This is a genomic window from Streptomyces sp. NPDC028928, assembly GCF_055564915.1.
This window is the reverse complement of the sequence record NZ_JBVHVI010000001.1, coordinates 738,923-788,298: the sequence shown is the minus strand read 5'-3', so window position 1 is coordinate 788,298 and position 49,376 is coordinate 738,923. Positions and strand designations below refer to the sequence as shown.

Annotated in this window: 45 protein-coding genes and 1 pseudogene; 26 read left to right on the top strand and 20 right to left on the bottom strand. The window is 73.6% G+C overall.

Going from position 1 to position 49,376, the window contains the following annotated elements; translation table 11 throughout:
- Positions 1 to 138: 138 nt before the first annotated feature.
- Both ACZ4U1_RS03585 and ACZ4U1_RS03580 read right to left on the bottom strand, forming a co-directional pair.
- The gene (locus tag ACZ4U1_RS03585; protein WP_467899114.1) at positions 139 to 1,503 is read right to left on the bottom strand and encodes an FAD-dependent oxidoreductase; all 1,365 of its coding nucleotides are present in this window, start codon (positions 1,501 to 1,503) and stop codon (positions 139 to 141) included.
- A 272-nt stretch (positions 1,504 to 1,775) separates the two neighbouring features.
- Positions 1,776 to 3,416 carry a C40 family peptidase gene (locus ACZ4U1_RS03580; protein WP_467899112.1) on the bottom strand — a complete coding sequence of 547 codons (1,641 nt, stop codon included), beginning with the start codon at positions 3,414 to 3,416 and terminating at the stop codon, positions 1,776 to 1,778.
- A gap of 362 nt (positions 3,417 to 3,778) precedes the next feature.
- On the opposite strand from ACZ4U1_RS03580, the gene ACZ4U1_RS03575 reads away from it, so the two are divergent.
- Positions 3,779 to 5,737, top strand: a complete 1,959-nt coding sequence (locus ACZ4U1_RS03575; protein ID WP_467900059.1) for a DUF1996 domain-containing protein — start codon at positions 3,779 to 3,781, stop codon at positions 5,735 to 5,737.
- A 44-nt stretch (positions 5,738 to 5,781) separates the two neighbouring features.
- A complete protein-coding gene (locus ACZ4U1_RS03570) occupies positions 5,782 to 6,414 on the top strand; it encodes a GNAT family N-acetyltransferase (RefSeq protein ID WP_467899109.1) in 633 nt (210 codons plus the stop codon).
- Between the two features lie 18 nt (positions 6,415 to 6,432).
- On the opposite strand, the gene ACZ4U1_RS03565 is transcribed toward ACZ4U1_RS03570, so the two are convergent.
- Together ACZ4U1_RS03565 and ACZ4U1_RS03560 are read right to left on the bottom strand one after the other, a co-directional pair.
- Positions 6,433 to 7,146, bottom strand: a complete 714-nt coding sequence (locus ACZ4U1_RS03565) for a lipoprotein (protein ID WP_467899108.1) — start codon at positions 7,144 to 7,146, stop codon at positions 6,433 to 6,435.
- Positions 7,147 to 7,211: 65 nt separating this feature from the next.
- Positions 7,212 to 7,874 (bottom strand): class I SAM-dependent methyltransferase, encoded by a 663-nt coding sequence (locus ACZ4U1_RS03560; protein WP_467899106.1) that lies wholly within the window; start codon positions 7,872 to 7,874, stop codon positions 7,212 to 7,214.
- 87 nt (positions 7,875 to 7,961) lie between these two features.
- Between ACZ4U1_RS03560 and ACZ4U1_RS03555 the strand changes: the two genes are divergently transcribed.
- The 5 genes from ACZ4U1_RS03555 to ACZ4U1_RS03535 all read left to right on the top strand — a co-directional run bounded on the left by ACZ4U1_RS03555 (position 7,962) and on the right by ACZ4U1_RS03535 (position 11,587).
- Positions 7,962 to 8,420, top strand: a complete 459-nt coding sequence (locus tag ACZ4U1_RS03555) for a flavodoxin family protein (RefSeq protein ID WP_467899103.1) — start codon at positions 7,962 to 7,964, stop codon at positions 8,418 to 8,420.
- Between the two features lie 1,248 nt (positions 8,421 to 9,668).
- Positions 9,669 to 9,980, top strand: a complete 312-nt coding sequence (locus ACZ4U1_RS03550; RefSeq protein ID WP_467899101.1) for a hypothetical protein — start codon at positions 9,669 to 9,671, stop codon at positions 9,978 to 9,980.
- 21 nt (positions 9,981 to 10,001) lie between these two features.
- Entirely contained in the window at positions 10,002 to 10,238 is a 237-nt protein-coding gene (locus tag ACZ4U1_RS03545; RefSeq protein ID WP_467899100.1) for a hypothetical protein, read from the top strand.
- Positions 10,239 to 10,672: 434 nt separating this feature from the next.
- Entirely contained in the window at positions 10,673 to 10,798 is a 126-nt protein-coding gene (locus ACZ4U1_RS03540) for a hypothetical protein (RefSeq protein ID WP_467899098.1), read from the top strand.
- A gap of 39 nt (positions 10,799 to 10,837) precedes the next feature.
- Positions 10,838 to 11,587 carry a bestrophin-like domain gene (locus ACZ4U1_RS03535; protein ID WP_467899096.1) on the top strand — a complete coding sequence of 250 codons (750 nt, stop codon included), beginning with the start codon at positions 10,838 to 10,840 and terminating at the stop codon, positions 11,585 to 11,587.
- On the opposite strand, the gene ACZ4U1_RS03530 is transcribed toward ACZ4U1_RS03535, so the two are convergent.
- The gene (locus ACZ4U1_RS03530) at positions 11,569 to 12,564 is read right to left on the bottom strand and encodes an acyl-CoA desaturase (RefSeq protein ID WP_467899093.1); all 996 of its coding nucleotides are present in this window, start codon (positions 12,562 to 12,564) and stop codon (positions 11,569 to 11,571) included. The two genes, ACZ4U1_RS03535 and ACZ4U1_RS03530, sit on opposite strands and share 19 nt — an antisense overlap.
- Before the next feature lie 229 nt (positions 12,565 to 12,793).
- Between ACZ4U1_RS03530 and ACZ4U1_RS03525 the strand changes: the two genes are divergently transcribed.
- Together ACZ4U1_RS03525 and ACZ4U1_RS03520 are read left to right on the top strand one after the other, a co-directional pair.
- Positions 12,794 to 14,962, top strand: coding sequence for an acetoacetate decarboxylase family protein (locus tag ACZ4U1_RS03525; protein WP_467899091.1), 2,169 nt, complete (start codon positions 12,794 to 12,796; stop codon positions 14,960 to 14,962).
- Positions 14,963 to 14,996: 34 nt separating this feature from the next.
- Positions 14,997 to 15,257, top strand: a complete 261-nt coding sequence (locus ACZ4U1_RS03520) for a hypothetical protein (protein WP_467899089.1) — start codon at positions 14,997 to 14,999, stop codon at positions 15,255 to 15,257.
- Between the two features lie 11 nt (positions 15,258 to 15,268).
- On the opposite strand, the gene ACZ4U1_RS03515 is transcribed toward ACZ4U1_RS03520, so the two are convergent.
- On the bottom strand, positions 15,269 to 16,888 hold the full coding sequence (locus ACZ4U1_RS03515) for a peroxidase family protein (RefSeq protein ID WP_467899086.1): 1,620 nt from the start codon (positions 16,886 to 16,888) through the stop codon (positions 15,269 to 15,271).
- Positions 16,889 to 16,946: 58 nt separating this feature from the next.
- Positions 16,947 to 18,236: a cytochrome P450 gene (locus tag ACZ4U1_RS03510; protein WP_467899084.1), complete on the bottom strand. Its 1,290-nt coding sequence runs from the start codon at positions 18,234 to 18,236 to the stop codon at positions 16,947 to 16,949.
- An 89-nt stretch (positions 18,237 to 18,325) separates the two neighbouring features.
- On the opposite strand from ACZ4U1_RS03510, the gene ACZ4U1_RS03505 reads away from it, so the two are divergent.
- The 3 genes from ACZ4U1_RS03505 (at position 18,326) to ACZ4U1_RS03495 (ending at position 21,491) form a co-directional block, all read left to right on the top strand.
- Entirely contained in the window at positions 18,326 to 19,015 is a 690-nt protein-coding gene (locus ACZ4U1_RS03505) for a lysophospholipid acyltransferase family protein (RefSeq protein WP_467899082.1), read from the top strand.
- Positions 19,016 to 19,268: 253 nt separating this feature from the next.
- Positions 19,269 to 20,516, top strand: a complete 1,248-nt coding sequence (locus ACZ4U1_RS03500; protein ID WP_467899079.1) for a beta-ketoacyl-[acyl-carrier-protein] synthase family protein — start codon at positions 19,269 to 19,271, stop codon at positions 20,514 to 20,516.
- Between the two features lie 39 nt (positions 20,517 to 20,555).
- Positions 20,556 to 21,491 carry an acyl-CoA desaturase gene (locus tag ACZ4U1_RS03495; RefSeq protein WP_467899077.1) on the top strand — a complete coding sequence of 312 codons (936 nt, stop codon included), beginning with the start codon at positions 20,556 to 20,558 and terminating at the stop codon, positions 21,489 to 21,491.
- A gap of 24 nt (positions 21,492 to 21,515) precedes the next feature.
- Here ACZ4U1_RS03495 and ACZ4U1_RS03490 read toward each other — a convergent pair whose 3' ends face one another.
- Entirely contained in the window at positions 21,516 to 22,094 is a 579-nt protein-coding gene (locus ACZ4U1_RS03490) for a GNAT family N-acetyltransferase (protein ID WP_467899076.1), read from the bottom strand.
- A 225-nt stretch (positions 22,095 to 22,319) separates the two neighbouring features.
- Entirely contained in the window at positions 22,320 to 22,457 is a 138-nt protein-coding gene (locus ACZ4U1_RS03485) for a hypothetical protein (protein ID WP_467899074.1), read from the bottom strand.
- A gap of 706 nt (positions 22,458 to 23,163) precedes the next feature.
- Between ACZ4U1_RS03485 and ACZ4U1_RS03480 the strand changes: the two genes are divergently transcribed.
- The 3 genes from ACZ4U1_RS03480 (at position 23,164) to ACZ4U1_RS03470 (ending at position 25,661) form a co-directional block, all read left to right on the top strand.
- Positions 23,164 to 24,039 carry a helix-turn-helix domain-containing protein gene (locus ACZ4U1_RS03480; protein WP_467899072.1) on the top strand — a complete coding sequence of 292 codons (876 nt, stop codon included), beginning with the start codon at positions 23,164 to 23,166 and terminating at the stop codon, positions 24,037 to 24,039.
- Between the two features lie 114 nt (positions 24,040 to 24,153).
- Positions 24,154 to 24,969 carry an SAM-dependent methyltransferase gene (locus ACZ4U1_RS03475; protein WP_467899070.1) on the top strand — a complete coding sequence of 272 codons (816 nt, stop codon included), beginning with the start codon at positions 24,154 to 24,156 and terminating at the stop codon, positions 24,967 to 24,969.
- A gap of 191 nt (positions 24,970 to 25,160) precedes the next feature.
- Positions 25,161 to 25,661 carry a hypothetical protein gene (locus ACZ4U1_RS03470; protein WP_467899068.1) on the top strand — a complete coding sequence of 167 codons (501 nt, stop codon included), beginning with the start codon at positions 25,161 to 25,163 and terminating at the stop codon, positions 25,659 to 25,661.
- Positions 25,662 to 25,728: 67 nt separating this feature from the next.
- Here ACZ4U1_RS03470 and ACZ4U1_RS03465 read toward each other — a convergent pair whose 3' ends face one another.
- Both ACZ4U1_RS03465 and ACZ4U1_RS03460 read right to left on the bottom strand, forming a co-directional pair.
- Positions 25,729 to 26,799 (bottom strand): glycerophosphodiester phosphodiesterase family protein, encoded by a 1,071-nt coding sequence (locus tag ACZ4U1_RS03465; protein ID WP_467899065.1) that lies wholly within the window; start codon positions 26,797 to 26,799, stop codon positions 25,729 to 25,731.
- Positions 26,800 to 27,750: 951 nt separating this feature from the next.
- Complete coding sequence (locus ACZ4U1_RS03460) at positions 27,751 to 28,884, bottom strand: PP2C family protein-serine/threonine phosphatase (RefSeq protein WP_467899063.1); 1,134 nt, start codon at positions 28,882 to 28,884, stop codon at positions 27,751 to 27,753.
- A gap of 158 nt (positions 28,885 to 29,042) precedes the next feature.
- Here ACZ4U1_RS03460 and ACZ4U1_RS03455 point away from each other — a divergent pair, with 158 nt between their 5' ends.
- From ACZ4U1_RS03455 to ACZ4U1_RS03445, 3 genes are read left to right on the top strand one after another with little or no spacing between them, the layout of a single operon-like run.
- The gene (locus ACZ4U1_RS03455) at positions 29,043 to 29,723 is read left to right on the top strand and encodes a nucleotidyltransferase family protein (RefSeq protein ID WP_467899061.1); all 681 of its coding nucleotides are present in this window, start codon (positions 29,043 to 29,045) and stop codon (positions 29,721 to 29,723) included.
- Positions 29,720 to 29,998, top strand: a complete 279-nt coding sequence (locus ACZ4U1_RS03450; RefSeq protein WP_467899058.1) for a BON domain-containing protein — start codon at positions 29,720 to 29,722, stop codon at positions 29,996 to 29,998. Before ACZ4U1_RS03455 ends, ACZ4U1_RS03450 begins: the two co-directional genes overlap by 4 nt.
- Positions 29,995 to 30,726 (top strand): metallophosphoesterase family protein, encoded by a 732-nt coding sequence (locus ACZ4U1_RS03445; protein ID WP_467899056.1) that lies wholly within the window; start codon positions 29,995 to 29,997, stop codon positions 30,724 to 30,726. Before ACZ4U1_RS03450 ends, ACZ4U1_RS03445 begins: the two co-directional genes overlap by 4 nt.
- A 44-nt stretch (positions 30,727 to 30,770) precedes the next feature.
- Here ACZ4U1_RS03445 and ACZ4U1_RS03440 read toward each other — a convergent pair whose 3' ends face one another.
- The 8 genes from ACZ4U1_RS03440 to ACZ4U1_RS03405 all read right to left on the bottom strand — a co-directional run bounded on the left by ACZ4U1_RS03440 (position 30,771) and on the right by ACZ4U1_RS03405 (position 39,344).
- Positions 30,771 to 32,012: an MFS transporter gene (locus ACZ4U1_RS03440; RefSeq protein WP_467899053.1), complete on the bottom strand. Its 1,242-nt coding sequence runs from the start codon at positions 32,010 to 32,012 to the stop codon at positions 30,771 to 30,773.
- 325 nt (positions 32,013 to 32,337) lie between these two features.
- A complete protein-coding gene (locus ACZ4U1_RS03435) occupies positions 32,338 to 33,327 on the bottom strand; it encodes an aldo/keto reductase (protein ID WP_467899051.1) in 990 nt (329 codons plus the stop codon).
- Between the two features lie 324 nt (positions 33,328 to 33,651).
- Positions 33,652 to 34,878 carry a cytochrome P450 family protein gene (locus ACZ4U1_RS03430; protein WP_467899049.1) on the bottom strand — a complete coding sequence of 409 codons (1,227 nt, stop codon included), beginning with the start codon at positions 34,876 to 34,878 and terminating at the stop codon, positions 33,652 to 33,654.
- A gap of 94 nt (positions 34,879 to 34,972) precedes the next feature.
- Positions 34,973 to 36,184: a cytochrome P450 gene (locus tag ACZ4U1_RS03425; protein WP_467899046.1), complete on the bottom strand. Its 1,212-nt coding sequence runs from the start codon at positions 36,182 to 36,184 to the stop codon at positions 34,973 to 34,975.
- Positions 36,181 to 36,807: a GTP-binding protein gene (locus tag ACZ4U1_RS03420; protein WP_467899044.1), complete on the bottom strand. Its 627-nt coding sequence runs from the start codon at positions 36,805 to 36,807 to the stop codon at positions 36,181 to 36,183. Before ACZ4U1_RS03420 ends, ACZ4U1_RS03425 begins: the two co-directional genes overlap by 4 nt.
- Positions 36,788 to 37,135 (bottom strand): DUF742 domain-containing protein, encoded by a 348-nt coding sequence (locus ACZ4U1_RS03415; RefSeq protein ID WP_467899042.1) that lies wholly within the window; start codon positions 37,133 to 37,135, stop codon positions 36,788 to 36,790. The genes ACZ4U1_RS03420 and ACZ4U1_RS03415 overlap by 20 nt, the downstream gene beginning before the upstream one ends.
- A gap of 11 nt (positions 37,136 to 37,146) precedes the next feature.
- Positions 37,147 to 37,554, bottom strand: a complete 408-nt coding sequence (locus tag ACZ4U1_RS03410; RefSeq protein ID WP_467899039.1) for a roadblock/LC7 domain-containing protein — start codon at positions 37,552 to 37,554, stop codon at positions 37,147 to 37,149.
- Positions 37,551 to 39,344, bottom strand: coding sequence for a sensor histidine kinase (locus ACZ4U1_RS03405; RefSeq protein ID WP_467899038.1), 1,794 nt, complete (start codon positions 39,342 to 39,344; stop codon positions 37,551 to 37,553). Before ACZ4U1_RS03405 ends, ACZ4U1_RS03410 begins: the two co-directional genes overlap by 4 nt.
- A gap of 366 nt (positions 39,345 to 39,710) precedes the next feature.
- Between ACZ4U1_RS03405 and ACZ4U1_RS03400 the strand changes: the two genes are divergently transcribed.
- The 8 genes from ACZ4U1_RS03400 (at position 39,711) to ACZ4U1_RS03365 (ending at position 48,732) form a co-directional block, all read left to right on the top strand.
- Complete coding sequence (locus ACZ4U1_RS03400) at positions 39,711 to 40,415, top strand: hypothetical protein (protein ID WP_467899036.1); 705 nt, start codon at positions 39,711 to 39,713, stop codon at positions 40,413 to 40,415.
- 110 nt (positions 40,416 to 40,525) lie between these two features.
- Positions 40,526 to 41,476, top strand: a complete 951-nt coding sequence (locus ACZ4U1_RS03395; RefSeq protein ID WP_467899034.1) for an LLM class flavin-dependent oxidoreductase — start codon at positions 40,526 to 40,528, stop codon at positions 41,474 to 41,476.
- Entirely contained in the window at positions 41,473 to 41,967 is a 495-nt protein-coding gene (locus ACZ4U1_RS03390; protein ID WP_467899032.1) for a hypothetical protein, read from the top strand. The genes ACZ4U1_RS03395 and ACZ4U1_RS03390 overlap by 4 nt, the downstream gene beginning before the upstream one ends.
- Positions 41,957 to 42,787, top strand: coding sequence for a hypothetical protein (locus ACZ4U1_RS03385; RefSeq protein ID WP_467899030.1), 831 nt, complete (start codon positions 41,957 to 41,959; stop codon positions 42,785 to 42,787). The genes ACZ4U1_RS03390 and ACZ4U1_RS03385 overlap by 11 nt, the downstream gene beginning before the upstream one ends.
- Positions 42,784 to 43,671 (top strand): ATP-grasp domain-containing protein, encoded by an 888-nt coding sequence (locus ACZ4U1_RS03380; protein ID WP_467899028.1) that lies wholly within the window; start codon positions 42,784 to 42,786, stop codon positions 43,669 to 43,671. Before ACZ4U1_RS03385 ends, ACZ4U1_RS03380 begins: the two co-directional genes overlap by 4 nt.
- On the top strand, positions 43,668 to 44,378 hold the full coding sequence (locus tag ACZ4U1_RS03375) for a hypothetical protein (protein WP_467899026.1): 711 nt from the start codon (positions 43,668 to 43,670) through the stop codon (positions 44,376 to 44,378). Before ACZ4U1_RS03380 ends, ACZ4U1_RS03375 begins: the two co-directional genes overlap by 4 nt.
- A gap of 4 nt (positions 44,379 to 44,382) precedes the next feature.
- Positions 44,383 to 45,195, top strand: coding sequence for a phytanoyl-CoA dioxygenase family protein (locus ACZ4U1_RS03370; protein WP_467899023.1), 813 nt, complete (start codon positions 44,383 to 44,385; stop codon positions 45,193 to 45,195).
- Between the two features lie 162 nt (positions 45,196 to 45,357).
- The gene (locus tag ACZ4U1_RS03365; RefSeq protein WP_467899022.1) at positions 45,358 to 48,732 is read left to right on the top strand and encodes a pyruvate carboxylase; all 3,375 of its coding nucleotides are present in this window, start codon (positions 45,358 to 45,360) and stop codon (positions 48,730 to 48,732) included.
- Here ACZ4U1_RS03365 and ACZ4U1_RS03360 read toward each other — a convergent pair.
- Positions 48,712 to 49,376, bottom strand: a pseudogene (locus ACZ4U1_RS03360) (hypothetical protein); the annotation flags it as partial. The gene ACZ4U1_RS03365 and the pseudogene ACZ4U1_RS03360 sit on opposite strands and share 21 nt — an antisense overlap.

The window sequence follows — 49,376 nt, the reverse complement described above, 5'->3', positions numbered from 1 at the left end:
TCTCCAGTGCACGCCCGGCCGAGGCGGGGAAGCCCCGCCCCGGCAACCAGATTGCTGGGACCTACCGCGTGCGATTACGGCGCGTCTACGCCCCCCCCCCCCCCCCCCCCCCCCCGGGGCCGGAGGGGAGCCGGGAGCTTATGCCCCGCTCTCCCGCAGCATGTCCTCACGCTCGACGATCTTCACGCGCTCGCGGCCCTGCGGCTCGCCCAGGGCACGCTCGGCGGCGTCCAGCTTGTACCAGCCCTCCCAGGTGGTGAAGCGGACGTTCCGCTCGGCGAGGAAGGCGTCCACGGCCTCCGGCTCGGGGGAGGCGGGCGTGTGCAGACGGCCGTTGACGTGGTCGTCCAGCAGGTTGGCCACGGTCTCGTTGGCGTCGCCCTTGGTGTGGCCGATGAGACCGACGGGGCCGCGCCGGATCCAGCCGGTGACGTAGGTGGACTGCAGAGGGGTGCCGCCCTCCTCGATCACCCGGCCGCCCTGGTCCGGGACGGTGCCGGAGTCGATGTCCCAGGGAAGCTTGGGCAGCTTCTCGGAGAGGTAGCCGACCGCTCGGTAGACGGCCGTGACGTCCCAGTCCTTGAACTCGCCGGTGCCCTTGACGTTGCCGGTGCCGTCCAGGGCGGTGCGCTCGGTGCGCAGGCCGACGACCTTGCCGTCCTCGCCGAGGATCTCCGTCGGCGACTCGAAGAAGTGGAGGAACAGCTTGTGCGGGCGGTCGCCGACGTCCCGGATCGCCCAGTTCTCCAGCGTCTTGGCGACCATGTCGGCCTGCTTGTTGCCGCGCCGGGTCTCGATCGAGCCCTCGTCGTAGTCGATGTCCTCGGGGTCGACGATGACCTCGATGTTCGGGGAGTGGTCCAGCTCGCGCAGTTCCATCGGGCTGAACTTCGCCTGCGCCGGGCCCCGGCGGCCGAAGACGTGGATCTCCACGGCCTTGTTGGCCTTCAGGCCGTCGTAGACGTTCGGCGGGATCTCGGTCGGCAGCAGTTCGTCGGCGGTCTTGGCGAGGATGCGGGCGACGTCCAGGGCGACGTTGCCGACGCCGAGCACGGCGACCTTCTCGGCCTCCAGCGGCCAGGTGCGCGGGACGTCCGGGTGGCCGTCGTACCAGGAGACGAAGTCGGCGGCGCCGTAGGAGCCGTCCAGCTCGATGCCGGGTATGGGCAGTTCACGGTCGGCCGTCGCGCCGGTGGAGAAGATCACCGCGTCGTAGAAGGCGCGCAGGTCGTCCAGGCTGATGTCGGTCGGGTAGTCGACGTTGCCGAACAGGCGGATCTGCGGCTTGTCCAGCACCTGGTGCAGGGCGGTGATGATGCCCTTGATGCGCGGGTGGTCGGGCGCGACGCCGTACCGGATCAGGCCGAACGGGGCGGGCATCCGCTCGAAGAGGTCGATGGACACGCCGGGGTCGGCGGCCACCTCGGACTTGAGCAGGGCGTCGGCGGCGTAGATCCCGGCGGGGCCGGCTCCGACGATGGCTACCCGCAGGGGGCGCGGCATGATCAGGTTCCCTTCGAGCGTGAATGGGCGACTTGATCACGAAGCCTAAACTAAGGCAGACCTAAGTTGGTACGGGGGTCTGGTCTATGACCTCATAAGCCGATGTTATGGCTTGCCCAGGTCTTGCTTATGCGGTTTCTTCGCCCCTGCCTCCGGCTCCGGACGTCCGAGACCATGACGTCGTTCCTGTCCCGCATCGTCCGCACGCGTCACCCTGGGTCCTCGACCACTACGAGAGCCGGCGCGCCCACCGACGCCGATGCCGACCCCGGTCAGGCCGGACGGACGATCCGGTGGATCGCCGCCTCGCCGGCGCCGTACACCGACTCCTCACGGATGGACGATCCCGGGCCCGGGGCATGGACCATCATGCCGTCGCCGACGTGCAGACCCACATGCCGGTCGTCGTCGAAGAACAGGACGAGGTCACCGGGTTCCATGCCGGCGAGCGTCACCGGGGTGCCGGCCAGCGCCTGCTCGTACGCCGCACGCGGCAGCGTGACACCGGCCGCCCGCCACGCGGCCTGGGTGAGGCTGGAGCAGTCGTACGAGTCCGGCCCGGTCGCCCCCCAGACGCACGGCTTCCCGATCTGCGCCCGGGCGAACGCGATGGCCTTGGCGGCACGCAGGGCGCCGGGTGACGCGGGGGCGGGCGGGGGGAGGGGGAGGGAGTCGGCGGTGGCGACGGGCGCGGCGAAGGCGCCGGTGTCGGTGAGCGGGGGGAGGGGGCCGGCTCCGGCGACGGGGGTGATGGATCCCGTGTCGGTGAGCGGGGAGAGGGAACCGGTGTCGGTGAGCGGGGGGAGGGGGCCGGTGCCGGTGACCGGGGTGATGGGTCCCGTGTCGGTGAGCGAGGTGAAGGACCCGGTGTCGGTGAGTGGGGGGAGGGCGCCGGTGTCGGTGAGTGTGGTCAGGGAGCCGGTGTCCATGGGCGTGGTGAGGGAGCCGGTGCCGATGGCCGGCGCGGGCGTCGCCGGCTGACCGGGTGTCGCCCACTGCGGCTCCTGCCACTGTCCCGCCGGCTCGGCCGGGGCGGGGTACGGCAGTTGCCGGGGCGCGGCGGCCCAGGCGGGCTGAGCGGTCGTGCCGGGCAGGGCGAGTCGGCTGGTGTGCCGGGACAGCAGGTCGCGCGCGGTGTCGAGCTTGTGCCGGATGCCGGCCTTGGAGGCGGCGGGGGAGGGGCGACCGGGTACGGCGGCACCGGGCAGCGTCCTGGGCGCCTGAACCGCGACGCCCTGTGCGGCGGCAGGGATCGCCGGAACCGGCGCAGTCCGGCCGCCGCCCGGTTCGGCCGGAGCCCCGCCGGTCGATGCCATTGCCGAGCTGGTGAGTTCCAGGCCCTGGACGGCCGGGAGTGCCGTCTGCGGAGACCGCGGGGGCAGGCTTGTGAGGGTCGTCGGTGAACCGGCCGTCAGTTCGGCCACCGCGCGGGGTGCGCCCCGTTCGAGTTCGAGGGCCTCGGGCCGCCGTTCGGACGGGCCGCCGTTCGCCAGGGCCTGCCGCTCTCCACCGGGCAGAGCGCGGACCTCCCTGTCACCGCCCGGAAGAGCGAGGGGCTCTTCACCGGCCGGCAGAGCGCGCAGCTCCGGCTCACCCCCGGAGGGGCCGCCCGTCCACTCTCCCCCCGGCCGTGAGGATGCCGCAGGTCCGTCGGGGAGCCGGTCGGCGGGCAGTACGGCGGCGACGGTCGGACCCAGCTTGGCGCGTGCCGCGTCGAACCACTGCCGGGCGACCTGGTCGAGTTCCGGATCCGGGCGCCGGCCCGCCCCTTTGGCCAGCGGTACGCCCCGGGACCGGCTCCGGCTCCGGCCGGCCATGGCCCGGGTCGCGTTGAAATTACCGGTGGCGTTCTCGGCCTGGTCGTAGAGGGATGCGATCCGCTGCCGAACCTCGTCGCGGCTCTCCGGCGCCATGGAAGACGTGCTCCTTCCTTGCCCCACAGGGCAGTTGAGCGGCTCGCCGGGGCAGAGCCGGGCGGCGGCCTCGCGTCAACCTAGCCAACGTGTGTACCTCGTGTGAAGGTTGAGGGGTGAAATGTCCGATACATATTCGTGATGTTCGCGATGGAGTTCGACAGGGAAGAGGTGGAGGCCATGGTTTCCTGTGAGATCCCGGTGAATTCGCGATTCAGTTGAACACGGTGGCTCCGCCCTCCGTATGAAGCCGGGGAACTCCATGCCCGACCGGCGAACTCACACAGGGGACGACCTTGGTACGCAACAGCCGCAGACGCCCGACGCGCGCACGACGCGCGACCCTCGCAGCGGTCGCCCTGATGCTGGGCGGCGCCGGACTCGTCGCGGCGAACGTCTACGCGTCGGCGAGCGAGGGCTGGGGCGACGGATCCGGCACGGAGACCACGGGGGAGGTCCGGTCCACCGGCATGGCCACCCTCTACTGCCCCGACGTCGGCAGCCGGCTGACGGACGTACCGGACGCGGCCCGCCCCGACGTCGACCGTGAACTCGCCCAGCTCGACCAGCAGACCGCGGCGGCCTACCGGCAACTCCAGCAGGCGGCACAGGCCGCCGGCGCGGACGGGGACTCGGACTCGGCCTCTGACTCGGTCGACGACACCGTCATGAACCCGCTGGAGGAGAAGCGGTCGGCGTCCCTCGGGCGGATCGCCGACGCCATCGACCGGGCGGGGGAGCGCCCGCAGGGCCTCGAATCCCTGGCCGCCTGCACCCTGCGCCCCGCGGAGCCCGGCCAGGCCGCCGGCGCACCGGGCAACGGCGGCGGGCAGGACGGCACCGGCCAGGAACAGGGCGGCCAGGAACAGAGCGGCCAGGGGCAGGGCGGCGCCGACCAGGGTCAGGGCGGCACGGGCCAGGGCGGTGCAGGACAGGCCGGCAACGGACCCGTCGTCTCCGACTACGCGGACATCACCGCCGTACCGCCCGACGCGCCGGCCCCGGCGCCGCAGGACGGCGCCTCACGCGGCACCTTCACCTCCGACTGCGGGGTCAACGCGAACGGCCTGTTCAACTCCGACAACGTCATCGTCGCCCCCGGCGTCTCCAACGGCGCCCACCACTTCCACGACTACGTCGGCAACCAGGCCAACAACGCCTTCGCCGGCGACGAGGACCTGGCGCGGGCCGGCACGAGCTGCGCGGACCAGGGCGACAAGTCCTCGTACTACTGGCCGGTGCTGCGCCTGCAGAACGGCACCCAGGAGCGGGACGCCGGGGCCCCGGGCGGCGGTACGGAGGGAAACGCGGGCCGGATCGTGACGCCCAAGCAGGTGACGCTGACCTTCGTCGGCAACCCGCGCGGCGAGGTCACCGCCATGCCGCGCCTGCTCCGCATCATCACCGGTGACGCCAAGGCCTTCGTCAACGGCCCCGGCAACGCCAACGCGTCCTGGAGCTGCACCGGTCACGAGGACCGGCAGTTGAAGGACAAGTACCCGCTGTGCCCGCCGGGCAGCGACGTCGTGCGCACCTTCCGGTTCCAGAGCTGCTGGGACGGCCGCAACATCGACAGCGCCAACCACCGCACCCACGTGGCCTTCACCGCCGCCGACGGCTCCTGCCCGGCGGGCTTCCGGCCCATTCCGCAGCTGGTCCAGCGCATCGTCTACGACGTGGACGCGCCGAGCCTCGCGGACGGCGGCCGCACCGTCCCGCTGTTCGCGGTGGACTCCTTCCCGGAGCAACTCCACAAGCCCGTCACCGACCACGGCGACTTCATCAACGTCTTCGACGAGGACCTGATGCGCGAGATGGTCGACTGCATCAACTCCGGCCGCACCTGCGGGGTCTCGGGCGACGACTCCGGTACGGCGGCGAAGCCCACGCCCGGTCCGGGCTCAGGTGCCACGGCCACCACCGCCCCCGGCGACGGAGCCACCGCGCTCCATCCCGCCGAGGGCGGCACGTCCACGCCGGCCACGCCGTCCACGCCTTCCGCACCGGCTCCCTCGGCCTCCCGGCCCGGCGATGCCCCGCGCGACGACGTGACGACCTCACCGGCCCGCACCACCAAGCACGACACGGACGACAAGGCCGCACCCGTCGCACCCCGTTCCACACCCGTGCGTTCGGCCGCGGCCCCGCCGCCGGCCGCCCGACCCGGACCCCAGGCCACCCAACCCGAACCCCAGGCCGCCCAGGCCGTCCAGGGTGGCCTCGCGGAGACGGGCACCCACCTGTGGCCCGCGGCGCTCGGCACGCTGCTCGCCCTCTCGGGCCTGTTCATGTTCCTGAGGGCCAGGCGCCTGCGCTACTGACCAGTCCCTTGTGGGAGCGCTCCCCACCGGACGACGATACGGGCATGCCGACCCACCCGCAGACCCCCGGGATACGCCCCTACCACCCCACCGACCGCGACGCCCTCGCCGACGTCTGTGTCCGTACCGCGCTCAACGGGGGCGACTCCCGGGCGGTCTACCCCGACGAGCGCCTCATGCCGTCGATCTTCGCCGAGCCGTACTGCCACTTCGACCCGGACCTCGCCTTCGTGCTGGACGACGGCGGGGGCCGGGCCGTGGGGTACATCGTCGGCACCGCCGACACCGAGCGGTTCGTCGAGGACTTCCGACGGGACTGGATCCCCCGGCTCGCCGGCCGCTATCCGGAACCTGTCGCGCCGCCGCGCTCGCCCACCGAGGAGATGATCCGCCTCCTGCACCACCCGGAGCGGATGCTCGTCCCCGAGCTGGCCGCCTACCCCGCCCATCTGCGCATCGACCTGCTGCCGCCCTGGCAGGGGCAGGGACACGGCCGCCGCCTGCTGCGCGCCTTCCTGGACGCCCTGCACGGCAAGGGCGTCCAGGCGGTCCACCTCGGCATGGTCACCGTCAACACCGCCGCCCGCGCCTTCTACGACCGGGTCGGCTTCCACCAGATCCCGGTCGCGGACGCCGGCCCGCTCACCTACCTGGGCCGGGCCACCGCCCCGGACTGAGCGGGTCGGCGGCGGGTGTCAGGCGAGCTTCAGCGTCTGCTTGGCGAGGTCGTAGGCGGGCCGCATCTCCTCGTGCTCCTCGGTGTCCATGCCGCCGAGGTGCAGGACGACGGGGCCCTCGGGCGTGCTGACCGCGAAGGCGCTCTCCTTCTTCGTCTCCTCCAGGAGCTTGCTCGTGTAGAGGTACTCCACCTCGACGGCGTCGAGACCGCCGCCGGTCTTGAAGGAGTGGTACTTCTCCTTGCTGACGTTGTCCTCGGCGGCGACGAACGCGCGCAGCACGCCGCCCGCGTCCGCGTCGCCGGGCTTGCCGGTCCACACGCGCAGGAAGCCGATGTTGCCGGCCGGCTTGGCGTCGATCTCGCAGGCCGTGGTGACCGGTCCCTGCCGGAGGAAGGCGTCGGCGAGGGCCCCGCTCAGGTCGCCGTCCTCACCCTTCGAGGCCTTGGCCAGCTCCTTCTCGGCGTCGATCGACTTGGCCTTCCAGTCCTTGGCGAGGGCGAAGCTGACGGGCAGTTCGCAGGCCGAACCGGCCGCGCCGATCGTCCCGCCGCGGGCCGCCGCCGTACCCTTCGCCCCCGTGCCCCCGGCCGCCGTGCCCTTGGCGCTCGCCGACGGGCTCGCGGACTTCTTCCCGTCGCCGTCCGCCGACTCCGCGCAGCCGCCGAGCAGCGCGGCGAGCGCCGCCGCGACGATCACGCGGCCTCCGACGGTCCCCACCCTGACCTGCACCGTTGCCTCCCCTTGGATTCAGAGCGGCCACTGTAACCGAGGGCACCGACAACGCCGAACGGGATTCAGCCCACCGGGCCGCGGGGGACTTCACCCGGGCGCAGGCAGTGCAGGAAGAGCTGCGGCTCGGGTTCCGCCCCGGGGAGGGCGGGGGTGAACAGGGTCTGTTCCCGGGCCAGGACTGTCAGGCCCGCCCCGGACGCCAGCTCGGTGAACGCCTCGGCGGTGAAGCTCGTCGCCCGCAGCGGCTGCCCCATGAAGACGCCCTCGGCGTCCTCCACGTCCAGCGGCACGGTGGCCAGCGCGACCAGGCCGCCGGGCCGCACCGCCCGGGCCAGCTTCGCCACGACCGCGGACTGTTCGGCGCGGGACATCTGCAGCAGCGAGAAGTAGGCGCACGCGGCGTCGAACGAAGCGTCCGCCAACGGCGTCTCCCGGATGTCGGCGATCCGGAACTCGGCCCCGGGCACCTGCCGGGCGGCCAAGTCGACCATGACCGGCGAGATGTCCAGGCCCAGCACTCGGTGACCGGCCTCGGTCAGTGCCTGCGCGGCCGGGCGTCCCGTTCCGCTGCCCACGTCCAGCACCCTGCTGCCCGGAGCCAACCGCTCCAGCAGCCAGCGGAGCGACGCCCGGCGCGACGCGGAGTCGGCGAACGCCCGCTCGTACTCCAGGCCCAGCGCGTCGAACAGCACGGCGGCAGGTTCCCGGCGGTCCTCGTCCCTCACGACGACTCCTCCCGTCCTCTCCGGTTGCCCACCCGCGCGGCGGCCGACGTTTGCCACGGGCGGCGGACGCACGGCAGGGTGCCGGATGTGCCTACCCTGCTGATCGTCCATCACACCCCCTCGCCCCACTGCCAGGCGCTGTTCGAAGCGGTCGTCTCCGGTGCCACGGCACCGGAGATCGAGGGCGTCCGCGTCGTACGCCGGGCGGCCCTGTCGGCCACCGCCTCCGACGTGCTCGAAGCCGACGGCTACCTGCTCGGGACCCCCGCCAACCTCGGCTACATGTCGGGTGCCCTCAAGCATTTCTTCGACCAGATCTACTACCCCTGCCTGGACGAGACCCGGGGCCGCCCGTTCGGCTTCTGGGTCCACGGCGGCAACGACGTCACCGGCGCCGTGCGCGCCATCGAGACCGTCACCACCGGCCTCGGCTGGCGCCGGGCGGCCGAGCCGGTGACCGTCACCGGTGACCCGGGCAAGGCCGGCGCGCAGGCCTGCTGGGAACTCGGGGCCACGGTCGCGGCGGGCCTGATGCCCGGTACCTGACCGGCCCGGGCGCCCCGGGGTACGGCCCCGGGCGGTGCCGGCGCCCGTCGCGCGTCCACCGGAGTGATCTTCGTACGGTTACGCCCGGTGACCGGCGTGGGCCGAAGCCCGCCCACAGACCGCTCTGTTACTACGTTTATGTGTTAATAGGGCTTTTAGGGAGGTGCTGGCGGGCCCTCGGGACACGACTTCCCGCGGTGTTGCCGCTGCTCATGGCCGTGTGCGGCGCACCGGCGCAGCGTGCCGTCGCCGACGGCGCGGGAAGCAACGGGCTCGCCCTCCAGGTCGCCGTCAACAGCAGACCGGGCACCGGGGCGACCCACCCCGGCATCCGCGTCGGCCGCCCGCTGGTGAAGACGTACCGCCTGATCAACCGCACCGGGGCCGACCTGTACGACGTCGAGGTGAGCGACCCGGGCCTCCCGGGCGGCGCCTACATCCGCTGCCCCGGCGGCGGCGATCACCTTCCGATGCTCCGCGGCCTGGACTCGGCGACCTGCACCGCCCGGGCCACCGCCCGCCCGGGCACCTGGATCGCCGACGTCACCGCCGTCGGCCGCGTACCGTCCCTCGGCGTGGAGTCCCGGGCGGTCGCCCGCTCCGGGTACGCCGGCGTCGGCGGCGAACTGGCCCTGTCCGAGACGGTGACGACCGGCGCGGGAGCCCTGGGCCGGGCCCTGGCCCTCGGCCGCGCCACCGTCTTCTACGACGTGACCAACACCGGCAACCGCACGGTGTTCGACCTCCACCTCACCGACCCGGTCCTCCAGCCGCCCCTGATCGTCTGCCCGGCGGGCGGTGACATCGTCCCGAGCCTGGAACCGGGCGCTACGGAGCGGTGCGTCGCGACCGTGGAGCGGCCCCCGGGCTGGTACCTCAGCGAGGGGCACGTGACCGGAAGCGACCGGATCAGCACCATCCGGCCCGACGGCTGCCTGGAACCGCCGCCGCTGCTCAAGGCCAAGGCGACCGGCGAGTTCACGCTGCACGAGCCGACACCACCGCCGCCCCCACCCCCGCCTCCGGTCCCTGTACCACCGCCCCCCACACCGGCTCCCGTCCCACCGCCGGTCCTGCCCCCACCCCCACTCCCTCCCGTCCCCCCACTCCCTCCCGTCCCCGCGCTCCCTCCCGTCCCCGCGCCGGTGCCGCCCCCTGTACCCGCGCCTCCCCCCGCGCCACCGGTCCTGCCGGTGCCGCCCGGAGCCGTCTTCCCCCCGCCCCCGCCGCTGCCGCCGGCCGGTACGGGTGCCCCGGTACCGGGGCTGGTCGTGCCTGCGCCCGGCGTGGCGCCTCCTGCGCCGGGGCTGGCGGCTCCCGGCGCGGCGGCGGGCGCCGCGGCCGGTGCTGGAGCGGGGGCGGGCGCGGGCGCCGGTGCCGGTGCCGGGGCCGGTGCCGGTGCCGGCGGCGGTGCGGCAGCGGGAGCAGGTGCCGGTGCCGGTGCAGTCGCGGGTGCCGGGGTCGGCGGTGGTGCGGGTGCTGCCGGTGCGGGGGCCGGTGGCGGTGCGGCCGCGGGGGCGGCAGCGGCCGCAGGTGCCGGAGCAGGCGCCGGTGCGGTAGCGGGCGCGGGTGGAGCGGTGGGTGCGGCCGCAGGTGCAGGTGCAGGCGCAGGGGCCGCGGCGGGTGCCGGCGCTGCTGCCGCCGGTGCTGGGGCGGCAGCCGGTGCGGGTGCCGCGGCCGGTGGAGCGGCAGCGGGCGCCGGAGCGGCAGCCGGGGCTGGAGCCGCAGCCGGAGGAGCGGCTGCAGGTGCCGGAGCGGCCGCTGGCGGAGGAGCGGCGGCCGGGGGAGGGGCCGCCGCAGGAGGAGGAGCAGCCGTAGGAGGAGGAGCAGCCGCAGCTGCCGGAGGAGCAGCGGCGGCCGGTGCGGCCGCAGGCACTGCAGCCGGCCAAGGCGGGACAACCGGAGGCGCGGCAACCGGTGGCACAGCGAACGGTGGCGCAGCAACTGGTGGTGCAGCAACCGGTGGTGCAGCAACCGGTGGTGCAGCAACCGGAGGTCAGTCGACGGGCGGTCAGTCCACTGAAGGCGAAGCCACCCAGGGCGGAACCACCCAAGGCCAGTCCACCGGAGGCCAGTCCACCGGAGGCCGATCCACCACGCCAGGCCGCCCCACGACCGCACCCCCCACCACCTCGTCCGCCGCCCCGTCGTCCCCCGGCACCTCGTCCCCCGGCACCTCGTCCTCCCGCGCCCCCTCCCTCCACACCCCGTCCCCCCACACCTCCTCCCAACGCCCCCGCACACCGTCCATCATGTCCCGCTTCATCCGCCCAGGCGGTGGTCCGACAGGGCTCGGGCTGCTCGTCGTGCTGTTCCTGATGCTGATCCCGGCCGCCCTCGCCGCCGCCCTCCTCGGCTCGCGGCGCATCGGCAAGTAGGCGGCGGGCAAGACACCGAGACGACAGGAGACAGACCCGATGATCGAGACCTTCGCCGTCGTTCTGGGGATCGCCGTGGTCACCGCGGGCATCGTGGTGATCCGGCACCACTACTGGCCGCCCGCCCCGGACGAGGAACCACGTGAGGACGTCGCCGAGTACATCTCGATGATGGTCGGCGTGCTCTACGCGCTCGTGCTCGGTCTGTCGATGGTGTCCGTGTGGGAGACCCGGTCCGGCGCGGTGAGCCATGTGCAGGCGGAGGCGAGCGCCGCGCACCAGATCCGGCTGTTGTCCGCGGGGTTGCCGGCGTTGGAGGGGGAGCGAACCCGGGGTGCCGTCGACGCGTACGTCCACCACGTCGTGTCCGCCGAGTGGCCCGCGATGGCGGCGGGGCAGCCACCGGACCGGCGCGGCTGGGATCTGCTGAACGACCTCCGGGCGGCCGGACAGCTCCCCGCCGACGCCACCCCGGCCCAGCAGGCCACGCTCCAGGAGACCCTGGCCCAGCTCAGCGCGCTGGACGACGCCCGGCGCGGCCGGGAGGCGGACGCGGCCGACACCCTGTCACCCGTGCTGTGGTTCGGGCTCGTCGTCGGCGGGGTGCTCACAGTGACCTTCATGTTCATGTTCGGGGTGCGCCGGAGCTTCACCCACATGGTGATGGTGATGGGCCTGAGCGCGCTCATCACCTTCACCGTGCTGCTGGTCTACCAGCTGAACGAACCCTTCAACGGCATGTTCGCCGTCGACTCCTCCCCGTTCACCCGCTACTTCCCGGTCGGTTGACCGTGCGGCACCCGTCGGCCGGCCGCCTCCGCGCGCAGCCGTGCGGTGATCCGCCGCTCGTCCGGCCACCGCACGTCGTAGGCCCAGCCCCACCGCTCGAACCGGGCGATCAGCCACGCCGTGAGGTCCGGCTGGCCGCGCAGTCCGCCGTGCCGGGCGCTGACGGGGTCGGCGTGGTGGAGGTTGTGCCAGCCCTCGCCGAAGGTCAGCAGGGCCACCCAGGGCACGTCACGGGACTGCTCCCGGGTGGTGTAGTGGCGCGGACCGAAGGCGTGGGCGACGGAGTTGACCGACCAGGTGACGTGGTGGACGACGGCGTACCGGACCAGGCTCGCCCAGAAGAACGTCACCAGCGCGGAACGCGTGTCCTGCGTGACCGCCAGGACCAGCGCGGGCGGCAGGCCCAGGGAGACGACGATGGCCAGCGGGTAACAGCGGTCCAGGCGGCGTACGTCCGGGTCGGCGAGCAGATCGGGGGCGTAGCGCGGGTAGTGGGAGCGGACCGGCGAGGAGGAGAACCAGCCGACCTGGGCGTGCCACAGCCCCTTGAGCAGCGCCCGCCGGGTGGTGCCGTACTTCCACGGCGAGTGCGGGTCGCCCTCCCGGTCCGCGTACTGGTGGTGGCGCCGGTGCTCGGCCACCCACATCGTCACCGGGCCCTCCATGGCGAGACCGCCGGCGACCCCGAGGGCGACCCGCAGCGGTCGTTTCGCCTTGAACGACAGGTGGGTGAAGTGACGGTGGTAGCCGGCGGTGATGCCCATGATGGACAGCGCGTACATACCGGCGCCGAGCACCCCGTCGTACCAGCGCGGCCCCCAGCCGCCGGCCAGGGCGACGGGCAGGGCCAGTGCCAGCACCGCCAGCGGGCCCACCACGAGCGTGAGCAGATAGCCGGTGCGCAGTCCGAGACCCACCGGAACGGTGTCGGGCAGCGGGGGACGGACGCCCTCCGGGTGTTCGCGGGACAGGGTCACGGCGCGCCTCCCACGAGGGGTGGCGGGGGAGTACAGGGGGTCATGTGCGGCGATTATGCGCCAGCCATATGCCCGTGGAGCCCAGGCTCGGCGGGCCGTGCGGCACCCGGCGGCATCCTCTACCTGGATGGATGAAGGTGCGGGAGCGATCCCCCTGGCCGACCATGGGACCGGGGTCGCTGCCTCGGACGCGGCCCCGCCCCGTGTCGTCGAACCCAGGGAGCGTCGGATGCGAGCGGACGGCACCGCACCCGGACGGCCCGCGCCGGACGGCCAGGACGCCAGGGAACTGCTGCGCCGGTGCGCGCGGGACGTGGTCGACGTCGCCGAGGGCATCCGCGCGGTGTCCGGGCGCACCAGCACCGCGCTGTTCGCCCCGGCCCTGACCGCCTCCGCGCGCCGCCGCCCCCGTACCGGCCTCGCCGCCCAGTGGGCGCTCCTGCGGGCCCTGACGAACAAGCAGGGCCTCGGCGGGGCGGCGCTGACGGCCCCGAAGGGGATGGGGCACGTCCTCGGCGCCGCCGGGGAGGTGCTGGGCCGGGAGAGCCTGGCCGCGCTGGTGGCGGTCACCTCGCTGCGGCTCCGGATCGCCGCCGTCCTGGTCGACCACCCCGAGTTCGTGCGCGATCCCGGCATGCGCCGGCTGACCGAGGCCGTCACCGCCGACAAGGACCTGGCGGCCGTACGCTCCCTGCGTGCCCTCTTCCGCGACCAGGGCGCCCAGCGCGCACTGTCCGGGCTGGCCCCGCTGATGGCCGAACTCCTCGCGATCCGCGCCCTGCTGGACGAGGACCCGAAGAACGACGAGACCGGCTGGGCGCTGGCCACCGGCCGGGAACTGTCCGCCGACCCGCTGCACGGCATCAGCGCCGCCCATCTCGCCGGCATGGACAAGGGCGAGGGCGCCGCCGAGGCCGTCGACCTGACCGACCAGGAGCGGCAGGTCATCGCTCCGGAGGGGTCTTTCCTCGGCTTCCTGCGGAACATCGAGATGCTCTCCACCGACGGGCGGATCCTGCTGCAGAACGTGCGCGGTCCGGACGGTGTCGTCCGCTACGTCCTCCAGGCGCCGGGCATGGCACCCGGCCGCCCCCGCAACGACTCCCCGCAGGACTTCGTCGGCGCCTGGCGCAACCTGTTCATGACCGACTCGCCGTACACCCGGTCGATCCTGCTCGCCCTGGAGGACTACGGCATCCCGCGCGGCGCCGACCTCGCGCTGATCGGGCACAGCGAGGGCGGTATCGCGGTGATGAACCTCGCCCAGGACGAGGAGTTCTGCCGCACCTACCGGGTCACCCACGTCGTCGCCGTCGGCTCCCCGGTCGACAACAAGAAGCCCGCCGACCCGCGCACCTGGGTCGCCAGCATCACCAACCAGCACGACATCGTGCCCGTCCTCGACGGCCGCGGCGCGGGCTCCGCGTTCGACCCGCACCCGCACTGGTACGAGGTCGACTACACCGGGCCCTCCCACGAGTTCCCGCTGTGCCACATGCTCCGCGAGTACATCGAGCACCTCAGGAGCGTGATCCCGGAGGCCCGTGAGCGCGTCGACGAGGCCCTCGCCCCCTACCGGGGCCCCGTCGTACGCACCCAGGCCTACCAGCTCAAGGACCGAGCCAACCCGCCCGAGGGCTACCCCTTCCTCACCCTCCCCACCACCTCGGTGCCCACCACGGCCGGCCCCATCGACGTACCGGTGCGCTACTACGACTCCTCCGCCGCCCACCTGTGCTACCCCGTCGACGCGGACACCGCCCGGGGCCTGCTGCCCGACGTCACCTGGATGACGCCGAGCCGGCTCGGCCGCCGGGCCGTGGCGGTGCTGTCGCTGTACGAGCACCGCTGCACCACGATCGGCCCGTACACCGAGATCGCCCTGTCCGTGCTGGTGGACGACCTGTGGCGGCCCCGCCCCTACGACGCGGCCCTGGACCTGCTGCGCCGCGTCGACCTCAGGCGCACCGGCCGCCATGTGCTCTGCCTCGCCGTCACCAGCGAGGAGGCACGGGTCGTCGGCCAGGAGATCTGGGGCCAGCCCGCGCACCGGGTGGCCGCCGAGGCCGATCTGACGGGCCGGCAGATCGGCGTCCGCTCCCCGGACCTCGGCCTCGCCGTCGACGGCCGCCTCGGGCCCGGCGTCCGCTGCCCCGAGGCCGACTGGATCCTCTACGGCCGCCGGGGCGAGAGCACGATCCGCACCCTGGTCCGGGCCCACGGCAGGCTGCGGCTGCACACCGGCGGCGGCGTCCGGCTGCGACTGGACACCGCGGCGGCCGAACCCCTCGCCGGACAGCTGCGCCGGCTCGGCATCGACACGGCCCGGCCCCGGTTCGTCCTCACCTGCCCCCAGTTCATGCTCCACCGCAGCGCCGGCGCCGTCCTGCCGCGCTGACACCCCCCACCCCCACCGCCCGCGGGAGCACGCCATGGTGACCGAGTCCCCCGACGTCACGTCGTACGACACCGAACTCCTCGGCCACGCCGAGGCATTGAGGTCGGACGCCGGCCTGATGGAGGAGTACGCGCGGCGGCTGCGCGCCTCCGCGGCCACCCTGGGCGGCTGCCCCGCGGCCCCCGAGTGGAGCGGCCCCACGCTGGAGCGGCAGGCCGCTGCCTGTGACACGGCGGCGGAGCAACTGCGTACCGCCGCCGAGGCGTTGCTCACGCACGCGCGAGCCGGGGACTGAACCGGCGCCGGTCAGCGGGTCGCGGCCCGGGCGTCGGCCGCGCTCCGGCCCAGCGTCACGACGTAACGGCTCTTGTCCTCCGGCAGGTTGCGGTGCACCAGGTCGGAGAAGCTGCGCGTCCGGCGGACGATCTCCATGCCCTCGGCGGAGAAGGTGGCGGGCCCGAACAGGCGGGGCGCGAGCAGCGGGTTGTTCAGCGCCTCGGAGAACGCGTCGACGGAGATGATGCGTTCCAGCAGCCGCCCGAAGATCGCACCGGGCTCCGGCTCCTCCGCGAACAGCCCCACGTACAGGTCGATCGCGTCGACGTCGCCGTACAGGTCCAGCAGCGCCTCCTGGACCCGCGGGTCGCCGGAGATCTGCCGGGCGTCGGTGACCCGGGGGAAGCCGTAGTAGGCGCGGTAGTCGTTGTACGAGGCCAGTCGCAGATCCCGGCCCACGGCGACGCTGCGCGCCTCGATCGGCAGCAGCAGCTCGTCGGTGTTGAACAGGCCGGACAGACCCGCGGGCTGGCGGGACAGGTCCTCGAAGAGCGGGCCGAGCCCCCGGTCCACGACCAGCTGCCCGTTGGCGATCGTCCGCGCGAGCGGCACCGGGCGGCCGGCGATGGTGTACGTGGACGGGATCAGGCTGTGCCAGCGGTAGACGAGACTGAACTCGATCGTCGCCCAGTTCTCCCGGTGCCACACCCCGCGGTCGGTGCGGACGGGGTCGAGGACGAAGCCGAAGTGGTACGGCGTGATGTGGTTGATGTACTCCTCCAGCATCACCCGGATCATCGTCACGATCAGCGTGTTGCGGGTGGTCTGGAAGACGCGTTCGTCGTCCCAGTCCGGGTGGGCGGCGGCGAGGACGCCGGCGACCCGGTTGTGCTCGCGCAGGAACAGCACGGTCAGCGCCATCGGCCCGATGTGCGCGTGGGCGCGTTCCCCGCCGCACGCGAACAGCGTGTCCACGAACTCCGCGGGCACCTCGTCGAACCGGACCGGTCTGATCGCCCGGAACTCGTTCCTGATCCGCCCGCCCTCGCACAGGGCGGGCGGGAACTCGGCACCGTCGATGAACCGGCTCTTCAGCCGGCCGCCCTCGAAGGTGCGCAGGCAGGCGGTGACCTCCTCGCGGTCGCCGTACAGCTGGCACATGTCCAGGGTGTGCGGCGAGTCGGTGCGGCGCGGGTCGCCGGTGGCCGCGTGACCGCGCAGGAAGCCGTCGGTGAACCACTGCGCGAACGCCGGCAGCAGCGCGCTGGACCGGGTGCAGCAGCGGCCCTCGCCCTCCCGGCGGAACAGTTCGGCCACCTTCTCCGGCGCGGGCAGGCCCTTCGGCGGCTCGGTCACCGGCGGCAGGTGCCGGCCCACCCAGGAGCGGTCGGTCAGCGAGTCCCAGGAGGTGTAAGGGGCCTTGGTGCTCAGCGGATCGGGACGTGGCGGCGCCTTCAGCACGGCCAGGTCGGTCAGCCTGGAGTTGAGCCGGCGGTGCAGCCACCGGCTGCGCTGGGCCGCCTGCCAGGCCGGGCCGTAATGGGTCAGCAGATGCGTCTCGAAGCGGTTGCGCAAGCCGTCCCGGGACCGGTCCCTGGCCCCGGTCCACGGCACGGTCCGGGTCTGGGGCGGGCGAGAGGTGACGGTCATGGGTCCTCCGGTCGGTTCGCAGGGTGGATCCCGGCGCCAGGCCGTGGTCAGCCGAGGGTCATGGCCGGGCCGTGGTCACGGTGGGGCGGCCGGCGCGCACCGGGTAGTGCTGCGGGAACGGGGTGCCCGCGTAGTCCAGGGCGCGTTCGCCGCCGGGCAGCGGGCGTACGCCGGGGCGCAGCAGCACACGCCGGACCAGCTCGGGCACGATCACCTGGGCCGCGTACCTGCCGACGCAGTCGTGGGCGCCGTAGCCGAGGACGAGGTTGTGCGCGGGCGGGCGGCCGGGCCGGAACTCGGCCGGGGCGTCGAGCACCTCCTCGTCGAACATCGCCGACGCGAAGCAGGCCAGCACCACGCTCTTGGCCGGGATCACCGTCTGCCGCGGGGTGCCCGCGGCCAGCACGTGGTCGCGCAGGCACAGCCGGGGCGTGATGGGCACGAACGGGTGGAAGCGCAGGGCCTCCCACACATAGGCGTCGAAGCGGGCCGGGTCACCCTCACCCGCCGCGCGCACCGCCTCGGCCAGCGCCTCGGGGCGCACGGCGAGTTCCTTGAGCGCGGTGGCGGTGCACTGGGTCGCGTTCTGCTGGTATCCGGTCAGATAGCCGACCAGGTTCGCGTTGATCCGCTCGTCGTCGAAGCCGTACTCGTCGGGCAGCCGGGTGCGCAGCATCCGGCCGAGGACGTCGTCGGGGCCGCCGTCGTGGGCCGTGTCCCGGCGGCGGGCGATCAACTCGGCCACCGCGTCGTGCAGTTCACGGCCCGCGGCCACGCCCGCCGCGTGGATCTCCGGGTCGCGGTCGGGATTGACGGCGAACGCCCACTGCATCCGGCGGGTGCAGGAGTGCAGCGTCTCCTCCTCGACGCCGGTGAAACCCAGGTAGGCGATGGCGACCCGGGCGGCGGCCACCCGGGCGTAGTCCTGGATCAGGTCGAAGGTGTCCGCGCCCCGGCCGGTCACCTCGTCCAGCACCTCGTCGGCGATCCGCGCGGTCAGCTCCCGCACCCGGGGCGCGTCCTCGGCGGCGAGCATCAGCTGCCCGTACCCGCGCTCCCGCCAGTGCACGTCGGCGCCGTCCCGGGCCAGGATGAACGGCGCCCCGAGCACGTCCTCCAGCGCCGGGCCGAACACCCCCACGGTGAACGTCCCGGGCGCCGACAGCACCTCCAGGACGTCGGGGTGCCGGGTGACGAACACGCCGAGGGGCGTGCCGAACACCGGCCGGCGGGCGCGCAGCTCGGCGAAGAGGGCCGCCCTGCCGGTCGTCATGGTCGTGCGCAGCAGGGCCACCCGCTGCGGGACGTCGTCCTCCGGGATCGCGTCGTACGCGGCGAGAAAGTCCATGACGGCCATTCAGCCACCGGCCCGTGGACACCGCACGTCAAACAGGCATTCGGGGCAGTATGGGCGAAAGCGGCGGAGAGGAGTGCGTGATGCTGTCCGCATGGGCCGGGGCCCTGGTGCCCGTCTTCAGCGACACGAGCGTGAGCGGCACCGGGCACCTGGCGCAGCCACCCGGCAGCGGCTACGTCCTCGCCGCCAACCACACCTCGTTCTTCGACCCGGTACTGCTCGTCGGCACCCTGCACCGGCTCGACCTGCGCCCCGCCGTGCTCGCCACCGCCGGGCTGTGGCGGGTGCCCCTGCTCGGCCGGGCCCTCACCCGGGAGGGCCATGTGCCCGTCCACCGGGGCAGCCGCCGCGCCCCGGACGCGCTCCGGGCCGCCGCCGACGCCCTCGCCGCCGGGCGCGCCGTGCTGATCTACCCCGAGGGAGGCCTGCCCCGCTACAACGCCTCCCACGACCGTCCGCCGGGACGCCTGAAGTCCGGAGTGGTCCGACTCGCCCTGTCGACCGGTGCCCCGGTGATCCCCCTCGGGCACGCGGGCGCCCGCCGCGTCTCCTCCGGCAGTCGCGCGAAACAACTCGCCGGCTGGGCCACCGCCCCCGTGCGCCGCCCCCGCGTCCACGTCCACATCGGCCCCGCCGTCCACCTGGACACCTCCGCCCACCCACTGGACGACCTGGAGACCGCACTGGCGGCGGCCTGGTCGAGCGCGGTCCACGCCCTGGGCGACGGCGCCGACGGGGACGACGGCCGCCTGACCGCTGGGCGGCGCTGACGTCTTCGGACCTGTCGGCCCGCGGGGTGGCGCTGCTGTCTTCGGGTGTCTCCGGGTTCGTGTGTTGTGGGTTCATGTGTTGTCGGGCGGTGTCCAGGCGTTCCGGTGCGTTTGCCGCCGGGCGGTGCGGACGTCTTCCGGTCCGCCCCCTCCGGTACCCGTTCGCGCATCCGGGTGGTAGCACCCCCCGACCTTGACCGAACGAGTTGTGGCGGGGCGGAAGCGTGTCGGCCGGACCGGATAATCACGGCCCATGCAGCAGGTGAGAGCAGGCGTACGCCGCGCCCCGGTCGCCGTCACCGGACTCGGTCTGGTGACCCCCGCGGGCATCGGCCGGGACGCGGCCTGGAAGGGGCTGTGCGCCGGGCGGTCCACCGCCACCGCCGATACCGCCCTGGCCGGGTTGCCCGTGGCGTTCTCGTGTCAGGTGCCCGCCCTGGACGCGGCCGGCCTGCTCGGGCACCGGCTGGCCCGCAGGCTCGACCGGTTCACGACCTTCGCGCTGCTCGCCGCCCGCGAGGCAGCGGCCGACGCCGGACTCGACACCGACGGCTGGGACGGCGCCCGGGTCGGCGTGGTGATGGGCGTCGGCACCGGGTCCATGCAGGGCTGGCAGGCAGAGTTCGACCGGCTCGCCGGCCACACCCCCGAACGCGTCTCCCCGCTCGCGCTGCCGCGCAGCGTGCCCAACATGGCCGCCGCCGAGATCGCCCTGGACCTCGGCGCGCGCGGCCCCAACATGGTGGTCAGCACCGCCTGCGCCTCCGGCACCAGCGCGCTCGGCCTGGCCCGGGACTGGCTGCTGTCCGGCCACTGCGACCTGGTCCTGGCCGGCGGCAGCGAGTCCGCCCGACTGCGGATGACCGCCGCCTGCTTCGCCCAGATGCGCGCCCTGTCCCGCCGCGCCGACACCCCGGACGCGGCCTCCCGCCCCTTCGACCGGGACCGCGACGGCTTCGTCCTCGGCGAGGGCGCAGCCGTCCTCGTCCTGGAGCGTACCGAGGACGCCCGCGCCCGCGGCGCCCGCACCGAGGCGCTGCTCGCCGGGTTCGGCGCCTCCTGCGACGCCCACCACTTCACCGCCCCGCACCCCGACGGCGACGGCGCCGCCCGCGCCCTGAGCGGCGCCCTCGCCGACGCGGGCCTCGCCCCCGAGGACATCGACCACGTCAACGCGCACGGCACCGCCACCCCGCAGGGCGACGCAGCCGAGCACAAGGCCCTGCGCCGGGTCTTCCGCCGGCCCCCGCCCGTCACCGCGGTCAAGGGCACCATCGGGCACGCCATCGGCGGTGCCGGGGCCATCGAGGCGGCCTGCACCGTCCTCACCCTGCGCCACCAGCTGATCCCGCCCACCGCCAACCTGGACACCCTCGACCCGGAGATGGACCTGGACGTCGTCACCAAGGCGCCCCGCCCGCACCGGATACGAGCCGCCGTCAGCAACTCCTTCGGCTTCGGCGGCCAGAACGCCGTGCTCGCCTTCACCGCCGTCGACTAGTCCGCCCCGGTAGTCCGCCCCGGCCGAGAAAGGGTCGCCATGTCCTCGGAGTGCTCCGGAACCGGCCCGCCGGCGGCCGGCATCCGGTTTTGGCCCACCGGCGAGCAGCTGATGATCGGCGTCTTCGTCGCCGTACCGTTCCTCGCCCTGCTCGCCGCCGTGCCGCTGGCCTGGCGGCACGGGCTCAGCCCCGTGGACCTCGCGCTGGCCGTCGCCTTCTACCTGGTCAGCGGACTCGGCATCACCGTCGGCTTCCACCGGCACTTCACCCACGGCTCCTTCAAGGCCAGACGGCCGCTGCGGATCGCGCTCGCGCTGGCCGGCAGTCTCGCCGTGCAGGGCCCGCTGATCACCTGGGTGGCCGACCACCGCAAGCACCACCAGTACTCCGACCGGGACGGCGACCCGCACTCGCCCTGGCGGTACGGGCACTCACCCCGCGCCCTCGCCAAGGGCCTGTTCTACGCCCATCTCGGCTGGCTGTTCGAGACCGAGCACGCCTCGGCCCGCCAGTACGCCCCCGACCTCGTCCGCGACCGCACCCTGATGCTGATCTCCCGGCGCTTCGGCTTCCTGGTCCTCGCCTCCGTCGCCCTGCCCGCGCTGCTGGGCGGGGCGCTGACCCGGTCCTGGCAGGGTGCGCTCACCGCGTTCTTCTGGGCCGGGCTCGTCCGGATCTGCCTGGTCCACCATGTCACCTGGTCCATCAACTCCATCTGCCACGCGGCCGGTTCCCGTCCGTTCCGCAGCCGGGACCGCTCGGGCAACGTGTGGTGGCTGGCCCCGCTCTCCTTCGGCGAGTCCTGGCACAACCTGCACCACGCCGACCCCAGCAGCGCCCGGCACGGCGTGCTCACCGGCCAGCTCGACGCCGGCGCCCGGCTGATCCGCTGGTTCGAACGCCTCGGCTGGGCCTACGACGTGCGCTGGCCGGACCGGCGCCGGGTGACCGGGCGCCGCCGGGGCACGACCTGACGATCACGGGCCACGCACTGACGGTCAACGGCAGCGCAGGGGCGTCCCGGTGTCGTGCCGGTGCCAGACGGCGTCGACCACGCGGCCGTCGGGCAGGGTGTGCCGGCGCGGGCCCTGGTCGGGGGCGAAGCCCGCGCGGGTCAGCGCCCGCCGGCTCGCGGTGTTCCCCGGCTCCGCTCCGGCCCGGACCGTGACCAGTCCCAGATGGGTGTGGGCCAGCTCCAGGCCCGCGCGGAACAGCTCCGCGCCCAGGCCCTGGCCCCGGCAGCCCGGCGCCAGCCAGCCGCCCATGTCGCCCGCGCGGGGCTGGAGTTCGAGGGCGCCGGCGTAGCTGAGGTCGGACCTGCGCACACAGACCAGGAGGAGCGGGTCGTCCGGGGCGGGTGTGTACGGCTCGGCCAGGGCGCGCGGGATACGGCGGCCGTCGTCACCGGCGGGCCGCCAGGCCAGCAGGGCCCGACGGGTGCCGGGGTCGGGCAGCACCTCGTCCGCCTGGGTGCCGAGCCACCGCTGTGCCTCGGCGTCCGCGCTCGCGGCGAGCGCCGCCACCACGTCCAGACGGGTCCGCGGGGTGAACAGCAGCAGCCGCTCGGTGGCGAGCACGTGCCGACCGGGCGGGCACCGCCCCGGCACGGGGAGCCCGGGTGCGGTCCGGCTGCGGCGGAACGGCGACCAGACCATGGGACCCCCGGCGCTACGGCACGCGCGGGCGGGCGCGGGATCCGCACGGAACCCGGCCGCCTGCGGGTGCGGACGCTCCGCACCGGCGGTGAATCTAGCGGGTCGCGGGCCGGATGCCGTAGCGGTACTGCCTCAGTGGTACGGCCATCAGTGCAACGGCCTTTCGCCGGCCGGGCGCGGGCCGGGGTGTACGGGCTGCGAGCCGGGCTTGGGGCGGGTGCGGGTCCAGGAGGGGTCGGCGGCCGAGACGTGGGTGAGGGGGGAGGTGGGGGTGGTGTGGTGCATGGCTGTCCTTCGGACGAGTGGGGGGATGGTCCGGGGCGGTGTGGTTGGTGGTGGGGGGAGGGGAGGCGGGGAGCGGGCGAGGCCTCTTCCGTGTCGCTGCGGAAGAGGCCTCGCCCGTGCCGGTGTTCGTCAGCGGGCGTCTGGGGGACCACCGCTGCCACGGCGGGCGGCGGGGCAGGCGAGCCGGTCGGCCCCGGAGGCGAGCCGGTCGGAGCCGTGAGGCCCAGGGAGTCGACCGGGACGCTCGCCTCCGGGTGGTATGGGGACACCGGCCGGGACCGGCAGCCGGTACGGCCCCGCCGCCAGGAACAACGCGCTCTGCGGGGAGGGGTGTCGGCTCGGTCTGCGGTGGTGGGGCGGTCGGAGGGGGGAGGGCGGAGTCATCGCCGTGCGCCTTTCGTCCGGCCTCGCGGGTGGGGGCGTGCGGGCGTCGGGCCGGCCGCTCGGGCAGCGGACGTCACACCGCCTGGCAGGAGGCCGTGCAGGCGGCCGGTCTTCCCCGAGCCGGCCGCTCCGTCCGCTCCGTGGGTCGGCCGGAGCAGTGAGTCCACTCTGGCACCTGCCAACGACGCTCCGCAACCGGCAAGTTGAAATTTGCAAGTGGACAAGTGCATGCTGCATCAGCCAGAACGTGATCGAATGGGGGCTGGGCAACCGATCGCGTGCGACGGTGACTCCGGAACCGGAATCTGAGGAGGGGGTGGGCGTGACCGCGGACACCGACTGGGGCGGCGCTCCTTCCGTGCTGCGCATGATCCTCGGCAGACAGCTGGAGGAACTGCGTACCCGGGCCGGCCTCAGCTATGCCGAGGCGGGTGCCGCCATCGGGGTCAGCCACTCCACGATCCGCCGCATGGAGGCCGCCAAGGTGGCCCGGCTGCGGCTCGCGGACGCCGAGAAACTCCTCCAGGTCTACGGCGTCACCGACCAGCAGGAGCTCGACACCTTCCTGCAGTCCGTCCGCGAGGCCAACAAACGCGGCTGGTGGCACACGTACCGCGATGTCATGCCCGACTGGTTCGCCGCCTACCTCAGCCTGGAGCAGGCGGCCCTGCAGATCCGCGCCTACGAGAACCAGTTCGTGCACGGGCTGCTGCAGACCGAGGACTACGCCCGCGCCCTGCTCACCACGGCCGGCCCGCACGCCTCCGCCGAGACCGTCGAACGCCGCGTCGCCCTGCGCCTGCGCCGCCAGGAGCTGCTGGCCCGGCCTGCGCCGCCCCGGCTGTGGGTGGTGATGGACGAGACCGTGCTGCGCCGGCCGGTCGGCGGCCCCGAGGTGATGCGCGCGCAGATCGACCACCTCGTCGAGGTCAACCGACTGCCCCACGTCACCGTGCAGCTGATGCCGTTCGCCAACGGGCCGCATCCCGCCCTGTGGGCCGGAGCCTTCCACCTCTTCCGGTTCCGGGCCCGCGAACTGCCCGACATCGCCTACCTGAGCGGCCTCGTCGGGGCCGTCTACCTCGACAAGGCCGAGGACGTCGTCGTCTACCGGGAGGCGCTGGACCGGCTCAGCGCCCAGGCCGCGCCCGCCACGAGGACCGAGACCCTGCTCGGCACGCTGCGCAAGGAGTGGTGACCCGCACTCGCACTCCCCTCCGCATCCGCAGCCGCATCCGAACCCGTCCCGCCCCTGCATCCGCACGCCCGACGCGAAGCCCCCCGACCCCTCGACCGAATGGGAGACACGGCGTTGCCCGACAACGGATGGCCGGCCGACCGCATCGACACCGAGAACGCCCACTCCGCCCGCATCTACGACTACATACTCGGCGGCAAGGACTACTACCCCGCCGACAAGGAGGCGGGCGACGCGATGTCCCGGGAGTGGCCCGCGCTCCCGGTGCACATGCGCGCCAACCGCGACTTCATGAACCGTGCCGTGCGCTGGCTCGCCGAGGAGGCGGGCATGCGCCAGTTCCTGGACATCGGCACCGGCATCCCGACCTCGCCCAACCTGCACGAGATCGCCCAGGCCGTGGCCCCCGAGTCCCGGGTCGTCTACGTCGACAACGACCCGATCGTGCTCACCCTCTCCCAGGGTCTGCTGACCAGCGCCCCCGAGGGCCGGACCGCGTACATCGAGGCCGACTTCCGTGACCCGGCGGCCATCCTGGACGCGCCCGAGCTGCGCGAGACCCTGGACCTGAACCGGCCCGTCGCGCTCACCGTCATCGCGATCGTCCACTTCATGCTGGACGCGGACGACGCGGTCGGTGTCGTACGCCGGCTGCTGGAGCCGCTGCCCTCCGGCAGCCACCTGGCGATGTCCATCGGCACCGCCGAGTTCGCGCCCGAGGAGGTGGGCCGGGTCGCCCGCGAGTACGAGGCCCGCAACATGCCGATGCGGCTGCGCACCCTGGACGAGGCCCACGAGTTCTTCGCGGGCCTGGACCTGGTCGAGCCCGGCATCGTCCAGGTACACAAGTGGCACCCCGACGGCAGCGGCGAGCAGGGCATCCGCGACGAGGACATCGCGATGTACGGCGCGGTCGCCCGCAAGCCGTGACAGACCCGGGGCCGGGGTCCGACCCACCTCCCGGACCTCGGCCCCGCCCCGGCCGGACGACGACAGCCACCCCAAGCGTTATGACCGGAACAGGCGGGTCGGGAGCGGAACCAGCCCCGGGGGAAAGGGGTCTTAGAGTCCGTGAACGGCCGGATAGGTCCGGTCGGGAAGAAACCGGGGGAATCACGCACATGTCCGTCCGCAACCGTAAGACCCTCCTGACCGCCGCCGCCCTCACCGCGGGCCTCACCCTGGCCGCCGTCACACCCGCCCTGGCGGGCGCCTCCGCGAGCCACACCACCCGCGCCGCCGCCGTCTCGTCCGCCCAGGGCGACCCGCGCAACGTCACCCAGCACGTGGCCGACTTCTACGGCGCCTACATCGACGCCGTATGGGCCACCGACGACGCCACCGCCGCGCCCGCCGCCCAGGCGCTGCGCGGTTTCTACCTCTCCGCCGCCGCCCGGAAGCAGGTCGCCGCCTACGAGAAGAAGGAGCACGCCGACGGCATCCTGTTCGCGCAGAACGTGCCGGTGAAGTGGAAGGTGACCTACACCGGCTCCGGCATGGGCCACGCCACCAGCCGGGTCACGCTCACCTGGGGCGACGGCCCGCACGCGCAGGTCAGCCGGATCGACGTCCAGTCCGACCTGAAGACCCTGAAGATCACCGGCCTCAAGCCGGCCGGCTGACCCAGGGGCACCGGACGTGGGTCCCGCCCCGCCCCATTCGAGGCGGGGCCCACGCCCGCCGCACCGGTCAGCCGCGGCCGTGCGGGCGGTAGGACCGCGGCAGCGGCATCCCGCGGTCCGCCATGATCCGCCGTACCCGGTCGGGATAGTCGGTGATGATCCCGTCGACGCCCAGGTCCATCAGAGCCCCGACGGTCGCCGGGTCGTCACAGGTCCACGGCACCACCTTGAGCCCCCGCGCGTGCGCCTCGGCGACCATCGCCGCGTCGGAGTAGAACCGGAACCCGGGGTCGCCGACCTTGCCGCTCTGCGGGAAGCCGTAGTTGGGGGAGAGGGTGGTGACCCCGGGCAGGGTCGCGGCCGCCCGGACGAAGTCCCCGCCGTAGTCGTCCGCGTCGATCCCGCCCAGCCACGGGGACGCGCCGGGCTTGCCGACCTGGAGGAAGTCGTAGTTGGTCAGCGCCACCAGCGGCCACTTCGGCGCCAGCCGGTGCATCACCCTGAGCGCGCCCCAGTCGAAGGACTGGATGGTGACCTGGCGCTCGATGCCCGAGCGGTGGATCTCCTCGTACACCCGGCGGACGAACACCTCGCGCGGCGCGGTCTGTTCGGGCGCGCCCGCCTCCACCTTGGTCTCGATGTTCAGCCTGACCCCCCGGGCGCGGTAGCTCTTGACCAGGTTCAGTACGTCCTTCAGCTCCACCATCCGGAAGCCCTTGACGACCTCCTGCTCGGGGAAGCCGGGCAGTTGCCGGTAGCCGCAGTCCAGGGTCCTGATCCGGGCGAGCGTCAGGTCCTTGACGTACTTGCCGACGTACGGGTAGATCGGGTCGCCGGGCGTGACCGGGCCGGTGTCCCTGCACTTGACGCCGCTGATCTGCCGGTCGTGGTTGACGACCACCCTGAGGTCCTTGGTGACCTGGGTGTCCAGTTCCAGCGTGGACACCCCGAGCCGCAGCGCCTTGCCGAAGCCCTCCAGGGATTCCTCGGTCGTCAGACCGAGACCGCCGCGGTGCGCCTGGAGGTCGAAGCGGGCCTTCGCGGGGCCGCCGGGCACCGCGTGCGCGGCCGCGGGGGACAGCAGCGCCGGCAGCAGGGCGAGGCCGGCGAGCAGGTGGCGTACGGTCGGGTGTCGCACGGGCAACGGAAACCTCCCGGGTCGAGGCGGGGCGGGACGGCGCCGCCACGGAACCAGCCGCCGGTCACATGCGCGGATGAGAACGAGCACGAGCGCACCGGGGCCGGCGGCGAGCACGGCAGTCAACTCACGCACAGGGGCGCCCCGTTGTCGAGGCCCCGCAGATTCTCGCAACGCGCGGGTGGGCCGGGCCACCCTCCGACCTGAACTTTGCCGCACGCCCAGTTGAACGCGGGCACCGACGTGACGCACCCGCGTGAGACCGACGCCGGCCCTGCTCCACCCCGGACCACCTGACGCCCGTCCGCCTTGCCCGCCCCGCCGCGCGACGGGCCGCCCGCGGCCCGCCCGCAGCGTCCGCTCCCCGGCCATCGCGCCAACCGCGGCCCGGCAGCCCGGGGCCGTGCGCCGGTCCCGCCTCTGCTGTCCGCGCTCAGGTCTGCCGGGCGTCGGCCGACCGACGGAGACCCAGCCCCGGGGGTCCGCCGTTCCCGTTCCCGGCCTAGCGCGGTCCGTTGGCCCAGGCTCCCGCCCACCGGTCGTCCACCGTCCATCAGCTCCCTGGCTCCGGCCCCCGGCCATCCAGCACCCCTCCGGCCTCGTCCCGGCCCGTCCGTCGCTCGCCGCCCTCTGGCGTTGGGGCGGGCCCTCCACGGTCCGCTGTGTTCTGGCCTTGGCCCCGGTCGGTGTACCGTCCGTCGGCCTCTGGCCTTGGCGCCGGGTCATCCACCGTCCGCTGTTCTGTGGCCTGGCCTCAGGCTGTCTACCGTCCGTCGCTCTCTGGCCTTGGCCCCGGGTCATCCACGGTCCGCTGCCCCCGGCGTCGGCTCCCGGTGTCGGCTCCCGGGGTTCGGCCCCCAGCCCCGGCCCTCGGGCCTTCCACCGTCCGTAGCTTTCCGGCCCCGGCACCGGCCATTCCCCCCTCCGCCGGCGCCGGCGCCGGGGCCGATGTCACCCGTGTCGCGTCGTCTCCTCCCGGCCGTGGTGGCGGCGGGTGCGGTGGATGGCGATGAGGGCGGCGTCGTCGCCGAGGCGGCCGCCGGCGTGGGTGAGGAGGTCGCGGCGTAGGTGGTGCATCAGGGCTTCGGGGCTGTCGTCGGTCCAGCGGGCGGCCCGGTCGGCGAGGGGGTAGAAGCGGCCGTGTTCGTCCCGGGCCTCCACGACGCCGTCCGTGTAGAGCAGCAGCGTGTCACCCGGTTCGAAGGAGAAGACGTCCAGCGTGTGCTCGGCCCCGCCGTGCACCCCGAGCGGAGGCGACGGGTGCAGGCTCGGAACCGTGACGGCGTGGCCGGGGCTCAGCAGCAGCGGCGGGGGATGACCGCAGCTGGTCATCCGGGTGACCGGATCGCGGTCCGGGATCTCCACGAGCAGCGCGGTGGCGAACCGCTCGCCCGCCTCCTCCGGGCTCTCCAGGTCGGCCGCGTAGCGGGTCACGCTCTGGTCCAGCCGGTTCGCCAGCTCGGCCAGCGGGATGTGCCGGTGGGCGCTCTCCCGGAAGGAGCCGAGCAGCAGCGCCGCCTCGCCGATGGCGGGCAGCCCCTTGCCGCGGACGTCACCGATGAGGAGGCGTACGGAGCCGTCGCTGAGGGTCGCCGCGTACAGGTCGCCGCCGATCTGCGCCTCGTCCTCCGCGGCCAGGTACAGCGAGGCGATCCGCAGCGGGCCGATCTGCTCGGGCAGCGGCCACATCAGGACGTGCTGCGCGGCCTCGGCGACCGTGCGGACCTGGGCCAGCTGGGCCTGCCGGCGCTCGCGCAGGGCGCTGTAGAGGACGGTGAGCACCACGAGGACCGTGAGGGTGATGATCTGCACGATGTGGTTGCTCGTGCCGATCCCCCCGTGGTGGATGCCGATGAAGATCTGGGCGGCGACCGCCAGCGCCCCGACGCCCGCCGTGGTCCGGGGGCCGGCGAAGGAGGGGGTGAGCGCGGGGGCGATCACCAGGGCCGGTCCGAGGTGGATGTCGGTCGGCGCCCGCAGGTCCACCACCGTGATCACCAGGATGAGCGCGACCGGGAGCACCAGCAGCGCGTGCGCCGACTGCCACGGCTGCCGCGGCCCCGCGCGCCGGATCCGGGGTGCCATGCCTACCAGCGTGCTCCCGGGCCGGTCGACGGGCCACTCGCCGCCAGGAGTGAACCCGCACGGCGATGCCGTGTCGGCGACGTCGCGCAGGGTACCCGTACCTCCCCCGGGGGCCGACCCGGCCACCCGGGGGTGCCAGGGTGCCGAATGGAGAGGTCATGACGCACAACGGAGAGGACACCGCGCCCCTCCGGCGACCGGAGGTCACCGAACTTCGCCTTGCCTCGGACGGGCCGGACCCGGAGCTGACGCCGGACCCGTCGGAGCTGCCGCACGACCGCAGCCAGGCGATCCTCGAGGCCGCCAAACAGATCGGCGCGCTCCTCAAACGCGCCGGTCATCCCTTCGCGCTGGCCGGCAGCGTGGCCGTCTACGCCCACGGCGGCAGCCGCTACCTCCAGCACGACGCCGACTTCGCCATCCTGCCCGAGGACGCCGAGGCGGTCGCCGCCACCCTGCGCGAGGCCGGCCTGGGCGTGCGGACCCCGCCCGAGGACTGGCTGCTGAAGACCACCTGCCACGGGCAGAACGTCGACATCATCTTCGCGCTGGCACACCAGCCCGTCACCCGGGCGATGCTCGACCGGGCGCACATCCTGCCGGTCGACTCGGTGCTCATGCCCGTGCTCTGCCCGACCGATCTGATCCACAGTTTGATCAGCGCCTTCTCCGAGCACTACTGCGACTTCGGTTCGGTGCTGCCGGTGGCCCGCGCCGTCCGCGAGAAGGTCGACTGGGACGCGGTCCGCACGGCCTGCGGCGACCAGCCGATGCCCGCCGCCTTCCTCTTCCTCCTCGAACGGCTGAACGTGATCGACGCCCAGGAGGGGCAGCCATGACCGACACGAGCCCGCCGCCCCCGCCGGCGGCGGGGAACCTGGACTACCGCGTCGCCCACCTCGCCGAGCACCTGGCCGCCGGAGACCTCGCGGAACTCGGCGTACGGCTCGAACTGCGCGGCGACGCCGTCCTGCTCACCGGCACCGTGCCGTCCACCCAGTGCCGGGACGACATCCTGCGCATGGCCCGCGAGGAACTGGCGGGGCACCCGGTCCACAGCGACCTGCTCATCGCCGGGACGTCCTCGCCCGACCACGGAGAGGACCTGACATGATCCGCGTCGCGGCCGTGGGCGACATCCACATGGGCCCCGAGAGCCAGGGCACCCTGCGGCCCTCCTTCGAGACCCTGCCCGGGTGCGCCGACGTCCTGCTGCTCGCCGGCGACCTCACCCGGCACGGCACACCGGAGGAGGCCGCGATCGTCGCCCGGGAGATCAAGGATCTCGGGGTGCCCGTCGTCGCCGTACTCGGCAACCACGACCACCACGACGAGCGTCCCGAGGAGGTCACGGCGATCCTCCGGGACGCGGGCGCGCACGTCCTCGAAGGGCAGGCCGCGGTCGTCAGCGCCGACGGCGCGCGGATCGGGGTCGCGGGGACCAAGGGCTTCGGCGGCGGCTTCGTCGGCCGCTGCGCCGGGGAGTTCGGTGAACCGCTGATGAAGGAGTTCGTCCGCTACACCCGCCGGTGCGCCGACGGGCTGCACAGCGCCCTGAAGAACCTGGACGAGCGGGACTGCGACGTACGGATCGCGCTGACCCACTTCTCGCCGGTACCGGACACCCTGGCCGGGGAGCCGTTGGAGATCTATCCGTTCCTCGGCAGCTATCTGCTCGCCGAGGCCATCGACACCGGCGGCGCCGACCTCGCCGTGCACGGCCACGCCCACGCGGGCACCGAGCACGGAATGACCAGCGGGGGCGTGCGCGTGCGCAATGTCGCCCAGCCGGTGATCGGGCAGGCCTTCCACGTGTACCACCTGCCCGGCCGCCACGGCTGACCCCGGCCCGGACCGTCAGCCCGCCGTCCGGGGGCGTACGGCCGTCAGGCCGCCGTCTCCAGCGCCTCGCGGCCGGAGACGTCGCCGTCCTTCGTGCGCAGCGTCAGTGGCACCGGTCCGCCGCGGCGGCGTACCAGCAGCCCCGCGCCGACCGACCCGGCGATGAGCAGCCCGCCGGCCACCAGGGCGCCGCGCGCGCCGGCCCACTCCATCAGCAGACCCAGCAGCGGGGGCCCGCCGAGGCCCCACACCGTGCCGATGCTGCTCCACACCCCGAGCACCCGGCCCCGCAGATGCGGGGGCGGGTCGGTCTGCAGCACGGCCGTACCGGCGGTGTCGGAGACGGACTCCACGACCGCCATCGGCAGGACCAGGACCAGCAGCACGGCCAGCGACGGCGACAGACCCGCCACCACCTGGAGCAGCGCGCCCGCCGCCGCGAGCAGACCCACGGTCCGCACGGACGGCCTGCGCAGCCGGGCACCGAGGACCGCGCCGAGGATGCCGCCGACGGCGAGCACGGTGGAGACCGTGCCGAACGCCCCGGCGCCCCCGGCCAGCGGTCCGGTGACGAGGACGGCGAGCGTCAGGCCGTAGTTCCGGCCGAAGACGGAGCTGAGCCCGGTGATGCCCGCGAGCGCGACCAGGCGGGGCCGGCGCGCGAAGAAGGACAGCCCCTCCCGTACGGTCATCTCCCCGCGCACCGGAACGGCCCGCGGTCCCGGCTCCTGGGCGGCGCCGGGCGCCGGCCGCAGGAACGGCACCACCGCGGCCACGAAGAGGAAGGACAGCCCGTTCGCCGCGTAGGCGGCGCCGGTGCCGAGGAAGCCGACGGTCACGCCGGCCAGGGCGGTACCGGCCAGCCGGCCGGCGCTGTGCACCAGCGCGCCCACGCCGATCGCGGACGGCACGTCCGCCACCGGTACGAGATCGTTGCCGAGCAGCGCGCAGGCCGGACCGTCGACGGTGGCGATGACGCCGGTCACGGCGGCCAGCACCAGCAGGGCCGGCATGTCGATCCGGTCCAGCGCCACGAGCAGCGCCGTGGTGAAGGCGACCGCGCCGAGCAGGGCCTGGCTCACGGTGACCGTCAGCTTCCGGGGCCAGCGGTCCACGGCCGCGCCGCCGAGGAGACTCACGAACAGCGCGGGCGCCGCCTGGACGGACATGGACAGACCGGTCGCGGCGGCCGATCCCGTGATGTGCAGCACGAGCAGGTTCTGCACCGTGAGCTGCATCCACGTACCGGCGTTGGAGACGAAGTTGGCGGCCGACCACCAGCGCATGCTCCGGTACCGCAGGGAGCGCCACGGCGAACGTGAGGCCGGGGCGGCGGAGGGCGCGGACGGGGGCAGGGCAGAGGAAGAGGGCACGGCGGGGTACTCGACAACCAGGCGATCGGAACAGACCGGCGGATCCCGTCGGTCCGGCGGCGTTGCACGGCCGGGCCGCCTGGTCAGGGCGCCGACCATGGTGGCAGACGGGACACCGCGGTCGACGCCGTCCCGCCCGCCGTTCCAGGCCGGCCTTCTTCAAACTCCTGGTTTCACCAGCGAGTTGACCCCCGCGTGGGGTTCCTCACAGAGAGGGGTGGGGAAGCGGGTCGCCCGGTCAGCGGTTGACCGTACGCATCCCCGCCTCGTCGTACCGCTCGCCCGCCGCCTGCGGCAGCTCGGCGTCGATGCGGGCCAGGTCCTGAGCGGTCAGCTCGATGCCGGTCGCGGCGGCGTTCTGCTCCAGGTAGGTGCGGCGCTTGGTGCCCGGGATCGGCACCAGGTCCTCGCCCTGCGCCAGCACCCAGGCGATGGCCAGCTGGGCCGGGGTCACCTCCTTCTCGGCGGCGATCTCCTTCACCTTCTCCGCCAGCCGCAGGTTGGCCTGCAGGTTGGCGTCCGTGAAGCGGGGGTTCTCACGACGCCAGTCGTTCGCGTCCAGCTCGTCCGGGGAGCTGAAGCGGCCGGCCAGGAAGCCACGGCCGAGCGGCGAGTACGGCACGAAGCCGATGCCCAGCTCCCGGCAGGCCGGCAGCACCTCGGCCTCCACGTCCCGTGACCACAGCGAGTACTCGCTCTGCACGGCGGTGACCGGGTGGACGGCGTGGGCGCGCCGGATGGTCTCCGCGCTCGCCTCGCTCAGCCCGATGTAGCGCACCTTGCCCTCGGCGACCAGCTCGCCCAGCGCGCCGACCGTCTCCTCGATGGGGACGTTCGGGTCGACCCGGTGCTGGTAGTACAGGTCGATGTGGTCGGTGCCGAGCCGCTGGAGCGAGCCGTGCACCGAGGCGCGCACGTGCTCGGCCGAGCCGTCCTGCCGGCCGACCGTGCTCATGTCGCCCGGTATGGCGTCGTCCATCCGGTAGTTGAACTTCGTCGCGATCACATACGCGTCGCGGTGCCCCTTGATCGCCTCGCCGACCAGCGACTCGTTGGTGAGCGGCCCGTAGACCTGTGCCGTGTCGAGGAAGTCGATGCCGAGGTCGAGGGCGCGCCGGATGGTCGCGATGCCCTCCTCCCGGTCGGCGGAGCCGTAGAACGCGGACATGCCCATGCATCCGAGCCCGATGGCCGATACCTGGAGGTCCCGCAGCCTGCGCTTCTGCATGAGAATCCCTTTCTCGTACCCTTGATCGTCATTCCGGCACGGCACACGGCCTGTCTCCATCTAGCGACGGATTCCGGCACCCGGCATCCCCTGGGGAGGCCGGGCACGGGCACCTGCGCGCGCCGTCGGCGACGCTACGAGTTGGAGTGCTCTCGAAGTCAAGGCGGAGGGGAACGTTCATGATCTCAGTCGCACGCACGGCCGAAGTCGGCGTCGCGCTCGGCACCGCGGCCCTGCTGGTCGCCGGGCTGACCAGCAGCGCGGAGGCCGCCTCGGGCCGGATCCGTGTCGGTCCTGGACCCCGGCGAAGCGGTGTCCCCGGGCTCACGGATGCAGCCGGACCGGGAGTTCGAACAGGTCGTTCTGGGTGACCACCGGCTTGTTGCGGAGTTCGGTCGCCGGGACGGCCAGGTCCAGGTGGGGGAAGCGGGCGTACAGCGCCGGCAGGGCGATGCCCGCCTCCAGCCGGGAGAGCGCGGCGCCGGGGCAGACGTGGGGGCCGTGACCGAAGGAGATGTGGCGGTTCTTCGTCTCGCGGGTGATGTCGAACCGCCCCGCGGTCGGGCCGTGCGCGTTCTCGTCGCGGCCGATCGCGCCGTACGACACGATCAGCGCGTCCCCGGCCGGGATCACCTTGTCGCCGACCGGCACGTCCTCGGTCGCGAACCGGATCAGGACGTGGGAGGTGGGGGTGGAGAAGCGCAGGGTCTCCTCGATCACCGCCGCCCAGTCGGCCTGCCCGGCCAGTACCAGGGCGCGCTGCTCGGGGTGGGTGGAGAGGTTGACGACGGCGTTGACGATCAGCGAGATCGTCGTCTCGTGACCCGCCGCCACCATCAGCTGGAGGGTGGAGACGATCTCCTCGTCGGTGAGCCGGTCGCCGTCCTCCGAGGCGAGGATCAGCGCGCTGGTCAGGTCGTCGCCGGGCTCGGCCCGCTTGGCCGCCACCGTCTCCGCCATGATCTGCGCCAGCTCCGTGAGGGTCGCGACGACCTCCTGGGGCGGGGTCTGCGTGGAGAAGAACTTCTCGAACAGCACCTTCAGCCGGGGCAGCAGCGCCTCCTCGATCCCCATGAGGTCGGCGATGACGTACATGGGCAGCGGATAGGCGAAGGCCGCCTTCAGGTCGACGGCGGAGCCGTCCGTGGGCAGGGCGTCCAGCAGGTCCTGGGTGAGCTTTTCGATCCGCTCCCGCATCCGCTCCACCCGGCGCGGGGTGAGCGCCTGCGCGACCAGGGTGCGCAGCCGGCGGTGGTCGGCGCCGTCCACCGTGAGCATGGAGCGGCCCGGGTTGGCCAGCCCGATCAGCGGCCAGTCCGCGGGTATCTCACCGCGCTGCCAGGCCCCCCACACGTCGATGTCCTTCACCAGCCGCGGGTCGGTGAGCAGCGCCTTGGCCTCGGCGTGGTGGGTGACGGCCCACACCGGGACCCCGCCGGGCAGCTCGACGGCGGCGAGCGGGCCGGCCGCGCGCAGCGCCGCGCTCTCGGCGTCCAGATCGGTGACGAAGGGGTCCAGGGCGATGCGGGGTGCTTCGGTACCGGTCGTCATCGTGACGTGCCTCCCAGGGCAGGGGTCGGAAGTACGGCGAGCACGGCGCCGGTCCGGGGGGCGGTCCCGGGCGGGCGGCGGAACAGGGGCGTCGTCAAAGGGCGGGTACGGGGGTGAAGCGGACGGGCAGCCGGGTCAGTCCCCTCAGCCAGGGCGAGGGCCGGCGGGTGAGGGACTCGGCGGGGACGGCGAGGTCGATGTCCGGGAGCCGGTCCAGGACCACCTCGATGCCGGTCCGCGCGATCACCTCGGCGATCTCCTGCGCGGGGAACGGGCAGCGGTGCTCGCCGTGGCCGAAGGAGAAGTGCGCGTTGTTGCCCCCGGTCAGCGCGGAGGCGTCGGTGCGCACCTGCGGGTCGGAGTTGGCCCCCTGGAGTCCGAGCAGCAGCAGGTCGCCGGCCTTGACGGCCCGGCCGCCGAGACGGGTGTCGCGGGCGGCCCAGCGGCCGGCCACGTTCTGCGTCGGGGTGTCCTCCCACAGCACCTCGTTCATCGCCTCGGCGACGCTGTTGCGCCCGCCGAACAGGGAGGCGGCGAACCGGTCGTCGGTCAGCATCAGCCGCAGGGAGTTGCCGATCCAGTCGGCGGTCGGCTGGTGTCCGGCCGCCATCATCACCATCAGGTCCTGCGCGATCTCCTCGTCGGTGAACCCGCTGTCGTCGGCGAGCATCCGGGAGACCACGTCGTCCGCGGGCTCCTTCCTCCGGTCGGCCAGCAACTGGCCCATGGACGCGGCCAGATGGGCCTGCCCGGCCAGCGCCCGCTCCCGCCCGTCGATCATGTCGTTCAGGGCGGTGACCAGCCCGGGACCGTCCTCGTCCGGGAAGCCGTACAGCCGGGCCAGGACCCGCACCGGCAGCAGCATCGCGTACTGCGCGATCAGATCCGCCTCGCCCGCGGCGCACAGCGCGTCGATCAGCTCGTCCGCGAACCGCTCGGCGTGCCCGCGCAGTTCGAACGGGTCCACCTCCTCCAGCGCGTTGCTGATCATGGCGGCGCGCTGCCGGTGGCGTTCGCCGACCGTGTAGAGGATCGACGGCTGCTTGTGGCCGATCATCGGCAGCAGCGGCCAGTCCGCGGGGATGTTCTCCCACTGGTTCCACAGGTCCGAGTCCCGGCTGAACAGCACCGGGTCGCCGGTGACCTGGTGCAGCTCGCGGTAGCCCAGCACCAGCCAGGCGGGGACGTCACCGTCGAGCAGCACCGGGACGACGGCGCCGTGGTCGCGCCGCATCTCCCGGTACAGCCGGGCGGGTTCGGTCTGGAACCGGGGTCCGCTGAGCGGGACGGCGTCGGGGGTGGTCACACGAACTCCTGTCGGGGCAGGCCCGCCCGCGCGGACGGGTCGGCGTACCGGTTCTTCACGTGCTGCACCAGCGTGATCAGCACCTGCTTGCCCGACTCCCGGGAACGGGCGTCGCAGTCGACCAGCGGCACCCGCGGATCCAGGTCCAGGGCCTCGCGGACCTCCGCGCCGGCGCGGACCGGGCCGCCGAAGTCGTTGCAGGCCACGATGAACGGCGTGCCGTGGTGCTCCAGCCGGTCGATGGCGTACCAGGAGTCGTCGATGCGCCGGGTGTCCACCAGCACGACCGCGCCGAGCGTGCCGGAGAACAGCCGGTCCCACAGGAACCAGAACCGCTCCTGGCCCGGTGCCCCGAACAGGTACAGCACCTTGCGGGCGTCCAGGGTGATCCGGCCGAAGTCGAAGGCGACCGTGGTGGCCGACTTGCCCCGCACCTGGCGGATGTCGTCCACCCTGGCACCGGCCTGCGTCATCGTCTCCTCGGTGTTGAGGGGACGGATCTCGCTGACCGAGCGGACCAGCGTGGTCTTGCCGACGCCGAAGCCGCCCACGACCACGATCTTGAAACCTTGGTCGGCGGAGGCGCCCAACGGGGCGCGCGCCTCAGAGGTTGCGGAGTCCAACGAGCACCTGCTCCAGGATGTCGGGATCGGTAATGGCCGGCCGGTGCGGATGGCGGGCGCTGACACGGCCCGCCGCCAGCAGGTCGGACAACAGCACCTTGGTGATGCCCACGGGCAGCCGCAGCTCGGCGGCGATCTCCACCACCGAGGTGGGGGACCGGGTCAGGTTCAGGATCGCCACGTGCTCCGACTGCATGCCGGTCACCGGTTCCGACTCGGCGACCACGAGGGTGACCAGGTCGAAGGGGCTGTCGGGGCCGGTCCGGGTGCGTCCCTGGGTGAGGGTGTACAGCCGGTCCGGGGCGTCGTCCCGGCCCGGACGGTTCATGCCCGGTCGGCTCATGAGCTGCGGGGGAGAGCGGTCAGATGCTCGCCGAGCTGCTCCACCAGTTCGCTCATGTTGTGGCCGACGACACCGGCGTCCGCCTCCTCCGTGGTGATCACGGCCAGATGGGCGCCGGCGCCCGCCTCCACGATGAACAGCACACCGCCGTAGAACTCCGTCATCGCCGAGCGCACCCCGCCGCTTCCGTCGCCGAACTCCACGGACGCCCCGTGCGAGAGCGACTGGATTCCGGCGGCGATCGCGGCGAGCTGGTCGGCCTGGTCGACGGTCAGCTCCGGCGTACGGCACAGCTTCAGCCCGTCCCGGGACAGCACGAGCGCGTGCCGGGCACCCGGGGTCCTCTCCAGCAGCCCCTCCAGGAGCCAGGTGAGCTTGTCGTCGGCGGTGGTCGGGCCGGTCATGAAGTGGTGTCGCCTTCCGGGTGCGCGTGCGGGTGAGAGGGGGCGGGGGAGCTGTGCTCGACAGCGCCGTACGACGGGTCGCCGGCGCCGTGGGAGGAGCCGTCGGCGTTGTGGGGGGAGTCGTCGGCCGACGAGCGGTCCGGTGCCGTGCCCGAGGGGACTTGGGCGGCCTGCCCGTCCGGCTCGGGCCGGTGCGGGGCGTCGGCCGTACGGCTGTCCCGTACGGGTATGGTGCCCTGCTCGTCCGGCGCCGTGGCGTGCGCCGGGTCGGCCTGCGGGGCGCGGGGCGCGGGGCCGTCGTCCGTGCCCGGCGGGGACGTGGCCGGTGCCGACGGGCGGACCGCCTGGCGGAAGCTGCTGAAGCGGGCGGCGCGGGTCCTGGCCTCGTCAGAAGAAGGCCTTGCCTCGTCGGCGGCCGGTGCGGTGCGGGACGCGGCGGGGTCCGGCGCGGACCGGGCGCGTTCGGCCGCGGCGAGCGTACGGCCCCGGCGCCGCCTGGGCAGCCCGGCCGGGCCCGGCTCCGGCGGCGCGGCGGACTCGTGGCCGGCGGCGGTGTCGACGCCGGCCGGCGTGGCGGCGGTGTCGACGCCGGCCGGCGCCGCAGCGGACGGGCCGGTCCCCGCACGCGGGGCCGCGGTGGCGGGCTCGGCCGGGGCGGGACTGGTCAGGAGGGACTGCGGGATGAGCATCAGCACGCCGGTGCCGCCGCGCGCCGACGGCCGGAACGACACCTTCAGCCCGTGCTTGCGGGCCAGCCGGCCGACCACGGCGAGCCCGAGCCGGGTGCCGGTCAGGCCGCCCAGCCCGGTGATGTCACCGGAGACCGCGCGCTCGGCGCGGCGCAGCTGCACCTCGCCCATCACCAGCCCGCTGTCCTCCACGGACACGATCACCCCGGCCGGCACCTCCTCCACGTAGACGTGGACTTCTGCGGTCGGCGGTGAGAAGTTCGCGGCGTTGTCGAGGAGTTCGGCGAGTGCGTGCATCACGCCCTCGGCGGCGTGCCCGGTGACGGCGGCCTCGCTGACCGAGTGCACCCGGACCCGTCGGTAGCCGGCGATCCGGCCCATCGCGCCGCGCAGGATCGACTCCATCCCGATCGGCCGCGCCCACCGGCGGCCCGAACGCGCCCCGGTCAGTACGGCGACGGAGTCCGCGAGCCGGCCGGCCTGGGCGGTGCGGTGGTCGAGGTGGAGCAGGTCGGCCAGCACGTCCTCGTCGGTGTGCCGGTCCTCCATCGCCCGCAGGTCGGCGAGGGTGGCCGTGGCGAGGGCCTGCATCCGGGCGGCGGCGTTGGCGGTCGCGGAGAGCGCGGTGGCCCGCTCCCGCCGGGCCCGCTCCAACTCGCCGGAGAGCCGGGCGTTCTCCTGGCGGAGCCGGTCCAGCTCCCGCGTGCCCTCCTCCTCCAGGCGGGCCCGTTCGGCCGCGAACGACTCCGTCAACTCCACTCGCTGCTGGGCGAGTTCGTCGATGAGCCGCTGCTGCTCCAGGCGCGCCTCCTCGGTCGTACGGGCCTGCTGCTGGAGCAGCCGTCCGATGTCCTGGGTGACGCTCCGCAACCTGCGCCCGGCGGTGCGTTCGGCCCGCAGGGCGTGCGCGGCCGTGGCCACCGCCGCGCTGAGCACGACGGCTGCCGCGCCCGCGCCCCAGGCGAGCGGGGTGCGCACCGAGCCCGGGGCCACCGCCACGGCCGCGCAGACCGCGAGCGCCGACAGCGCACCGGTCACGGCGAGGGCGGAGACGAACGTACGGAGGGAAGGTCGGTCGCCGGGATGCGTGGGCGCGGTCATCGGTCCGGTCTGGTCCTCGCGGCAGAGAGGGCTGGGTGGGGCGGGCTGGAACGCTCGGGCGGTGAGAGGTGACACCGGTGGTGAACTGGCGGTCACTATACGAGAGTTCGTGATCGAAACAGAAAGGTTCCGTGCGCGTACCAGTAATTGGACGCTCACATCCGTAGCGCCGCACCGGAAAAGCCTGTGTCGGAGGACGGATCAAACGGGGCGAAGGTTGCCTCTCGGCGCCCGAATCCCGCCGTGGGTCTCGCCACCCTCAAAAGATCTTGACGCCCGTGTTCCCCGGTCGCTGGACTGTCACCGGCCGGACGAGGGGAGCGATGCGGGTGCCGGGGAACCGAGGGCGGCGGGCCGCCGTGTCCCATGACCGCTGAAGCGCACGCCGGGCGGCTCCGCCCGCTGCTCGCGCGGCTCGCCCGGTTCAGCGGGCGCACGCTGCGGGCCGAGTGGTACGCCATCGTCGTCGACCCGGTGCGACGGCTCGCCCGGCGCGGACTGTCCGGGCTGCTGCTGGCGTTCGTCGCCGCGTTCGGCGTCGTCTTCTGCCACGACATCGCCCAGCACCCCGCCGGAGAGCTGTGGGTGAAGCGGCTCGGCGGTGTCCGGGCCGACCTGCCGCTGTGGCTGGCCCTGCTGCGCACCCCCGTGTCGCTGTACGTCCCGGCACTCGACCTGCCGGTGTGGGCGGGCATCACCAGCCTCTTCCTCGCGTTCGCCCTCGCCGAACTCACCCTGGGCCGGGCCCGGACCCTGGCCATCGCCTACGCCACCACCCTGGCCGGCACCCTCGTCGCCCGTCTGATGGTCGCGCTGGGTCCCGGCTGGTGGGGGTTCGGGCTGCCGCCGGAGGCCGGACAGGTGCTCGACACCGGGCCCTCCGCCGCCGTGGTGGGCCTGTTCACCTACCTCTCGGTGATCCGGCGCGCCCCCGTGGTGTTCACGCTGACCGGCGGCTCGATGGTGTGGGAGTCCCTCGCCGTCCCCAACCTGGCCGGCCGTGAACACCTGGTCGCGGTGGCCACGGCGATCGTCCTCGGCCTCGTCACCGCGCCTTTCCTCGAACGCTAGTCCGGCTCCACAGAATCACCTTTCCCAAGAATCAGCAGAAACCCGTCCCGGGAAATACCCCGCCGTCCGGGCATGGCGATCTCGCAACCCCCGCTGCTACGCTTCGCGCCGTGAAGGTCGGTATTACTCTGCCCTTGGCGGAATACCCCGGAAAGCAGCCCTCGTACGAAGAGATAAGAGCCCTCGCCCGACAGGCGGAAGCCGCCGGTTTCGACTCCCTGTGGTGCTTCGACCACCTTCTTTTCCGTGAGGACGGCGAGCCCGCCGAAGGCATCTGGGAATGCTGGACCACCCTCAGCGCGCTCGCCGAGGCCACCTCCCGTATTCAGCTCGGGACCCTCGTCCTGTGCACCGCTTTCCGGAATCCCGCAGTCCTCGCGAAAATGGCGGTCACGCTCGACTCGATCAGCAATGGGCGGCTCATTCTCGGACTGGGCGCCGGCTGGCACCGGCCGGAATTCGAGGCGTTCGGCATCGATTTCGATCACCGGGTGGCCCGCTTCGAGGAAGCCGTACACATCATCGCGTCACTGCTGCGCACCGGAAAGGCGGAATTCGACGGCCGTCACTCCTGGGTCCACGGCGGTGAACTCCGGCCGCGCGGAGTACGCCCCGCGGGCCCGCCCCTGCTGATCGGCGGATCTGGCCCCCGCATGCTGCGGGCCACCGCCCGCCACGCCGACCTGTGGAACGGCTGCTGGTTCGGGGACCCGGCCGGCTTCGCCCCCGCGCTGCACACCGTGCGCGAGGCCTGCGCCGCCGCCGGACGCGACCCGTCGACCCTGCGCATCACCGCCGGGGTGAACGTCGTACCCGGCGTCCGTGCGGACCCGCCGGACCCGCTGCGGCCCGTCCTCAGCGGCAGCCCCGCCGACCTTGCCGCCGGCTTCGCCGGCTACCGCGACCTCGGCGTCGACCACCTCGTCTGCAATCTCAACCCCCATCACGCGGCGGCACAGCGCGCCCTGGCCGAAGCCCTCCGGTGCCACCGGAGCGAGTGCCACCGGAGCGAGCGTCACCGGAGCCGGCCGGACCCGACCGAGGAGGGACCCGTTCGATGACCTGGACGATCGACGAGGCGAGGGTGATGCCCTTCCTCAGGGCGGCCCACCGCCGGGACCTGTTCGCGGCCCTGCGCCGGCCCGCGCCCGCGACGGCACCCGCGCCCGTGACGGACCCCGCACCCACGGCGGAGGACGGCACACCGGGACCGGCCGCCAAGAGCTTCAAGGACTTCAAGGACGGCAAGGAGTTCAAGGACTACAAGGACCGCAAGGACTTCAAGGACCACAAGGACCTGAAGGACCTGAAAGACGGCAAGGACGGCAAGGACCGCAAGGACACCAAGGACGGGAAGGACTTCAAGGACTCCAAGGACGTCACCGACGGCGCCTGGACACCCGTGCAGTCCGCCGCAGCGCCCGCCGCCCGCCCCGCGGAGCGGACGCAGACCATGGCGGACGGGCCCGCCGCCGGAGCCGGCGACGTCCTGGCCGTCCTGCGCGCCTCCCGGGCGAGCCGGTTCCTCCGGGAGCGCGGCCTTGTCATCTGACCGCGCGCGGGCACCCGAGGCGCCGGCCGAGGCCCCCGCCGACCTGGTCGTGGTCGCCGACCCCGAGGACCCCACCGCCCTGGAACTCGCCGCCTACGTCACCGAGCAGGGCCGCTCCGTCGCCGTCCTCGACGTCTTCGACGCGGCCCAGCTGTTCACCGTCACCGCCCGCGCGGGCACGGCCACCGTCGACCCGGTGGTCCCGCTGGTCCTCCTGCTGCCCGCCCCGCCCGACCGCCGTACCGACTGGGACGCGGAGTTCCACCTCGGCGAGTGCTTCGCCCAGTTGTGGGCGGTGGCCGCGCTCACCCCCGCCCCCGTCGTCAACCGCCCGGCCGGCACCCTCGTGGCGGGCCGCACCGCCCGCTCCGCCGCGGTGACCGCCCGGCGCGCCGGCGAACACGGCAACGGCGAACTCTTCTCCTGCGGCTACCCCCGGCCGGGCACCGCGGAGGGCGAGGCCTTCTGGGTCGAGGACCTCGGCACCGCACGCGCCCGCCGCTGGCCCGAACGGCCACCCGGCACCGGCCCCTACCGCGCGCGCTGGACGGACACCGACCCCGCGACCGAGACGGTCGTCGTCCTCGGCGACCGCGGCTGGCGCTGCACCACCGCCGACCTCGACCACCTCGGCCTGGAGTCCCGCAGCGTGGCCGCCGCCGACGCCCTCGGCCTGGACCTGGCCGCCCTGGTCTGGCGGGTCACCGACGGCACCGCCACGGCACGCCTGGTGCACGTCGAGCCGTTCCCCGCTCTGGAGCAACTGCGCATGGTCTGGCTCGGCCTCGGCCCCCGGCTGATGGAGGTGCTGTTCCCGTGATCTACGCCCTCGGACTCGCCGCGGACGGCACCCTCGCCCACTTCACCGCACGGGCCACCGCGGACGTCACGCTCGTCGACCTCGGCGAGCTGGCGGCCGACGGCGCCTGGCGCCTCGCCCTGCCCGACGACGGCGACAGCTGGCTGCTCGCCCGCGACCAGCGCCACGACCTCCGCCCCGGCGACGGCTACTACTGCCGGCTCGCCGACCTGTCCGCCCTGGAGGACGACCTCCGGCTCCGCGTCCGGTGGCACGGTCTCATGGCCGCGCTCACCGCCTGGCTCGACACCGTGCCGGGCCCCGTCGTCAACCGCCCCGGCACGGCCGGCGACAACGGCTCCAAGCCGCTGCACGAAGTCACCCTGGCCCGCTGCGGCTTCACCGTCCCCGAGAGCCTGACCAGCTCCGACCCCGGCCGGCTGCGCGCGTTCGCCGCCGCCGGACCCGCCATCGTCAAGGCGCTGTCCGGCGTGCGGGCCGACAGCAGACTCGTCGGCCCCGAGGAGTTCGACACCTTCGTACCGCACCAGGGCCCCGTGCACCTCCAGCGGTACATCGCCGGCAGCGACGTGCGCGTGCACGTCTGCGGTGACGCCGTGCACGCCGAGGAGGCCGTGTCCGGCGCGGTCGACTACCGCACGGCGCCCCCGCAGGACGTCGCCTTCCGGCCCCACGAGCTGCCCGCGGCCCTCGCCGCCCAGCTCACCGCCCGCACCCGGGACCTCGGGCTCGCCTTCGCCGGCTGGGACTTCAAACGCGACGCGGACGGCACGTACTGGTGCCTGGAGGCCAACCCGATGCCCGGTTACGACTGGTACGACCGCCGGGCCGACGGCGCCATCACCGCCTCGCTGACGGACCTGCTGACGGGAGACCCGGCATGATCACCGACCTGCCGCTGCTCACCGCCGACGACACCGACGACGTACGCGCGCGCGTCCACGCCCTGCGCGAGCACTGGATCGCCCGCGGCGGCGACCCGCCCGCCTTCCTCACCCTCGGCACCCCGAGCTACCTGGACGTCGCCGAGCGGCCGGAGAGCGGCCACTACCAGCGCCACGGCGTGGCCGCCCGCCCCCTGCTCCTGGAGCACTTCCAGGACCTGTACGACCTGATCGGCAAGACCCTCACCGAGCACCTGGACGCACCCGTCCGCTACCCGGACCACCTGGCGCTGCCCGGTTTCCACATCTGGCTGGAGGCCGCCATCTTCACCCGCCCCCAGGCACCCGTCCACTTCGACCTGCAGTACCAGGCCTTCGACTGGCCGCCGGGCACCGACACCGACCGCCTGCTCTCCTTCACCCTGCCCCTGAGGGTGCCCGCGGCCGGCGGCGGACTGAACCTGTGGGAGGCGACGTACCAGGACTTCCGCCGCGCGCTGGCCCGCGGCTGGGTGGAGAGCGCGGCCGACCTGCAACGCTTCCACACCAAGCGGTACGTCCCCTACACACCGGGCAGGCTCTACGTCCACTCCGGGCACGTCCTGCACCAGGTCGCCCCCAGCGGCAGCGTGCGCGCCGGCGACGAACGCCTCACCCTCCAGGGCCACGGCGTCTGGTGCGCCGACCACTGGCAGCTCTACTGGTGACGCCATGACCGTGCTCACCGCCGCCGACCTGGACGACTTCACCGAGCGGGGCTACTGCGTGCTGCGCGGCGCGTTCGACGAGCGCCGCGCAGCCCCGGTCCGGGACGCCGTGTGGCGGCGCATGCGGGACAAGGCCGGCATCGACCGCGCCGACCCGCGCACCTGGCCCGCCGCGTACGACATCGAGGAGCGGCTCGACCTCCCCGAGGTCCGCGCCTGCTTCCCCGACGTGCTCGCGCGGGCGGTGGAGGAACTGGTCGGCCCGGGGCGCTGGCGCGGCGAGCGGAACTGGGGCTTCTGGCCGGTGAACTTCGCCCACGGCGCCGACCGGCCGGCCGGGGCCGTGCCCGTGGAGGGCTGGCACGTCGACGGCAACTGGTTCCGGCACACCCTGGACGCACCCCACCAGGGCCTGCTCCTGATCGGCCTGTTCTCCGACATCGCACCCACCGGCGGCGGCACCCTGGTCGCCGCGGGCAGCCACCGCCGTACCGCCCACGTCCTCGCCCGCCATCCCGAAGGGCTCGGCCACCGCGAGCTGTTCGACCTCGTCCTGGCCGAACCCCTGGGAAACATCACCGAGATCACCGGCAGCGCGGGGGACGTCGTCCTCGCCCACCCCTTCCTCTTCCACACCCGCGGCCACAAACACACCGGACCGCCCCGCTTCATCAGCAACACCGAGGCCGGCCTCACCGCACCCCTGCGCCTCCACGGCGGCGACCACGCGTCCCGTTCCGTCCTGGAGGAATCGATCCGCGCGGCCCTCGCCGCACCCCCGCCGGCCTTCCCCGACGGGCTGCGCTGCCGCTTCTGACCGGGCCGGCCCGGCGCGCCCCTGTGGCGCCGCCCACCCCGTCGATGTGATGGTTTTCGCACCTCGCCCCGTGCGGGCACCCCCTAAGGTGGCCGCGAGTACGGCAGGGCGTGGCTGACACCAGGGTGTTCGTCGCCGGCAGGCAGCTGAAGGGAATCCAGGATGTTCCGCAAGGTGCTGGTCGCCAACCGTGGAGAGATCGCGATCCGCGCGTTCCGGGCGGGCTACGAACTCGGGGCGCGCACCGTCGCCGTGTTCCCGCACGAGGACCGCAACTCGCTGCACCGGCTGAAGGCCGACGAGGCGTACGAGATCGGGGAGCCGGGGCACCCGGTGCGGGCCTACCTCTCCGTCGAGGAGATCGTGGGCGCCGCCCGCCGGGCCGGCGCCGACGCCGTCTACCCGGGCTACGGCTTCCTGTCCGAGAACCCGGAACTGGCCCGCGCCTGCGAGGAGGCGGGCATCACCTTCGTCGGCCCCAGCGCCGCCACCCTGGAGCTGACCGGCAACAAGGCCCGCGCGGTCGCCGCCGCCCGCGCGGCCGGTGTGCCCGTCCTCGGCTCCTCCCAGCCCTCCACCGACGTGGACGAACTGGCCCGCGCCGCCGAGGAGATCGGCTTCCCGGTCTTCGTCAAGGCGGTCGCGGGCGGCGGCGGGCGCGGCATGCGCCGCGTGGAGGACCCGGCCCAGCTGCGCGAGTCCATCGAGGCCGCCTCCCGCGAGGCCGCCTCCGCGTTCGGCGACCCGACCGTCTTCCTGGAGAAGGCCGTCGTGGAGCCCCGCCACATCGAGGTGCAGATCCTCGCCGACGGCGAGGGCAACGTCATCCACCTCTTCGAGCGCGACTGCTCGCTCCAGCGCCGCCACCAGAAGGTCATCGAACTGGCTCCCGCGCCCAACCTGGACCCGGTGCTGCGCGACCGGATCTGCAATGACGCCGTCCGCTTCGCCCGCGAGATCGGCTACCGCAACGCCGGCACGGTGGAGTTCCTCCTCGACCGCGACGGCAACCACGTGTTCATCGAGATGAACCCGCGCATCCAGGTCGAGCACACCGTGACCGAGGAGGTCACCGACGTCGACCTGGTCCAGGCCCAGCTCCGCATCGCCTCCGGCGAGACCCTCGCCGACCTCGGCCTCTCCCAGGACACGGTCACCCTGCGCGGCGCCGCCCTCCAGTGCCGGATCACCACCGAGGACCCCGCCAACGGCTTCCGCCCCGACACCGGCCGGATCAGCGCCTACCGCTCCCCGGGCGGCTCCGGCATCCGGCTCGACGGCGGCACCACCCACGCCGGTACGGAGATCAGCGCGCACTTCGACTCGATGCTGGTCAAGCTCACCTGCCGGGGCCGCGACTTCCAGGCCGCGATCGGCCGGGCCCGGCGCGCGGTCGCCGAGTTCCGCATCCGCGGTGTGGCCACCAACATCCCGTTCCTGCAGGCGGTCCTGGACGACCCCGACTTCCAGGCGGGCCGGGTCACCACCTCCTTCATCGAGCAGCGCCCGCACCTGCTCACCGCCCGCTCCTCCGCCGACCGCGGCACCAAGCTGCTCACCTACCTCGCCGACGTCACCGTCAACAAGCCGCACGGCCGACGGCCCGACCTGCTCGACCCGCTGACCAAGCTGCCGCCGCTGCCCGCCGGTGAGCCGCCCGCCGGATCCCGCCAGCTCCTCGTGGACCTCGGCCCCGAGGACTTCGCCCGGCACCTGCGCGAGTCGCCGACCATCGGCGTCACCGACACCACCTTCCGCGACGCCCACCAGTCCCTGCTCGCCACCCGGGTGCGCACCAAGGACCTCCTCGCCGTCGCCCCCGTCGTCGCCCGCACCCTCCCGCAGCTGCTCTCCCTGGAGTGCTGGGGCGGCGCCACCTACGACGTCGCGCTGCGCTTCCTCGCCGAGGACCCCTGGGAGCGGCTGGCCGCCCTGCGCGAGGCCGTCCCCAACATCTGCCTCCAGATGCTGCTGCGCGGCCGCAACACCGTCGGCTACACCCCGTACCCGACCGAGGTCACCGACTCCTTCGTGCAGGAGGCCGCCGCCACCGGCATCGACATCTTCCGCATCTTCGACGCCCTCAACGACGTCGGCCAGATGCGCCCCGCCATCGACGCCGTACGGGAGACCGGCACCGCCATCGCCGAGGTCGCCCTCTGCTACACCGCCGACCTCAACGACCCGAACGAGCGGCTCTACACCCTCGACTACTACCTGCGCCTGGCCGAGCAGATCGTGGAGGCCGGCGCGCACGTCCTCGCCATCAAGGACATGGCGGGCCTGCTGCGCGCCCCGGCCGCCGCCAAGCTCGTCTCGGCGCTGCGCCGCGAGTTCGACCTGCCCGTGCACCTGCACACGCACGACACCGCGGGCGGCCAGCTCGCCACCTACCTCGCCGCGATCCAGGCCGGCGCCGACGCCGTCGACGGCGCGGTGGCCTCCATGGCCGGTACGACCTCCCAGCCGTCGCTGTCCGCGCTCGTCGCCGCCACCGACCACTCCGACCGCCCCACCGGCCTGGACCTCCAGGCGGTCGGCGACCTGGAGCCCTACTGGGAGGGCGTCCGCAAGATCTACGCCCCGTTCGAGGCGGGCCTCGCCTCGCCGACCGGCCGGGTCTACCACCACGAGATCCCCGGCGGTCAGCTGTCCAACCTGCGCACCCAGGCCGTCGCCCTCGGCCTCGGCGACCGCTTCGAGGACATCGAGGCGATGTACGCCGCCGCCGACCGTATCCTCGGCCGCCTGGTCAAGGTCACCCCGTCCTCGAAGGTGGTCGGCGACCTGGCCCTGCACCTGGTGGGCGCCGGCGTCTCCCCGGACGCCTTCGAGGCCACCCCCGACAAGTTCGACATCCCGGACTCGGTGATCGGCTTCCTGCGCGGCGAGCTGGGCACCCCGCCCGGCGGCTGGCCCGAGCCGTTCCGCACCAAGGCCCTGAAGGGCCGCGCCGCGCCCAAGCCCGCGCCCGAGCTGTCCGCCGAGGACCGCGAGGGGCTGGCCAAGGACCGCCGGGCCACCCTCAACCGGCTGCTGTTCCCCGGCCCGACCCGCGAGTTCGAGACGCACCGCCAGTCCTTCGGCGACACCAGCGTCCTGGACAGCAAGGCCTTCTTCTACGGACTGCGCCCGGGCAAGGAGTACGCCGTCGACCTGGAGCCCGGCGTCCGGCTGCTGATCGAGCTGCAGGCGATCGGCGAGGCCGACGAGCGCGGCATGCGCACCGTGATGTCCACGCTCAACGGCCAGCTCCGCCCGATCCAGGTCCGCGACCGCGCGGCCGCCTCCGACATCCCGGTGACGGAGAAGGCCGACCGGTCCAACCCCGGACATGTCGCGGCACCCTTCGCCGGTGTGGTGACCCTGGCCGTCGCCGAGGGCGACGAGGTGGCGGCCGGCGCCACCATCGCCACCATCGAGGCGATGAAGATGGAGGCCACGATCACCGCCCCCAAGGCGGGCCGCGTCTCCCGGCTGGCCATCACCCGGATCCAGCAGGTGGAGGGCGGGGACCTACTGGCGGAACTCGCGTGACCGGTTTTCCAGGCCCTGCTCGTACATCGCCATGAGACGCGGGCCGAGGTGCTTCACCGCTGTCGTCCGGAACTCCTCGTGCGCGAAACGGAGGTACGGCTCGGCCGGATCCACGTCCTCGTCCCCGGTGAGGAGGCGCCCGAGGCCGCCCCTGAGGATCGTCTCCAGCCGGTAGGGGGGCTGGCCCGTCCGCCGGGCCAGGTCCGCTCTGGTGATCCCCGCCGGGTTGGCCGCGATCAGGCCGATGACGTCCTGGTTGTCCGGGTTCGCCGTCAGTACGGCATACAGCTCGTTGAAGGCCTGCCTGGAGACGTCCCGGGCCACGGAGGACGGCTTCAGTACGTCGACCGAGCAGGAGCGCAACGGGTGCCCGGCGGGAACGTCGTCGGGCAACGGCGTGCGACGGCCGGCGGCGAGCACGCGCAGGCCCGGGACCGGTAGCTGCGGCAGCAGCGAGGCGATGCTGGGCAGCCCCGTCTGCGGGCCGCGGTCCTCGTCGAGGCCGTCGACCAGGAGGAGGAGCCGGCGGTCGTGGGGGGGGGGCCCCCCCGCACAAACGCCCCGGACAGTTTTCGGGGGGGTCTCGGCGGTGTCCCGGGGGAGAGTGATGACTAGCCCGGCCTGCCCCCAGACGTGCTCGGGGA

Bases quoted from the DNA above. Each gene is read 5' to 3' on its own strand.
- ACZ4U1_RS03575 (WP_467900059.1), top strand. From the start codon at position 3,779: ATGCTGGGCGGCGCCGGACTCGTCGCGGCGAACGTCTACGCGTCGGCG.
- ACZ4U1_RS03370 (WP_467899023.1), top strand. From the start codon at position 44,383: ATGACCGTGCTCACCGCCGCCGACCTGGACGACTTCACCGAGCGGGGC.
- ACZ4U1_RS03540 (WP_467899098.1), top strand. From the start codon at position 10,673: ATGTCCCGCTTCATCCGCCCAGGCGGTGGTCCGACAGGGCTCGGGCTG.
- ACZ4U1_RS03485 (WP_467899074.1), bottom strand. From the start codon at position 22,457: ATGCACCACACCACCCCCACCTCCCCCCTCACCCACGTCTCGGCCGCC.
- ACZ4U1_RS03455 (WP_467899061.1), top strand. From the start codon at position 29,043: ATGACGCACAACGGAGAGGACACCGCGCCCCTCCGGCGACCGGAGGTC.
- ACZ4U1_RS03435 (WP_467899051.1), bottom strand. From the start codon at position 33,327: ATGCAGAAGCGCAGGCTGCGGGACCTCCAGGTATCGGCCATCGGGCTC.
- ACZ4U1_RS03570 (WP_467899109.1), top strand. From the start codon at position 5,782: ATGCCGACCCACCCGCAGACCCCCGGGATACGCCCCTACCACCCCACC.
- ACZ4U1_RS03390 (WP_467899032.1), top strand. From the start codon at position 41,473: ATGACCTGGACGATCGACGAGGCGAGGGTGATGCCCTTCCTCAGGGCG.
- ACZ4U1_RS03495 (WP_467899077.1), top strand. From the start codon at position 20,556: ATGTCCTCGGAGTGCTCCGGAACCGGCCCGCCGGCGGCCGGCATCCGG.
- ACZ4U1_RS03510 (WP_467899084.1), bottom strand. From the start codon at position 18,236: ATGGACTTTCTCGCCGCGTACGACGCGATCCCGGAGGACGACGTCCCG.
- ACZ4U1_RS03405 (WP_467899038.1), bottom strand. From the start codon at position 39,344: ATGACCGCGCCCACGCATCCCGGCGACCGACCTTCCCTCCGTACGTTC.
- ACZ4U1_RS03535 (WP_467899096.1), top strand. From the start codon at position 10,838: ATGATCGAGACCTTCGCCGTCGTTCTGGGGATCGCCGTGGTCACCGCG.
- ACZ4U1_RS03400 (WP_467899036.1), top strand. From the start codon at position 39,711: ATGACCGCTGAAGCGCACGCCGGGCGGCTCCGCCCGCTGCTCGCGCGG.
- ACZ4U1_RS03460 (WP_467899063.1), bottom strand. From the start codon at position 28,884: ATGGCACCCCGGATCCGGCGCGCGGGGCCGCGGCAGCCGTGGCAGTCG.
- ACZ4U1_RS03500 (WP_467899079.1), top strand. From the start codon at position 19,269: ATGCAGCAGGTGAGAGCAGGCGTACGCCGCGCCCCGGTCGCCGTCACC.
- ACZ4U1_RS03415 (WP_467899042.1), bottom strand. From the start codon at position 37,135: ATGAACCGTCCGGGCCGGGACGACGCCCCGGACCGGCTGTACACCCTC.
- ACZ4U1_RS03445 (WP_467899056.1), top strand. From the start codon at position 29,995: ATGATCCGCGTCGCGGCCGTGGGCGACATCCACATGGGCCCCGAGAGC.
- ACZ4U1_RS03585 (WP_467899114.1), bottom strand. From the start codon at position 1,503: ATGCCGCGCCCCCTGCGGGTAGCCATCGTCGGAGCCGGCCCCGCCGGG.
- ACZ4U1_RS03430 (WP_467899049.1), bottom strand. From the start codon at position 34,878: ATGACGACCGGTACCGAAGCACCCCGCATCGCCCTGGACCCCTTCGTC.
- ACZ4U1_RS03365 (WP_467899022.1), top strand. From the start codon at position 45,358: ATGTTCCGCAAGGTGCTGGTCGCCAACCGTGGAGAGATCGCGATCCGC.
- ACZ4U1_RS03440 (WP_467899053.1), bottom strand. From the start codon at position 32,012: ATGCGCTGGTGGTCGGCCGCCAACTTCGTCTCCAACGCCGGTACGTGG.
- ACZ4U1_RS03515 (WP_467899086.1), bottom strand. From the start codon at position 16,888: ATGACCGTCACCTCTCGCCCGCCCCAGACCCGGACCGTGCCGTGGACC.
- ACZ4U1_RS03410 (WP_467899039.1), bottom strand. From the start codon at position 37,554: ATGACCGGCCCGACCACCGCCGACGACAAGCTCACCTGGCTCCTGGAG.
- ACZ4U1_RS03450 (WP_467899058.1), top strand. From the start codon at position 29,720: ATGACCGACACGAGCCCGCCGCCCCCGCCGGCGGCGGGGAACCTGGAC.
- ACZ4U1_RS03505 (WP_467899082.1), top strand. From the start codon at position 18,326: ATGCTGTCCGCATGGGCCGGGGCCCTGGTGCCCGTCTTCAGCGACACG.
- ACZ4U1_RS03375 (WP_467899026.1), top strand. From the start codon at position 43,668: ATGATCACCGACCTGCCGCTGCTCACCGCCGACGACACCGACGACGTA.
- ACZ4U1_RS03580 (WP_467899112.1), bottom strand. From the start codon at position 3,416: ATGGCGCCGGAGAGCCGCGACGAGGTTCGGCAGCGGATCGCATCCCTC.
- ACZ4U1_RS03520 (WP_467899089.1), top strand. From the start codon at position 14,997: ATGGTGACCGAGTCCCCCGACGTCACGTCGTACGACACCGAACTCCTC.
- ACZ4U1_RS03470 (WP_467899068.1), top strand. From the start codon at position 25,161: ATGTCCGTCCGCAACCGTAAGACCCTCCTGACCGCCGCCGCCCTCACC.
- ACZ4U1_RS03525 (WP_467899091.1), top strand. From the start codon at position 12,794: ATGCGAGCGGACGGCACCGCACCCGGACGGCCCGCGCCGGACGGCCAG.